The organism is Fervidobacterium sp. (genome assembly GCF_059913585.1).
The window spans coordinates 1-57,671 of sequence record NZ_DBOLZL010000006.1 but is presented as its reverse complement, the minus strand read 5'-3'; the positions used below and the strand labels follow the sequence as shown (position 1 = coordinate 57,671).

Genomic DNA, 57,671 nt, shown 5'->3' with positions numbered 1-57,671 from the left:
ATGATGTTCAATACTATTGTAAGTATCACACTCAATATAATCATCGTTGTTATTGGAAAGATGAAAACAAAATTCTTTCTTTTAATAACGATATCTCCAGGAAGCCAATTAAGGTCACTCATCTTCGATATCAGGAACATCGTCAAGCCCATTGTAATGGTTATTAGTCCGAGCATGATCAATAATTTTCCAATTTCCCGCATTTTCTCCCTCCTTGAAGTAGGAGAATGGAAGTGCTACCATCTCACCGTCATCGGTCTGGAGAGTTACCCTCGATAAGAACACGTTTACGGTTATCACCTTTGCGATTTTTCCATCGTAGTAAATTGTAGAACCTTCATCAGGAATGTTCTTCAACGCTTCAACATAGAAGTCATGCTCAAATGTTAGACAACAAAGCAATCTACCGCATGGTCCTGTAATTTTTGAAGTGTTTATCATCATCTGTTGTTGTTTTGCATGTTTCAGGGTTACACTGTCAAATTCTCTCAAGAAGTAGGAACAACAGCTCTTGCGACCACAAAGACCTAATCCTTTGATAAATTTCATTTCGTCTCTTGCACCGACCTGTCTTAACTCAATACGCGTTTTGAATTCTTTTGCTATGTCTTTTACAAGTTCTCGAAAGTCTACCCTTGTTTTTGAGCTAAAGTAAATTACTAACTTGCTCCGGTCAAATATGTATTTAGATTGCAAAATCTTCATTGGAAGGTTGTGTTTTTTGACAAGTTCGATAGTTACCTCTCGCGCTTTTTTTGCAATTTCCTCGTTTTCTTGGATAATCTCCAAATCTTCTTCTGTTGCTTTTCTGATAATGGCTTTGAGTTCATAATTGACATCATCTATGCTTATGTTCTTTGGTCCTAACAAAACTTTGCCATAATCTGTCCCAAATTCGCTAAGTACGATTGCGTAATCACCGTATGTAAATTTTTCTCCGTTATCTAAGTAATACACAATTTTTCCCAGTGGCATCAATTCAACACCATAAACGGTAGCTTCTAAACTCACAGATTATCACCTCTTAATCCAAGTAGTAGTGTATAATACGTCAGTTGGTAGTTGAAGTTCGCAATCTTAGCCTTCAGAATCTCATCGCATATGCGCAGATATTTTATCTTCAAACTTGGAGAAAGTGAACCATTTTTGTAAATCAACCAAGAAATAACCTTTGCAACAATTCTCAGAAACTGAATGTTACTCTTCTTGGATAACTGCGAAATAAATTTCACATAAGTTGCCAGGTCTTTGTTTAAATATTGTTCGAGAAGATGTTTTAAAGATATTATGACATCGAGCTCTTGATTGATTTCATCAATTTCGTCTATAGCTTCGAGAAATTCTTCTTCCGAAAGAATTGAATAACTCTTTTTCTTAATTGGCTCAAGGAAATCGTAATTCCAATACACCAGATACCTCTCAAATTCGTCCAATCCTGGTTCGATAGGTAGTTGTATTTGTAGCTTTTGTAACCTACTTCTTATCGTCGGTAAAAGTGAAAACCATCTTGAGGTAACCAGAATTAATATCGCGTATGACGGAGGTTCTTCAAGGGTTTTTAAAAACGCATTTGCAGCTTCTTGAGTCATTTTGTCTGCATCGTAGAGAATAACCTTTTTTATTTCACCTTTTGGGGAAAAGTCAAGAAACTCAATGACGGTTCTAACCTCATCGATGCCAATGTTTGTATCCGGTTCGATTACCATTAAATCTTGTATATCGGAGTCTTCTATTAAACCTCTTATCAGTGCTTTTGCGTAAGCCTTATTTGGAACAACTAAACCATATGATTTTCCGTTTTCCAAGTATCTAGATAGTTTATCTTTAATTTCCTCGAACGTCATTGCTGTCACCACCGGAGCTTTTCAGATGTTCTTTGTGTATTTGTGTAACAATATAGCAGTAATAATTCAATTCTTACCGAGTTCGTTCAGAACTTAGAAGTTTTTACTCGCATTTTAATTATATCACAAACAACGGATTTAGACTATTGTTTTCCGTTGTGGTATAATCACTAATATGGTTAACGTCTCTATTCTAAACCAGGGAGAGAATGAGTCAGTATGGGAGAAGAGAGAACAGTTGAAAAGTTTGATACTCAGTCATTAACAGAGAGAGTAAATAAGACAATCCAGTTGCTACTGAAAGAACTGATTGAAAACACGCCCGATGCGTTGAAGGTATATTCTCAAGAGTTCGCTAATTTTACCTTGAGACCAGGCAAGCGAATCAGACCACTTCTATTGTTGCTGACATATTATGGTTACGCGAGTTCCCCGGATGACGATAATGATAAAAGTGCATACATGTTAGCCGGGATATTGGAGATAATGCACGCGTTCTTGCTTGTGCATGATGATGTTATCGATGAGTCTTCTCTTAGACGAGGTGAGCCTACACTCCACAAGATTTATGAACACCTAACTGGGAGTGAAAAAGTCGGAAAAGACCTTGCAATCGTTGTTGGTGATATAGCAAGTTTTTACTACTTTGGAAAGCTTTCAGATTTAATTAATTTTGGCATTGAAAAAGAAGCACTCCAAAGGCTTCTTAAACTATTTGCCGACTGTTATGTGAAGACCGGATACGGTCAATTGCTCGACATACTTTTCACTGGAAGTGTAACTGAGAGTGCGCTAAGAGATGATATTCCAACCAACATCAGCCTCTACAAAACCGCTTACTATACCTTTATCTATCCAATGCTCTTCGGATATTATTTGGCAGGTGGAAAGGAAACAGAAGAGGCTCAGAGACTCCAGCAAATGGGTGAAAAGGTAGGTATAGCATTCCAGTATAGGGATGATATACTTGGCACGTTCGGTGGTGATAAGAAAAGCGCTAACGATATCCTTGAAGGTAAAGCAACCATCCTCGTTAAGAGAACGATGGATAAACTTGTGGAAAGCGAAAAAGAAATGTTCTTAGGTTTGATAAACAAGAAGGATAAGTCTGAAAATGATATTGAAACGATAAAATCGTATATGCTCAAATCTGGTGCTTTAGATGAAACAACTAAAGATGTAACGAAATTGGTCACTGAAGCGCTTTCTATATTGGCTCTTCTGAAGATGGATACATACTACAAAGCTGAGATAGAAAAGATTTTCAGAAAAGTTTTAGATATACCGAAAGTTGCATTTTAAATCTTAACCGGTGGTGGTAAGTATGGCGGATTATCCACTTCAGTATAAAAACCCTGGACCTGAGGTTGTTTTGAAAACCAAACGCGGTTATCCAAGACTTGGTGCAACTCCAGATGAAACAGGTGTGAATTTTGCAATATTCTCTCGTCATGCAACGAGGGTTATTTTAGAACTTTACCAAAATTACTACGATGATAAACCATCGCATGTTTTCGAATTAGATCCAGTGAAGAACAAAACTGGGGACATATGGCATATCTATGTGTACGGTGTTGGACATGGACAATACTACGGCTGGAGAATAGATGGTCCTTATGACCCTATCAACGGGAAGCGGTTTAATGTCAATAAATTGTTGATAGACCCTTACGCAAAGGCTATTACAACGTTTTTTGATTGGAACGACGACGCGGTTTACGGTTACGACAGAAACTCACCGATGGGCGACCTTTCGTTCTCAACACAGGACTCGGTTAAAAGCATGATAAGGTCTATAGTCATAGACGATTCTAAATACGACTGGGAAGACGACAGACAACTCCACATACCCTGGAACGAAACCATCATTTACGAGATGCATGTGAGGCTCTTTACCATAAGTCCTACTTCAAATGTAAAATTCCCAGGGACGTTTTTGGGAATAATCGAAAAACTGGACCACTTGAAAGAACTTGGGGTTACAACGATAGAACTTATGCCTATTTTTGAGTTTAATCTTAATTCCAATCCAAACATAAATCCGTTGACAGGTGAACGCTTAAAAGATGTCTGGGGTTACAACCCTTTGAATTTTTTTGCCGTTACTGGAAACTACTCAGTTGGACTGAAGCTTGGGGAACAGGTTTTTCTGTTCAAAGACTTTGTAAAGTTGATGCACAAGAATGGGTTTGAGGTTATTCTTGACGTAGTTTATAACCACACAGGTGAAGGTGGAGAAAAGGGTCCCACGATTTGTTTTAGAGGCATCGACAACGAAGTATACTATATGCTTGACCCAAAGAACAAGAGGTACTACTTGAATTACTCTGGTTGTGGTAACACGTTGAATTGTAATCATCCCGTGGTCAAAGAGATGATAATAGACAGTCTTCGCTACTGGGCGACGGAGATGCACGTGGATGGGTTCAGATTCGACCTTGCATCCATACTTGGGCGAACACCAGATGGACGGTGGATTGGTGACTTTTCGTTACTTAAAGATATCGCAGAAGACCCGATAGTTGGGAAACTTAAACTAATAGCGGAAGGTTGGGATGCGGCGGGTGGTTATTACCTTGGACAATTCCCAGAAGGTTGGGCAGAGTGGAACGGTAAATACCGCGATTGTGTAAGACGTTTTGTGCGTGGCGACAATGGTACTATCCAGGAACTTATGCTTCGTATTGCAGGAAGCCCGGATTTGTATGCAAACAGGCAACCACATGCCAGCATCAATTTTATAACCTGTCACGATGGTTTCACTATGCGTGATTTGGTTTCATACAACCAAAAGCACAACGAAGCAAACGGCGAAGGTAACAAAGATGGTGCCGATGAGAACTTCAGTTACAACTACGGTGTTGAAGGCGATACCGACGATGAGAATATAATCAGGATAAGGAAGCAACAGATAAAGAACTTCTTCACCATCCTCATGGTTTCACATGGCACCCCCATGATATTGATGGGTGATGAGATGTTCCGAACGCAGAAGGGTAACAACAACGCTTACTGTATAGATGACGAAACCACATGGGTGGATTGGACACTGAAGGAAAAACACAGAGATTTGTTTGAGTTTGTGAAGAAAATTATACACTTCAGAAAATCACATAACGCATTGAAAAGGGAATGCTTCTATCAAAGATACGACAAGTTTGGAAATCTTGTAACAGACATAACCTGGCATGGTGTTAACCCATTTGAACCAGATACGTCTTATCATTCACATTCAATAGCGTTCATGATTTCAGGCTTTGACCCTGTGAAAGGTGTGAGGATAGATAACGATATCTACGTAATCCTAAATCAATGGATTGAGCCTTTGAAATTCGTTTTGCCACCACTTTACGGACAATCCTGGTATAGGGTAGTTGATACTGCTCAGGAATATCCAAGAGATTTTCTCGATGTGCCTGAGAGGATAGAGGGATACTACATTGCACAACCACGTAGCACGGTGATATTTATCTCAGATGCCCAGTAAACAGAACATGACCTGAAACAGGGAGGTAGATTCATGGAAAGATTTAACATTCTTTTGGAATTAGTCGGATTCACTGCGTTTTTCGCAGGTCTTATTTTAAACATCATAGTGAGTAATGCTTTGCTATCGAAGGTGATACTTTTGCTAGCACTCTTAGGCGTGGGAGCCTTTATCAGAAATCCATACTTAGTTGTGTTAATGACGATAGTTTTAATACCTTCTCGTTATTTCTACACCCCCGTTGGAAAAGATGTGATTCATGATTTAAAGAAATATCTTTTCAATAGGACAATGCTTAGAAGCAAAACTTATTTAATGCTCGCATTGACAGGAAGTATTTTCCTGGGGTTTGCACTCCCTTCTGTTAAGAATTATCCGGTGACTATAAGCATTATTACACTGGTTACGGTGTTATTGTTGTGGGTTGTTGATATTTCTAATATGAAAAGTTTCGAGGAAAAAATAAAGAGGGCCACCGAAAAAGGTGGTGACCCTATTGAAGCTTTAAAATATGCGTATAAACTTATGAATCCATTCACAAACGTTGAGGTGGACGAAATCATTAAAAATAGGATAGAACTCTTCAAAAACATTCAGGAACGAAAAACAACCAAAGAATGAAAAAGAATGAAAAAATTTGCTATGCTTCAACAACAAATTCCATCTCCACTAACGCACCTTTTGGCAGGCTTGAAACTCCGACGGTACTTCTTGTCGGGAAGTCTTTGGTGAAGTTTTCAAAATATTTTTGATAGACTTCGTTGATTTTCGAAAACTCTTCCAATTTCACAGTGAAGATGGTTGTTTTCACAACGTTTTTCAAAGATAAACCAATTTCAGAGAGCATAGCGCTCAGGTTTTTCAATATCTGTTCCGTTGCGTTTTCAACACTATCGTTCACAAGTTCACCGGTTTCAGGGTTAATCGGCAAAATTCCAGAGAAAAAGATAAGGTTTCCAACTTTCACAGCAGACGAATAAGGTCCTACCGCCTTTGGACCTTTTTCGAATTTCAACACTTCCATACCGAACACCTCCATTTTTGAGTTATGAGTTATCCAGCTTTTGAAGTAAACTCTCTGTGCACTTTTTCACGGTAAAGCTTTATGCCATCGCTTGGATTACCATCGAAAACAATAGCTCCAACATCTATGTAAATACATCGATCCGCGTAAGGGCTGAAAAGGTTCAGCTCATGTGTCGCGATAATTATACCTTTGCCTGCCTCTTTCAATTTCACAACAGCTTCAACGACCTCACGTTTTCCATTTTTATCGAGCATGGCAGTAACCTCATCGAGCAACAAAAACTCAGGTTGAAGAGCCAATATCGAAGCGATTGCGAGTCTTTGCTTTTGCCCACCAGACAAATAGTATGGGTCTGCGTCTTTCAACTCTGCGAGTTCTAAAAGATTTAAAACATAGTTTGCCCTTATTTCCATTTCCCTTTTGTCGAGTCCTATGTTTTCCAATCCGAATATCACGTCTTCCCAAACGGTTGAACCTATGATTTGTGTCTCTGGATTTTGGAAAACGTATCCTGTAATTTCCGATACATCGTTTATACCTTCAGGAAGAATGATTTCACCAGTGTAATCTATTAGTCCAGCGAGAACTTTCAGCAAAGTTGATTTCCCAGAGCCGTTTGCTCCGATTACCATGACAATTTCTCCAGTCTCGAAAGAGGTTGAAATATTCTTCAATATCTGCTTACTTGCGTAAGAAACGCTGATGTTTTTTAATTTCAGGACCAACTTAGCCTCTCCTCCTGATAAATTTGAACTTTTAGATTGTTCTGATATAATCATATCACGGAAAACGCAGAAGTAAAAAGGGAAAAATAAAGAATGTAGCAAGAAAGGAGGAAAAGGATATGGTTAGGTTTTCGAAAGATTTTGATTTGAAAGAACAGATTAAAGAGTATGTGCTTTCTACAATAGGTGTCATGTTAACCGCACTTGGGCTTGTGATATTCTTCATCCCTAATAATATCGCAGCCGGTGGTGCGAGTGGTATGGCGATGATTCTACACAAGTTAATTTCCACCGTTCCTGTGGGTATTTGGATGTATATCATTAACGTTCTCCTTTTTGTGTTAGGTTTTTTGCTCGTTGGTAAGGATTTCAGCTTTAAGACGATATATTCAACATTCGCTTTGAACTTCTTTGTTGATCTGTTTGATAGGATTATAAACATTCCGAAATATACTGGCGAAGATTTGATGCTTGCTGTCTTTTTCGGTAACGTATTGGCATCTATTGGTATGGCTATAGCGTTTGCGAACAACTCTTCGACGGGTGGCACGGATATTATAGCAAAGATAATTTCGAAATATTTCCACACGCCAATAGGAACAACGCTACTTATGGTTGATTTCGCTATAGGTATATTTGCAGGGTTTGCGTTCAACGCAAGAATCGCCATGTATGCACTACTTGCGATAATTATAAACGGTATCACCATAGACTTTGTGCTCAAAGGTCTTGAACTCTCCGTAACGATGATGATTATCTCAAAGAAGGTTGATGAGATTAAGAAATACGTCCTTGAGAAAATGGAACGTGGAGCAACTGTGCTGAAAGCACAAGGTGCTTACTCTGGTAAGGATATTGACGTGCTTTACGTTGCATTGAAGAGAAGAGAACTTGGTGAGGTATTGAACGTGATTCGTCATATCGACCCAGAAGCGTTTGTTATCGTCACAGAAGCCAGATATGTGCTCGGGGAAGGCTTTAGGAGAATAGATAAGGTGGTTTAAACTCAGAAAAGCTAAAATTAAAGGGCTCCCAGTGTTGTTGGGAGCCCTTTTGAATTTATTTGTTAGATTTTGAATCTTCTCACTGTTTCAACAAGTTTTTCTGCGATATCGTCAAGGTTTTCGGCGGTCTTTGCGACGTTTGATATAGCATCTGCTTGTTGTTTTATTGCCATTGTGACTTCGTTCATCTGTTCAACTACACTGACCATAGACTTACTTGCACTATCCATAGCACTGCTCATTTCTTCTGCTGCTGCGCTCTGCTCTTGTGCGCTGGCTGCAAGGTTCTCCGTCATCTGCGACATACGCACAATGCTTTGGAGAATCTGTTCGAATTGTGATTTGACCAAGTCTGATTCAGTGTATGCTTTGTTGACGATTTCGACAGTTTCTTTCGTTGCTTCGCTTGCTTTCATACTGCTATCAACGATACCTCGGAGTATGTTTGCGATATTTTGAGTCGCCTGTTTACTTTCTTCCGCGAGTTTTCTAATTTCATCCGCAACAACGGCAAAGCCTCTGCCAGCTTCTCCCGCTCTTGCTGCTTCAATTGCGGCGTTCAGTGCAAGTAGGTTTGTCTGTTCGGCTATAGAGTTGATGGTATCAACAATCTCACCTATGTTCTTTGCACTCTCACTGAGTTTTTCAACAATCTGGAACGTAACATCGGCTTTTTCTCTTGTTTGGACAATAACATCGGTGATTGAGAGAATTGCTTTTTGACCTTCGTTTGCAAGTTGAGAGACTTTCTGTGCCTCTTCACTGAGTTTTTGAGAAGCGTGTGCAACATTCTGAGCACTTGCCGCAACCTCTTCTATACCACTCGTCATCTCTTCTATTGCCGCGGATGCGTTGTTGACGTTTGAATTGACACTATCAACTTGTGCGGTGAGTTCCTCGACTGTTGCACTAACTTCTTCGGATGCAGCAGCAACCTGTGAAGCTTCTTGCTTGACTGTTTGAGAATCCCTTTCAATATTATTTGCTATTTCCTTGAGTGCCAAAACCATCTTGTCAAGAGCTGCAGCAAGTTTTCCAATTTCGTCTTTAGACGAATAAGCAATTCTAACTGTAAGGTCACCATTTGCTATTTTACTTGCGCTTTCTACAATATCGTTAATTGGCTTAACGACGAACGTCCTGCTTACAAATAATGCCACAAGAACACCTAATATGACAGCTACAATTGTTATGGAGATATTAATTAGCGTTTTCAAATTGACATCTTTCATCAAATCTTTCTCGAGAACAAGCGTTGCATAAATCCAACCGTTTGGAAGTTTCTTGTAACCTGTTATTCTTTTTGCGTTGTTAAATGTGTAGCCAAAAACCCCACTCTCCGGACCAGAGACCCATTTCTGGAAGAACTCTGTGTCTTTTACGTTCTTACCAATCAACGTCTTGTCAGAATGCATTATGATATTACCTTCAGCAGAAACTATTGCATTCAGATATCCTAATTCTTTACCCTTTGATAAAAGAGCATCGGAAAGCTTTGAGATATCAAAATCGAGTGCAACTACTCCAACGATACCCTCATCAGTTTGGACGGTTTTTGCTATGGTTACAACGAGTTTTCCTGTCGATGCATCGGCATATGGTTCAGTGATGATTATTTGCCCAGACTTTGCGACAGCTGCTTGATACCAAGGTCTTGATGTTGGGTCGTAGCCTTCTGGAAGCTCAGTCTCAGGCACCAAATACATGCGTTTATCTTTCAGTCCCACGTAGACATACATCACGTCAGGATAACTTCTAATGACGCTGTAGAACAGCTTCTTCATCCAGACATCTTCTTCGTATTCTCTTTTGTAAACGCCCATAACGTTTGCATCTTTGGAGAGTAGGTCGATTAGTTTGGAATGTTGTTCGATAAAAGTCCAAAAGGTTTCTCCACTGTTTTCTGCCAACGCTTGCAGATTTTGTTTGGTTTTGTCGATAATATTAGAACGTAACGAAAATGCTGAATAAATACCAATAACAACCATACCGATGGTTAGCACCGCCACTATGACCAAAATTTTTTGGAAAATACTCATATTTCGCATACCGTTCCCTCCTTTAATCGACTTTTCTGTTGTTGAATATTCATGAAAGATGTAAATTGTTACTCACTCTCAATACCGATAAAGTTAACACGTATAAATTATACCACAACTGTAGCGATTCAAAGCAACAGTTTTCTTGAAAAAAGGAATTTAAACTCAACTAAGGTTATCAACACCTTTCTTTCGATAGAATGCGTTGAATTTCAGCTTTTATCGAGCGAACGTATCCTTTGACATAGCAACGTGAAAAATGGTCTAATTGAGATAGATAATGTGATAGGTGATTCATATATTACTATCCGGTATGTTCATATTTGAGGTGGAGGTGGTCGTTGTATGGTTTACATCCTTGGTGCAAAGCGGACGGCTATTGGTAGTTTTGGAGGCTCTTTGAAAGATATTCCCGCACCACAACTTGGTGCAATTGCGGCAAAGGCGGCAATAGAGCAAGCTGGAATACCGGTTGAAGATTTCGACGAAACTATAGTTGGTTGCATTCTAACAGCAGGGCAAGGGATGGGACCGGGTAGACAGGTTGGTATCTATGCGGGCATTCCTGTTGAAAAGCCAGGTTACACTGTCAATATGCTGTGTGGTAGTGGGATGAAGTCGGTCATGATAGGTGCCAGCGATATCGAGCTTGGCGAGGCTGATGTTGTGCTTGCAGGTGGAATAGAAAATATGTCGCAAGCGCCGTTCTTGATTTCTTACCGTGCAAGATTTGGTCTGAGGTTTGGAAGTCAAGAAATGCAAGACCACATGATACTCGATGGACTCACGGACGTGTTCAATAAAGTGCATATGGGGCTTACCGCAGAGGCACTTGCAGAAGAGTTTAACATATCTCGTGAAGAACAAGACGAATTTGCTTACAACAGTCAGATGAAGGCAAAGGCAGCTATTGAAGCTGGTAAGTTTAAAGACGAAATCGTGCCAGTTGAGGTTCCAGATAAGAAAGGGGTAAAAATTTTCGATACGGACGAATATCCACGTTTCGATACAACACTTGAATCATTGGCGAAGTTGAAACCCGCGTTTAAACCCAACGGAACAATTACAGCCGGGAACGCGAGTGGAATAAACGATGGAGGAAGTGCGATAGTTATTGCAAGTGAAAGGTATGTTGAAAAGAAAGGACTTAAGCCGTTGGGCAGGATTGTTGCATGGGCTCAAGCCGGTGTTGACCCGATGAGAATGGGTTTCGGACCTGTTCCAGCAACGGAGAAAGTTTTGAAGAAAGCAGGTTTATCTTTCCAGGATATAGAACTCATTGAATTGAACGAAGCATTTGCTGCACAAAGCCTTGCGGTTATAAAAGGATGGGAAAAGGCATTTGGAGTTACGAAAGATTGGATTCTTGAGCGCACGAACGTCAACGGCGGAGCGATAGCGCTCGGTCATCCAATCGGTGCTAGTGGGAATAGGATTATAGTAACGTTGCTCTATGAAATGAAGAAAAGGCACGTGAAGTATGGTTTGGCTACACTTTGTATCGGTGGAGGAATGGGCACGGCGGTAATTGTTGAAAATATCGAGTAATATACTTAAGATAAGGGGGTTAGACGATGAGGTTAGAAGGTAAAGTATGTATCATTACGGGTGCAGGGAGTGGTATTGGAAGAGCGGCGGCTGAGTTATTTGCAAAAGAAGGAGCTATAGTTATCGCGTGTGATGTAAGTGAAGCAACATACGAACATCCGAATATACATTTTTACAAACTTGATGTGACAGACAGAAACAGAATAGCAGAAGTTGTAAAGGATGTTGTTGAGAAATTTGGAAAGATAGATGTGCTTGTGAACAATGCAGGTATTACACGCGATGCGTTGATTCAGAACATGACCGAGGAAGATTGGGATAGGGTTATCAATGTGAACCTGAAAGGTGTTTTCAATATGACGCAAGCTGTTGTCCCATATATGTTGGAGGCAGGCAAGGGTAGTATAATCAACACATCATCCGTTGTGGGGGTTTATGGAAACATAGGTCAAACGAATTATGCGGCAACAAAAGCGGGCGTCATTGGTATGACGAAAACGTGGGCAAAAGAATTTGCAAGAAAAGGTGCACAAATTAGGGTTAACGCCGTTGCACCAGGTTTTATCAAAACGCCGATGACCGAAAAGGTTCCAGAAAAGATTTTAACCATGATGGCAGAGAGGGCAGCACTTAAACGCCTTGGAGAACCAATCGAAGTTGCTTACGTGTATTTGTTCCTTGCTTCAGACGAATCATCCTATATCACAGGTCAAGTGATAGGTGTCGATGGAGGACTGATACTCTAACAGATAAATGTAACCAATAAGACAAACACGCCCCTGGTTCGCCAGGGGCATTCTGTATACTTTTAAAAGGCTCCAATGTATGATGTAAGTATACGCTTTATTGTTCCATTTGATGTGAGTTTAGAAATTGCGTCATTCAGTTTTTTCTCTAAAGAGCTGTTTAACAAGACTGCACCTATGTTGATGGAGTAAATCAAATCTTTGTGGACCTGGAAGCCGTATTTTTTCGCTAGATACAAAGCGTTGATATAATCAAAGAATGCACCGTCTATCGTTTTAACAAGTAGGTTAGTTACAATTTCTTCGTTTGACACAAACGTCGAGTATTTTATCTTCTTGCCAGATTTAACCCAATCTTGAACAATTCTCTCACCGGTAGCACCTTTCTTTACTCCAAAAGTGATTTTTTCGATGTCTCCATCCCACTTGATGTCTTTTCTAAGCAGTATCGCAAGTCCTGAATTAATATACGGCTGGGTGAATTTGAAGACCTTTTTCCTTTCATCGGTGATATGAATACCACCAGCTATTACATCTAAACCGAGTTTTGAAAGTACCGTAGTGTCAAGCGCAGAGAATGGTAGCACGTAGAATTCCACATGCATGTTGAGTTCAACTCCGATGACCCGCCAAATTTCGTATTCGATTCCAGAAAGCTTGTTGGACGTCCAGTATGCGTATGGTTCGCCTAATAAAAGTCCTACTTTCAGAAACTGACCGAAAGTATGCGTAAAAATTAGCAGTGTTGTTATAAGTAAAAAAATGAAAATCTGGCTTTTTGTTAACATTTGCACACCTCCAATAGTAGGCGGTAAATATGGGTTTTCTACAAGTTTAGACCAACGTACTGGCATTTTTGTTCAACTTTTTTCAACTTTTTCAGCTTTAATCAGTTACTTTTTAAAGGTCTTTAAAGGTCTTCAAAATTTAAAGCCTCTGGGGTGCCTGGCACTCCAGAGGCTTTTTAAATGCACTACTTTTTTACTTTTTCTGTTATCCAATAACCGCTTTTTCCCATTTTTTGAGTATCTCATCTAACCTATCATTAATACTTGGATCAAGTCTTAGTATCTTTTTCACAGTTGGTACGTATTTGTATACTTCTGGTAGCTGAACATCGATAACAGGGAACATCCACTGGTTCAGAGGTACTTCCTTTTGGAAATCTGGGGTGAGCATGAACTCAATGAATGCCCTTGCGAGTGCTAAGTTCTTTGCGCCCTTTACGATAGCTGCGTATTCCTCGAGCACGTATGCACCTTCCTCGAATATTATAGGCATGTACTTGATTGAGCCGTATTTGTACATACTGTAAGCACCATCTGTTGCATAACTTACTATCATATCAACTTCACCCGTTTCGAGCATCTTGAATGCTGCGCTCCATCCACTTGTAAATGTGAGTACGTTTTTCTTGATTTCCTTCCAAAATTCCATAGCATCATCTTCACCAAGTGCAGCAATAGTCCACATCAGGAATGTTAAACCTGTACTGGAGGTCCTTGGATCGATAAGGACAAACCTGCCTTTGTATTCGGGTTTTAAAAGGTCTTTGAAAGATTTTGGAGGATTCTTTATCCTCTCGACGTTGTAAATCATCGCCAAAGCACCGTAGTCGTAAACTGTACCGTAGTCGTTAACAAAACCTTTGTAGACAAGATTTTTCGAATTGGTGGCACGATACTTTTGCAACAAGTTCTCTTTTATCGCTTTTTGAAGCTGTTGAGGATTTAAACCGATAACAACATCAGCCTTAGGTGTGTTCTTTTCGGCGATAAGTCTAGCCAAAACATCTCCCATAGAACCAAAACTTACCACTTTAACTTTACACTTGTACATCTGCTCGAATTTTGGGACAACAACCTTTGCTATTCCACCCGCAAAACTATCGGATGTATAAATCACAAGCTCTGCGGAAAAAGCAAAAACCGTTACTATCAGCAAAGAGAAAAACACTAATCTGACCAGTCCTTTCATGTTAGTCCCTCCTTCTTAAAGTGTGGGTATTCTTGAAATAAAAAAATCCCTCCGCTTTTGTGTTTTCAACCAAGCGGAGGGAATTTTTAAAAGGCTTTTTATTATCTATCCTGCTATCCTGGTTCCTGGTCCCTCCGCCGGCATTACCCGGATCAGGTTCGAAGGGTCGGGAACTTGCATTCCCCTCTCAGCCCCGCATTCAGGAGCTCCCCTCCAGGATATGGGAAATATGATTGATTCTATTTGCTATTGTAACACACTTTTAATGCTCAGTCAACAGAATATAATTGGTGATGATGTAAACTTACTGATGTAATTGTATTTGAAGAAAGCTTCAAAACTGGATGTGGGGTGTTGAAATGTGAGCAGGCAAGGGATATTCCACAAGTATCATTTCCTTTCTTTTGTAATCTCCATTCAGGCATACCTTTACAGCACGTATATCAATTCAACTGCTGCAAAATTTGGTTTTTCTTTTACTCAGATAGGTCTTGTTAACCTTGCTTTATCTATAGCCTATGCAATAGCTAGTGTGACCTTGGGACACATTGGAACAAGATACGGATACAAAAGGACAATTTCTTTTTTAGCTGTATATCTTTTTATTGTCTCAATGTTCGGGCTTTTTGCTAACAACCCTAAGGGTTTGGTTATTTTTGCGGTTCTCCAAGGTGTCTTCTTTGGAGCATTCTTTCCACAAGTTGAAGGCTTGATTGCAAAATCTGAGAGTTTATTGAGGATAGACCCACCATCGATAACAGGTAGATTCACATTGTCTTGGAGCACGGGAAATATAATTGGGGTTGCGTTTGGTCCTTTTCTTACCGTAAAAGCTGCAAGTGCAATATTTGCTCTGGGTTTAGTAATTTCGGGTATGACAAGTCTGTTGGTTTCTTTAGACTACAAAAAGTTTGGAGATATCATCACATTTACACCTTACAGAAGGCTTCTTGAACATTCTCAAAATGCATCTGTTATCATGAATAAAAGCACGATGAGAAAACTCAGGTTGGAATACAGAATAATTCTATTCCTTGGTGGTTTGATTTACACATCTGTTCTGGCTAGTTTTCCCAAGTTGATGATGCTTGCAGGGCTAAAGCTTGAAAATGCAGGTTTTTTGACTGTGGGAGCAAATATAGGTGTTTTGCTCACTTTCGTTATCCTGCAGTCTTGGAAAGGCTGGGTAGGGAACGAGTATTTTTGTGGCATACTTTTATCAGTTGTTCCAATAACAGGATTAATAGCTTTTTTCGCCAAAAATCCTTTAATGTTCTTGCTTACATCTTTGTTTGCAGGTTTCAGTTACGCAGTTCCATATACATTCGCCATATTCTACGGACTTTTGTCAGAGGAGGAAGAGCACGGCAAACAAGGGGCTTTGCATGAAATGGTTATTGGACTTTTGTTCGGTGTAGGTCCGCTTGTTGGAGGAGTATTGTTTGACAAGTTTGGAGGAAACTTAGGTTTGTTAGTTTACGCATTTTCAATAAGTGTTGTTATATACCTTATTCAACTACTTTTTAATTTTTCAAGAAAACAAAAAAACCAAGCTACTAAATAACCCTCTTTTTATACCAGTCGGATTTTAAAAATGCGATGAACATAACCAAAACTTCAACAAATTCCGTTACAGGAAATGTCATCCACAGTCCGACAGCTCCTAAATGCAGCACAAAGGTGGAAATCAAAACAAACGGAACCATAACTCCCCATCGACTTAAAATGCCCGCTATCATTGGGATTGATGTCTTTCCTGAACCGAAGAACGCACTGGAGAGCCCCGCACTGAAAGATATCATAAATAATGCAAAGACAACATATGGGATACTTTTAGCACCAATTTCTACTACGTTTTTGTTTGATGTGAAAAGAACAAAAACGGATTCCCGGAATAATAGTAAGGGCACAAGTAAAATAGAAACAATGATGGCACTGTATAGAGTTGCTAGAATTGTTGCCTTCTTGGCACCTTTTTCATTGTCCTTCCCCAGTTGGAAACCTACCAGGGTGCTTGCACCCATCGACAAACCAAATATTGGTATAACGGCGAACCCAAACATGCGCTCGATAATGCCAAAGACAGTTACATACTCTGAACCAAAGAGTGAGGAGATTTTGATTAAAACGGTATAAGAAAGGTTTCGAAGTAGCATTTCAACACCGGACGGCAAACCTATAGTGATAAGCTTTGTATCTATTTTCCTATCTAATAATAAGAGCCCTTTTAATGAAATCTTTACCCCCTCTATCCCTCGGAAAAGCAGGTACAATCCCCAAACAAGAGGAATAAACGTAGAAATCACTGTTGCCCACGCAGCACCAGAGACACCAAGACCAAGTCCTCGGATGTTGAGTAATGGGAGTTTGTCGAAAATAAATATAGGGTCCAATATTATATTGACAGTAGTTCCCGTTGCCATGGTAAGTGTTGCAAGCGATGGGCGACCTATATTTCTTAGTGCTGTGAATGTGGAGTAAGTCATAAAAAATACAGGCATGAAAAAGATGCGTATGTATCCATAGTGAATTGCCGAGTTAACGACTTCGGCGTCCGAAGAGAAGAAACTAACAATAGGTTTGAAAAACAACAACAATAAACCTGAAGCGATGAGTGCGACTATAGCCTTAAAGATAAGTGTTTGCTCTATTATTCGTGATGTAAGTTTTAAATCTCTTTTGCCATACGCTTGTGAAATTAATGAAACAGAAGAAGTGCCTATGATTTCATTAAGTATTTCAACTAACCAAAATATTGTGGAGAATATGACGACTCCTGCAATGGCCTTGTAGGAAATCTTTCCAATCCAGAACATATCCACGATATCGTACAAAGATTGTATGGCAAAACCAAGCATTGTGGGAAACGATAATCTAAATAATTCTTTGGTAAGAAGCTTGGTGCTTTCATTTTCAACGGTAAGTTTTTTGGCAGTTGAACTTTCGTCAAATATCTTCACTTAATCCCCCCAATTTATGTAAACGGTAATTCTTAGTCGGAAATATGTTTGTACATTCTTATCATAACATAGGCATTTAGGAAGTAGAAAATCGAACTCACAACGAAAATTAAAGTGTATCCGTTATTGTATTTGGTAAAGAGCGAAAATAAATCTGCTGATAGAGCACGTGCGACGTTGTTTATAAACGAATTCATACCATTAATTGAAGAAAGAAGACTTGGTGGAATGTTAGAAAAGACCAAAGCAGTTAAAAGAGGACCGACCATATTCATTACCGCAAACCGAAGTACATACACAAATGTAAAGGTTATCGGTTCCCTTATAAAGCTGAGCAATACGATTAGTATCGGTACAAACACATATGAAAAGATCAAAACGTTCATATCCCCGAACTTTTTCCCCAACTTGTAAGAAAACACAGCACCAATACTCGTAGCCAGCTGAGCCAATGCTAAAATGAGTCCTATCAACGATGCTTTCATATGGAAGATATCGTAGAATATCACATTACCAAAGGTTACAAACAACCCTGCACCAAATCCAACACTCATAGTGGACAGGAAATAGTAAAGTATCACTTTCATAGTGCGCTTGTCTAAGTTCTTAAGGATGCTGAAAAATCTTAGTGCATTGGTGTCTCCACTGTTTTTACTTTCGTATTTTGATTCGTATAATTTCAGCTTCCAGATGGGAACAAGTGCAACGATTCTCGATAAACTCGCTACAATTAACACATTCCTAATTGGGAAGATGTCACCCAACATGCCACCAAATACGTTTCCCAAAACTCCAGTGAACATACCTATTCCAAAGTTAATACCAAGAACCTTACTACGGCTTTCTCTTGCAGTTTTAAGTATCAAAAGCGTGGAAAGAACAATGGATGTTGCTGTTGAAAGACCACCGAAAAGAAAAGAAGAAATGCCAAGATGAAGAAGTGAGGGCGAAATAACCCTGTATGTTCCGAAGAATATACTCAAAAGATGAGTGGTAACCATTAATTGTTTTTTGTTAATCTTATCTGCAATTATACCAAACACAAGTCCAAGTAACGCACTACCCCAGAGGAAGAATGAGGTGATACGACCAACTTGCGTAGTTGGTAAGCCTGAAGTGCGGAGCATCAGATTGAAGATTGTTCCGTATATGCCTTGTGCAAGCCCATCTATGAATGTAAAAAGAGCGATTAAGCGAGCCGCAGAACTGACAGAAGATGAACTAGGACGATAAGACATGGTTTTGTGTAAAACCCCCCGGATTAGGCTAAAAATAAGTTAGCATATCGAACAATCACCAATTCAATTCTAACATTACAATTTTCAAAATCAAGTCACAAAACCTTCTGTTTTTGAATTTCTCTTTTGTATCAAAAATTTTTTGACTTTTTTTGATTAGCACTCTTGACATATGAGTGCTAATATGGTATACTATCATCGGAAATGCAAATTAAACAAAATAGAAAGGAAAGAAAGGAGTGGTTGATATGACATTCAACCTTGAGGAATTCACAGAAAACGCTCAGGAAATATTACAGTCTGTAACGGATGTGTTAAATCGTTACAGGCAGAACCAGATGGCGCCTGAGCACATACTTTTGACTATGTTGGAAAACTCGAAAAACGCTGCTTACGATATTCTGACCCATCTCAACGTAGATATCGATGGGTTGAGAAGGGATGTAGAACGTACTATCACATCAAAAGGAGGTTATTACTACTCTTCTGGTGGCACAGGACAAATCTACGTTACACCAGATACTACAAAGGTCATTAACGAGGCGAAGCGTGAAGCCAGACGCATGGGTGACGAAAAGGTCGGAACAGACCACCTGCTCCTTGCTATGGCAATAGTACCAGAAACAACTGTCTACAGGTTGCTGGCAAGATATGGAGTCACACAAGACAGACTCTATACAGCTATCAAAGAACTTAGAATGAAGAGAACATACTCGGAAGAGGAAAACATCGATGTTCTTGCCAAGTTTACTGAGAACTTAACTGAAATGGCAAAGAACGGGCAGTTGATGCCTGTCATAGGTAGAGATAACGAAGTTAACAGGATGATAGAAATTCTTGGTAGAAAGATTAAAAACAACCCGGTTCTCATAGGAGACCCAGGTGTTGGTAAGACAGCAATTGTTGAGGGACTTGCCCAAAGAATAGTCTCTGGAAACGTGCCAGATTTCTTGAAGAACAAGACCATCCTTAAGCTTGACCTTGCAAGATTGGTTGCGGGAACGAAGTTCAGGGGAGAATTCGAAGAAAGGCTAAAGAAACTTATTGATGTGCTCAAGAAGAGGACCGATGTTATTCTCTTCATCGATGAGCTTCACACGGTCGTTGGAGCTGGAGCTGCAGAAGGTGCACTGGACGCGGGTAACATTTTGAAACCAGAATTGGCAAGGGGCACACTTAGAGTGATTGGTGCTACTACAGTTGAGGAATACAGAAAACACATAGAAAAAGACAAAGCCCTTGCAAGAAGGTTCCAGGTCATATTCGTCTCAGAACCATCGGTCGAAGAAACGATTGAGATTTTGAAAGGTCTCAGACCGAAATTCGAAGAGTTCCACGGAGTTAAGATTAGCGATAAAGCTATCGAAGCGGCTGCTAAGCTATCTTCAAAATACATTACAGACAGATTCATGCCAGACAAAGCTGTAGACCTTGTAGATGAGGCTGCGGCTCGCGCAAAAATAGATGGCAAGCATGAGGTAACGGATGAAGATATCGCAAAGGTCGTTGAACGCTGGACTGGTATACCCGTTGGCAAGATTATGGGCGACGAAAAGGAAAAAATCAAGAACCTTGAAAAGCTCATACATGAAAAGTTCGTAGACCAGGAAGAAGCAGTGAAAGTTGTAGCAAACGCTATAAAGATGTCACGTGCAGGTATCAGAAATCCGAAACGACCACTAGGTGTCTTCTTGTTCCTTGGACCAACTGGTGTTGGTAAAACAGAACTTGCAAAAAGGTTAGCTGACGTGCTCTTTGGTAGTGAAAAGGCACTAATCAGAATCGATATGAGTGAATACATGGAAAAGCATTCAGTTGCTAGGTTAATTGGTGCGCCTCCGGGATATGTTGGCTACGAAGAAGGTGGACAACTCACAGAACAGGTGAGAAGAAGACCATACAGTGTCGTGCTCTTTGACGAAATCGAAAAGGCGCATCCAGAAGTCTTCAACGTGCTACTACAACTCTTCGATGATGGAAGACTTACCGATGGTAAGGGTACAACGGTTGATTTCAGAAATACGATAATCATAATGACTAGCAACATAGGTTCAGACATAATAATCCAAGACATCGAGGATGGTTTGGAAAGTGCTATACCCAAGCATATTGAAGAGGAAATGCGCAGGTATTTCAGACCAGAGTTAATTAACAGAATCGATGCAGCTGTTGTTTTCAAGCCACTCAAGAAAGAACACATTAAGCAGATAATCGATATCTATCTCAAAGAGCTCAACGAAAGACTTACCGATAGGAACATCGTTGTGGAATTAGATGAATCGATGAAGGAGTACTTGGCTACGGAAGGTTACGTACCAACGATGGGTGCAAGACCTCTTAGAAGGTTGTTCGAAAACACAGTAGAGTTCAAACTCGCTGAACTGATAATCGACGAACAAGTCAAAGAAGGTCAAAGAGTGAGATTCTACTGGAAGGATGAAGGACTTTACTGGGAGATACAAGGATAACAAATAGAGTAGGCATTACGGGACCCTCCTCATGATGGAAATTTTGAGGAGGGTTCTTTTTTTGTATTTTTTAACATATAAGAAGCTTTTTGAAATGTACCAACCCTGTTGACAGGTGAGAGGTTATGTGATAGAATGTAACACGCAACGGGGCGACGTAGCCAAGGGGTCTAAGGCGGAGGTCTGCAAAATCTCTATTCGAGGGTTCAAATCCCTCCGTCGCCTCCAGGTTTGTGGGCTCGTAGCTCAGTTGGCAGAGCATCCGGCTCATAACCGGACGGTCGGGGGTTCGATCCCCTCCGAGCCCACCAGAAAACAAAGATGCAGCGGGCATTCGCCCGTCTTTGTTTTATGTTTTAGGCGAAATAATTCTTAATCCAAAAATCCCGCTCTGCCCTAAAGAGGGTAGGGCCGCATAAGACCGAGGGAGGAGGTGCTTTATGAGGATTTACGAAACGATGTTCATCATCAAACCAGATGTGCCAGAGGAAGAAAGAAACAACTTGGTTGAAGGTGTGAAAAAGTTCTTGGAAGAAAGACTTGGAGCGCAAGTTGAAAACGTTGACAGATGGGGTATTAGAAAACTTGCTTACAAGATTGGAAAGTACTTCGAAGGAGACTACACTGTTCTTTACTTCAGGTCAAACGGTCAGGGACTTGAACAACTTGAGAACTATTTCAAAGTGCACCCAGATTTCATGAGATGGCAAACGTTCAGAAGAGAGGACCTTGAGAAGAAGGAAAGAAAAGCAGCAAGAGCTAAGAAAGAAGCAGAAAGTTCTAATCAAGAAGTCCAGCAGGAGGGTGCTTCTGAAGAGAAGGTGGAATAATGTCGTATAACAAAGTTGTTCTTGTTGGTAGATTAACCCGAGACCCTGAGACAAGGCAAACAATCGACGGAAACCTGGTAACCACGTTTACAATTGCGGTAAACCGAGGAACAAATGGAGATGAAGCTGATTTTATAAGGATTGTAGCATTCAGGAAGTTGGCAGAATTGGCACACAACTATCTCCAAAAAGGTAGAATGGTTTTAGTTGACGGCAAGTTGAGAATTAATAAATGGAAAACAAACGATGGGCAAACCAGGTCAACCGTTGAAATATGGGCAGACAATATCGTATTTGTTGACTCAAGGAAGAGTGACAAAGAAGTCCCAGAAGAAATACCATACGAAGAAGTTTTTGGTGAAGATATTGAAGAAGAAGACATCCCAAACGACGATGAACCACCATTTTGATGAGCAATGAATTAAACGTCAGTAGGAGGGAAGTAGGATGCCAAGAGCAAGGCAAAGAAGAAGAAAAATTAAGGCATGTAAACTGTGCGAAATGAAAGTTGAATACGTTGACTATAAAGATACAAAATTGCTCAAGGATTTCTTAAACGAAAAAGGTAAGATACTGCCAAGAAGACTTACAGGGAACTGTGCAAAACACCAGAGAATGGTAAAGACAGCAATCAAAAGAGCAAGACAGATGGCATTGTTACCATACCTAAAATACTAAAAAATAAAAGAAGTCGCCGGTTATCTGTTGGCGACTTCTTTTTTTTAGGTTTATATTGATAATTGCTAAATAAGAGGTGTTAAAAGTGACAAACGATTTCGTTTCAAAGATAGCTTTGACCACGATTTTCCTTGCTTTGTTATTTCCTGTTGTTTTAAGTCTTTTTGCCACCGAGGTTCCACAAGACTGGATTCTTTACACGAACGGTCCAAAGTTAGAAGAGCTTATGTTGGTAAAATCAGATTTGGTTGTTATAGATTATTCTGCTGATGGAACAGACAAGAAAGCTTTCAAAAAAGAAGACATTGCATTTTTACAATCTCAAGGGAAGAAGGTGTTTTCTTACTTAAACTTCGCCGTTGCTGAAGATTGGAGATTCTATTGGAATTCTTTAAACAAAGCAATCATTCTTGCACCTCTGGGTGGCTGGCCTGGAGAGTATTACGTTAAATACTGGTACTCAGAATGGTATGATGTGGTAAAGCAATACATGAAAAGAATCACATCAGCTGGATTCAATGGAGTTGCCTTGGATTGGATAAATATTTATCAACATACAAAACTACAAAAACTTTCTGGGAAAAATGCAGAAGGATTAAAAAACGCTATGGTAGAAAACTTAAGAAAAATAACGAACGATTTTCCACAGTTGGAATACGCACTGGTAAATGGAGAAGACATACTGCTTGAATTTCCGGACTTGAGAGAAAAAGCGAAGTATATCATTGTTGAGAGCTTATTTTTCTCTAAGGGTCAACTCGTAACGAATACTGAAGACTTTGTTCGCAGAGTGAATAAACTCACTCAGCTTGTAAAAAATGGGATTACCGTTCTTTCAGTTGAATACATCGACAACGGCAATCCTCTTGACAATAAGAATGTCGAGCGTATAAAAACATACGTGAGTTTGGCAAGAAAATACGGATTTAAATACTATATCGCACGTTTAGATATGAAACTAAACGTTGTTAACATTCCCAGGATACCAAATAGCAAGGACTGATTTTCAGTCCAAATCGTCACGCATGCCGACTTCGTTCAGTATGATGAAATCTTTGTTCCTCCAGTCTTTTTTGACCTTTACATGGAGGTCTAAATAAACTTTTGAACCTAAGAAGTATTCTATATCCTTTCTTGCGCTTTCTCCAATTTTCTTTATCATTCTTCCTTCTTGACCAATAATTATACCTTTTTGGCTTTCCCTTTCAACGTAGATGTTTGCCCTAATGTACACAACGCCGTTTGGTCTTTCTTTAACTTCTTCGACAATTACAGCAACAGAATGAGGAATTTCTTTATATGTGAAATGGAATATCTTTTCCCTTATCAGTTCAGAAGCGATGAAGGAAAGTGGTCTATCGACTATAATATCTTCAGGATACAGTTGAGGACCTTCTGGTAAATGTTGCTTAATCTTTTCAACGAGCTCGTTTAATCCCTCGCCAGTCACCGCAGATGTGCGCACCACATTAAGCAGATTGGTCACATGACTTCTTATCTGCTCTTCTATTAAATCAGCACGGTCGTTGTCCACAAGGTCTATTTTGTTAATTACTCCAATTGTTGGTGTTCCAGACTGGTTAATATAGTTCGATATATGTTCTTCTGGTGTTTCGAACCCTTCCTTTGCATCGATTGTAAAAAGCAACAAATCAACGTTTTTCAACGCCTGAACAGCGGCCTTAACCATGTATTCACCAAGCCTGTGCAATGGTTTGTGTATACCTGGCGTGTCTACGAAAATGATTTGGGCATCTGAGTCCGTGTATATAACATTTATTCTGTTTCTGGTTGTCTGTGGTTTATCTGATACAATGACAACCTTTTTCTTCATTATCGCATTGATTATAGATGACTTACCTACATTGGGTTTTCCAACAAACGAGACAAATCCGCTCTTCACTTAGTCTCCCTCCCATAAAATAGCATTGTATTTTCTCCGAATTCTTAAATCCTTAGTTTTCCACTTGCTCTTGTTTATCCTGCTCTTCAAAAGTCTTAGTAAAATCTCCTGATTCGAGTTTGTTTATAAACGATCCCATCAAAATCTTTATATCATCGCTTAATTTAACCCTCCTATCAACAAAGTAAAGATATTCTATTATGTTCTTCAACACCTTTGGAGAATAAATCATCACATGGTTTACAGGCTTGTATTTTGAATCTTTGAATGCAAATCCCAAAAACCTCGCGACCCTTGGCGAAGGGATTCCAAGCTCTTTGGAAAGATTAGCTACATCAGGCCATTTGTATTCGCGTTTCTTTGGAGCGTAAACTACAACGTTGAATAATTCTATAAAATGTTTTGAAACCGTATACGATATAATTATCGGTTCGTAATCGTTGCAGATTTCGCTCAGCGTATTTTTGGCAATCGAGTAATTTTGTTCCGATAAAGCGAAGCAAAATTCGTCTAATTTGCTGATAGTTCTTTTAAAAACAATCTGTTCAACATCTTGTTTTGCTGGATGTTCACCGGCGTAGATTTGGAGTTTTTCAAGTTCTGCGAGTATCGCATATTCATTAGGTCCTGTGAATTTGAATATGGTTTTTGCAACTTCTTCGTCGCATATTATACCTATCTTGTTTGCCACCTCTTTAACAAAACTCAACCACTTGTCCTCTTCCCATTCTTTGGGTTTTTCGAATGTCAAGACTTCTACTTTCCCTGGAATCTTCGTAACTTCTTTTCCTACTTTTTCTGTTCGGACAAACACCGTAACCCAACTTCCGGATAAATCAAGCGATTGAAATTGGTTTTTTTCACTCTTAGACCACTCGTCAAAATCTACCAAATCGTAAACTTTTGCGCTTGAAAACAAACCTAAACTTACACCGGCGTTCTTTAATTCTTCAATCTTTCCGTCATCATCGGCAAATATTTTGTGATATTCCACATCCTTACCTTTCAGATATTCTTTTATGTAAAGTTCTTTACTGAGTTCAGAATCACCAACGAGGTAGATAACCATATTCGACCGTTCTTCTCCTCCTTAACTTATAACTTCAACTATTCTACCATTTTCCATCCTCATGATTCTGTTTGCTATTTGGGCAACACTTTGGTCGTGTGTTACTATGACAAAAGTTGTTCCAAATTCCTTATTAAGCTCTATTATCAGCTTCTTGATTTGCTCTCCATTTTTAACATCTAGTGCGCCCGTTGGTTCGTCTGCCCAGATGATTTTTGGTTTGGTTGAGAGTGCACGAGCAATGGAAACTCTCTGTTGTTCACCGCCTGACAACTGTGAAGGATACGCATCTTTTCTATGAGAGATTCCCAAAAGTTCGAGCAGTTCTAAAGCCCTCTTCCGAGCTTCTGTGACTGGAACTTTATTAAGAAGAAGAGGTAGTTCTACGTTCTCGACAGCAGTTAGAACGGGAATTAGGTTGAAAAATTGGAATATAAACCCCATACTCTTTGCTCTGAATTTTGCCTTCTCTTCTTCAGACATTTTCGTTATTTCCTGTCCGTCTATAATTATTGTGCCGGAAGTTGGAATATCGAGACCTGCCAGTAGATTCAATAGAGTGGTCTTTCCTGAGCCGGACGGACCAAGTATTGCAACGATTTCTCCTTTGTATATCTCCAAGTTTACAGAATCTAGTGCAACGACTTTTGAACTACCAGAACCGTAGATTTTGGAAAGATTTTCAGCTTTTACTATGATTTCTTTCGACTCATTCGTAGCATTAAAGTTTTTTTCCATCTTTTCACCTCATCTTAAGTTCCTAAATTTTTCTCGCAATTTCCTCTCTACAAATTCAGGGACCCACTGTGAAACTTGTCCGCCAAATGATGCGACTTCTTTTACGAGGCTTGAAGAGAGGAAAGAGTAATTCTTATCAGTCATAAGGAATACGGTTTCAACTCCGCTGCATATTTCTTTATTAGCAAGTGCCATCTGGAGTTCATATTCAAAATCCGTGACTGCTCTTAAACCTCTAATGACCACATTTATTTTGTTTTTCGTCGTATATTCAACCAAGAGCCCTGAAAACGTGTCAACACGTACGTTAGGTATACCTTTTAAACATTCTTTCACCATCTCCACACGTTCTTCTATCGTGAAGGTATAGTTCTTTCTCTTGTTTTCCATAACCACTACGTAAAGTTCATCGAATAATTCGGCAGCTCTTCTGGCAATGTCTATATGACCATACGTTATTGGGTCAAAGGAACCAGGGTAGATAGCTCTAACCATATTTTCAGCTCCTTCTTTTGGTTGTTTTTTATTAGATTACTTTAGACTTCCGAATGGAATACATCAGGTTCGAAGAAGTTTGTAAACGATGGATTGAACATCAGAGTTATTGTTCCGATAGGTCCGTTTCGTTGCTTTCCGATGATTATCTCTGTTTCGTGTGGTAAGTCAACGTGCTGTTTTTTATAATATTCTTCTCTGTAGAGGAATATAACAACGTCAGCGTCTTGTTCGATAGCACCTGATTCTCTAAGGTCGCTAAGACGTGGTCGTTTGTCTTCCCTCTGTTCGACCGCTCTTGACAGCTGTGATAGTGCGATAATCGAAACATCGAGTTCCCTTGCCAGAAGCTTCAATGAACGGGAGATTTCAGAAATTTCTTGCTGGCGACTGTCTCTCCTGCCATCACCCAAATCCATAAGTTGTAAATAATCTATGAATATGGCATCTATGTTGTATTCTTTTTTCATTCTTCTTGCTTTTGCTCTTAAAACACGTGGTTCGAGGTTAGACTCATCGTCTATTATTATATTCGCTTTCATTAATCTCGAGGCTCCTTGGACAAGCCTTTTCCATTCTTCATCACTTAACCAGCCTCTTCTAACTTTTTGAAGGTCTACGAGAGATTCCATACACAAAAGTCTTTGAATAAGTTGTTCTTTGCTCATCTCCAGACTGAATATTCCCACAGAAGCTTCCCCGACAGTTGCCATATTCTTTGCCAAATTTAATGCGAAAGCCGTTTTACCCACACTTGGTCGTGCCGCTATGATTATTAAATCGGACTTGTGGAACCCAGACGTCATTTCATCGAGTTTTTTGAACCCGGTAGGGATACCGGTCACCAAACCTGTAAGCCCTTTTAAATGCTTTGACCTTAACTCTTCGAGGTGTTCAAAAACCTCGGTCAAAGCGCTTCGTATATCTATGTAAGTTTTCGTTGCACGTGACTCAGCAATTCTAAAAACCAATCGTTCCGCTTCGTCAAGCACTTCATCGACATTAAGTGCCTCATCGTAAGCTTTTTCCACAATCAGACTACCTGCAGCAATTAATTCTCTCAGTATTGCTTTGTCTCGCACTATCTGGGCGTACATTTCTGCATGTGCTGAAGTCGGAACGTTGTCTGCAAGTTGCGCAACGTATAGCTCCCCGCCTATCTTATCAAGAACCCCCATCGCTTTTAGCCTATCGCACACAGAGATAATGTCAATAGGCAACCCCTCATCGTGCAGTTGTTCTATTGCAGCAAATATGTGACGATGCTTCGGGTCATAAAAATCGGAAGAACTGACTATAGAAACGATGTTATCAACTTTTTCGGGTTCAATCAATATACTCCCTATCAACGCTTGTTCGGCTTCTATGCTAGCGGGTACATTTTTCACAATTCCATCCTCCTTGTGTAGTTACAAAAAACATGAAGACAGTATCTGCTGATTAATCAAAAATCGTTCTTCTTTTTTTGGCAGTAAGTCCTACAATTATCGTGATAAAGAGCGAAATGATAACTATGTAATCACCGTATTTGGTATAAAACGTTACACTATCATTTGATCTGACGTAAAAAATGCCCCAAGTTGTTTTGCTGTCAGGCAAAGTGATGTAGTTGCCATACTCGTCTACAACTCCACTGATTCCTGTGTTTGAAACTTGAACAACGTGTCTGCGTGTTTCTACAGCTCTAAAAATCGCTTGAGCAAAGTGTTGGATTAATGGAATTTTTGAATCATACCATCCATCGTTTGTTATTACTACCAAAAAACCAGCACCTTTTGAAAGCTTTCTTGATATATATGGGAAGAACGATTCGAAACAAATCTGGAATCCTACTTCCCCATATCCTTTTATATCGAAAACTTTCAATTCACCAGGACTGAAGTAATACATGCCCCTTAGAAATGAAAGACGCCCGAATATTCCCTTGTAAGGGAGGTTTTCTACGAATGGGAAAAGTTGGACTTTATCGTATTTATCAGAAAATTTACCATCTGAATAAATCACGGCACTGTTGAATGCGTCGTTTCCAACTAACGTGGGATAACCAATTACAAATGTTCGGTTTTTGAAAGTTTCAAGCAATTTTTTTTCGATATCTGATTTTCTTATATCTGTTCCTGGGAAGACCCCTTCAGGGAATATCGTCAACAAATTCGGGGAGTTCGAAAAATTCTTTTCAATGTAATCAACAATGGCGTTCGAATCGTATGAGTATTTTACTTTCTGTGGCATGTTTGTCTGGGCTAAGATAATGGGGCTGTCTCCAACATTTTTTGGTATAAATGATTCTATAGTGCCGTTTACGAAGAGAACGAGAGCGATTAATGCTAAAACGAAAACGTAGTTGTTCTTATTCGCACGTATGAGTTTGTAACCTTCATAGTTCACTATCACTATTAGGAAAACGAGACCAAGAGTTCCTGTAAACGGAAGTAACTGGAGCAAGCCTTTGAAATTGTAAAGGGCATCACTTAATCGCCCACCTGTGAAACCCAACTCGCCTATACCTCTCAAGTAATCAGATATGACGTAAATAGAAGCAACAAAAATCGGTTCTAAAACGCGGAATCTGACCTTCTCAGTCCAGAGTCCGTAGAGAAATCCAAAAAGCAAAAATGGTAAAGCCTCAAGAATACAAAATAGAATAAAAACCAAAAAGCCTGCCGTGGCATTGAAACGTCCAAACAATTCAGGTAAACCGGTTGTTAGAGTGTTTATTAAATAGTGAAAGTTCACAAAAGAGAAAGTGAAAAAATATAGAAAAGACACTATCGCTGTAAAGATTGGTCCCTTTTTTTCTAAAGCGAGGAAGAGAGGAATAAGAGAGAAAAACACTATCCCTCCAAAAAGATAACCTGGCATTGATAACGTTGTAAGAAGAGAAGATATTAATACGTTCAGAATTGTTTGAACCATAAAACCCCTTCCCCCTACATGTGTATTTTTACTTCAGAAACGTTTCTAATACTATACGCAGTTTCTCTGCCACATACTCTTGTTCTTCTTGCTCCATATCTGTGTAGAATGGAATAGCTATTGTTCTTTGTGAAATGTCTTCTGTAACAGGTAACATCCCTTCTTTCCAACCGAGTTCTCTGTAAGGTTTTTGCAAATGCACCGGGACAAAGTAATTTCTGCATTGGACACCTTCGTTTTCAAGCTTTTGCATTATTGTATCTCTGACCGAACTTGGAGTTCCTTGCGGTAGTCTGACAACGTATACGAACCACGACATCTTGGTGGCATAATCCATGACGGCAGGGAGCTCTAAAGGTAAATCTTTTAAGAGGATTTTATATCTCTCAGCTACTTTTGCACGTTTTTCTATAATCTCATCCAACCTCTGCATTTGTGACCAACCAAGTGCAGCTGACATCTCATCTATTCTGTAGTTGTAACCAACGTAATCGTGAGAGAGCCAACCTTGACCTTCTCCACGCCCTTGGTTTCTTAAAGAAACTGACATCTTGTATATTTTTTCATTGTTTGTAACAACGACTCCACCTTCACCGGTTGTTATCTGTTTGTTTGGATAGAACGCAAACGCTCCTGCTACTCCAAACGTTCCCACCTTCTTTCCTTTGTATTCACTTCCAAGAGCTTCACAGGAATCTTCAACAACTATAACATCGTATTTTTCAGCGAATATATTTATCTTATCCCAATCCAGTGGGTGACCAAAGACATCTACAGCCATCAGGAATATTCTGCGAAATTTGTTGAAATTTTCTTCAACTATCGTCTTGAAGTGTTCAATGTCCAAGTTCATTGTGATTGGATCAATATCAACAAATGTAACACTTCCGTTTTCGTATAAGGCAACATTTGCAGAAGCAACAAACGTAAAGGATGGAACTATGAGAAGGTCCCCTTTGCCAAAATTCAGAGCTTTCAGAATGAGATGGAGCGCACTTGTCCCACTTGAAACAGCAGCGACGTATTTTACTCCAACATACTCCGCTATAGCTTTTTCGAATAGTTCAGTGTAAGGACCTATGCTAAGCCTTCCGGATTTTAGAACTTTCGTCACAATTTCTATATCTTGTTGAACTATCTGTGGTCTCGATAACGGAATAAATCGACATGCTTGTTCTTTACCTGACATGTTACATTTCGCTCCTTTCGGCAGCTCTTTAGGCTTGTATAGACAGGACCTCACGAAAAATTATACCACCAAGTAATAAAAAGACATTCCCTAACTCATTCAAGCTTTATTCTTTTCAAAAAGTTGTACTCATTCATTGCTTCTTCGAACATTCCAGCTTCTTCGTAGAGTTGGGCAAGAGTTAGCCTTTTATCTTCATTTAATGGGTCCTTATCGACAATCTTTCTGTAGGTCAGTGCAGCAAACTTTTTTAAGCCCAAGATGTAGAATATTTTGTATCTTACAAATGATATTGAAAAAAGAACTAACATAGTAACAATTGCGAGAGCAACAGTCAAAAAGACAAAATTATCAGCGAAACGAGAAAGGTAAGAGGAAATTTCCATAAACGAGTGCCAGAATTTGTACCAAGTTTTGCTTGTTTTGTTTAATATGTTTTCAAACCGTGTGTCTGTATATCCGTAAGTTTTGAAATCCTTATATAGTTCTAGAATACTGGTTCTTATTTCCTTCTCGGCACTTGAGTATCGTTGGTACATTTTTTCGAACATTGCGTTGACGAACATATCCTTTTTTTCTAGACGCTTCAGAATGATGTCTAAAAATTTTTCCTTTGCCTTAGCGTCCCGTGATATTACATCGAGAACACTTTCGGCGTAATGTTTTACATCGACGGTAAGAATGTTTGTAAGTAATAGAACTTCAAGATTGTGAGAAAGATTCTTGTCTAAATATTCTACAAGATTTTCTTCCCCGAAAATCTCCAAAATATGGTACTTCATGGTCGACTGTATTGAAGATGTCTTAAGGAATCTTATAAGTCCTTCAACGTCTTCCTTAATTGCAAAATCGAGCATTTTAAGTTTCCTTTTAGCATTTAGAATCCTTCCGACTTGTTCTATTTTTTTACTTTCAGAAGTTGATACGTTTGGGCTTAGTTGGGAAATGTATGAAAGATACATATCCCAGGCAAAATCTGGGTCGGTTTTTGATTTTTCCAATATCTCCTCAAGTGTAAGTCCAAAAACTATTGCAGGGTGATAGAGAACGGTTAAAAACACAAATGTGAATGCGGTGAATAGAAAGAGCATCCAGAAATTTGCAAAAGATATTTTCTGGTTAGTTTTTCTCTTTCTCGTCTTTTTTAAAAGTTTCTTCCGTAAGTCCAAACGGTTCGTGTTCATCGTTTGCCTCCGGCTCGACGTGGATAACCACATCGTAAATTTCCTTTGTGTCATAAAGGTGCTTTTTAATGCATTTTGTAATTTCGTGTGCGTCCCTGACGTTCATTTCACCACTCACCTCTATATCCATATCTATATCGAACTTTCCACCAACTTTCCTTACTCGCACCTTGTGTGGATTCAGAGCTCCACACCTTTGGCATGCTTCAAATACTTTTTCGTAGATCCACATCTCTTCATCCTTTAGGCCGTCCATCAAGTCATGCGTATTTTCTTCAAAGACTTCCCATGCCACCTTTATTATTATACCAGACATGACGATTCCCACCAAAGGGTCCATCCAAGCCAAACCTATTTTGTTGAGTGCGACTCCAATGAAGACTAAACTTGACATCATAATATCGTTTCTCATGTTCTTGGCTTCTGCAACCATTGAATTGCTTTTATACTTTTTCCCTGTAGTATATTCAATTACGAATAAGAATGTTTTTCCACCAACGGAAAGTATCGCTGCAAACAATGGCCAAAAGCCAACCAAGACTTCGTATTGCCCGGTTATCAACCTCTTTGCACTCTCAACAAGCAAACTCACGCCTGCATAAAAAATAACGAAAGATATTATCTTTGCACCTATATTTTCTGCCTTGTGATGACCATATGGGTGTTCCTTATCCGGAGGCCTTCTGGAAATTAACGTTGCGATTAGCATTGTTGAAGATGTTAAAATATCCGTCGAAGTGTCTATACCATCGGCCAAGACTGCCATACTTTTAAACACAAGTCCAACGGTGACTTTTATTACAGCCAGCAATACGTTCGTAAAGACCGCGATTAGCGCAACTTTTCTAATAGCCTTATCTGCACTAATATCTTTCACAAAAGTCACTCCTTTCCCAAGAGGTAAGGCAAAGACTACTACAAAAAATCAAGGGGCTTTGCGCCCCTTGATTTTGTTGAGAATCATTATCAATTATTTTCCAAGAGCTGTCTTTGCAATCTTTACGTATTCTCTGAAGCTTTCTGGGTCGTTTACCGCAAGTTCTGCAAGCATTTTTCTATTGATTGCAACGTTTGCGAGTTTGAGTCCGTGGATCAGTTCGTTGTATTTGAGCCCTTCGTTTCTTGCAGCGATGTTTATTCTTGTAATCCAGAGTTTTCTGAAGTTGCCCTTCTTATTCTTTCTTCCGTCAAAAGCAAACTTTAGTGCTCTGTAATAAGATTGTTTAGCAAGTGTATATCTTCTGCTGAGTGCACCTCTGAAACCTTTAACAAACTTCAGAAATTTTTTCTTTTTCTTCTTTGCGTTCACAGCATTTTTGACGCGCATATCTATTCCTCCTTATTTGATTTAATTTGTCATTTTACTTTTTCCCAAGAAGTCTGAGGATTCTTGGTTTATCAGCTTGGGAAACAACGTCTTCAAGTCTGAGGGCACGTAGTGTTGATCTTCTCTTCTTTCCGGTTTTGTGCCATGCGTTGGCATGTCTGCGCATAATTTTTCCATTCTTTGTGACCTTGAATCTCTTGGCCGCAGTTTTGCTGACCTTCATCTTTTTCTTGGCCATTGTTTTTCCCTCCTGCTTAAGTATTTTTTTATTTATTATGACCATTACAGATTCTTTGGCTTAAGCATCATCCACATGTCTCTTCCTTCAACCTTCGCTTCCTTTTCAACTGTGCCAATATCAGAAACGTCTTTTGCAATCCTATCGAGTATATCTTTACCCTTATCCATAAACGCCATTTCTCTTCCACGGAACATCACGGTAACTTTGACTTTGTTTCCATCTTCCAAGAACCTTCTAATGTGTTTGAGTTTAGTCTGATAATCGTGCTCGTTGATAGCGGTTCTAAATTTCATTTCCTTGATTTCAATAATCTTTTGGTTTTTCTTTGCCTTTTGCTCTCTTTTGGCAAGTTCGTATTTGTACTTGCCGTAGTCCAGTATCCTCGCAACTGGTGGTTGTGCATTTGGAGCAACAAGAATTAAATCAAGTCCTCTTGACCTTGCAAAGTCGATAGCCGCACTTTTCGACATGATACCAACGACTTTTCCTTCTTCATCGACCACACGTAGTTCGTTGAATGGAATCTCTTCGTTTTTAATGATTTTTTCCTTTTCGTTCTTAATAATTTTCCCCTCCTATTACAAAAAATTAATGCGGGCTTGCGCCCGCCATTGAGTTCGACCTAAGATAACCTCTCCAATAAACCTTACGCTATTTTGGTCTAGCCATTTTTACACTTTCCTTACCCAATAGGCTTTTTGCCATTGGGTGGGAAGCCGGGCGCTTCCTCTTTAGTGATAAGTATTCGTTTTTTCGAAAATCTGGTGGGCCGCGTGGGACTCGAACCCACGGCCACCTGATTAAGAGTCAGGTGCTCTACCTGCTGAGCTAGCGGCCCAATCATGGTGCCCCCAGGAGGAATCGAACCTCCATTTGCGGATTAGGAATCCGCCGTTCTATCCTTTGAACTATGGGGGCTTCCGTTCTGGCAGCCCCACGGGGAATCGAACCCCGACCCTCGGACTGAGAATCCGATGGACTAGCCGTTATCCTATGGGGCCATCTTTTACTGAGTACTACTTTTCGGTGTTAGTGACCGTGTTATATATTAACACATTGCGAGAAATTGTCAAGATACCATCTTGAAAATCCTGCTTTACTGCTGAGAATAAGCTTTTTTAACTTATTTGGTTACAAACGATTTTGTTGTCGATTTACTGCTAATAGCAGAGCACACAAAATTCTGCAGGTTTCGAAGAATTCAAAATGTGTTATAATACTTTTGGGCAACTGGGCGGAAATTTAGATCACAAAGAGCCAAAGCGTACCTCCGTAGATTGATTGTGAAGCAGACGGGGGCGATGAGTTTTTCGGCTGTTGATTTTTACTTTTCGTTTATATGGGGAGGGAGTTTTTTGAACAAAAAACAAGGAACGAGAAGGAGCAGAGCTAGGGTATTTAAGTGGTTATTTGTTTTTGCTTTCGTTGCTATTGTTGGAATAGGACTTATACGTGAAAATATCGAAAGGTGGAAACTCCTGCATGAACCTTATAAACAGTATAACATATATGGCGTATTGGAAACTTGCAAAATCTATTTTGGAAATGTAAAATTAGATAATTTCTTTTTTCATGAGCCTCGGTTTTATTGTCGAGACGATTTAGGTAATCAATACGCGTTTTCAATACTGGAAAAAGATAATTTGACAATATACAAAAACGGAAAATCCCTCTTACCTGAACAAGTGGATGAACTGTATGAGAAGATTTTCAAGGGTGTGATTGTTGAAACTATTAAGCGTCAGCCTCCTGCTAATTTTGAGGGTTGTGACCCAAATAGTATATTCTCGTACCTTAAAGGTTGGGTGGATGAATACATATATAACGAAGGCAGACATTTTGTTAAATTTTCAGGTATGGACAGTGTTGGAAACATTGTAGATGTTGTTTACGAGGTTAAGAAAGTTAACAACAAGGTTAAAGTCTACGTTGATCATATTCTTGTAAATGGTCGTCAGTTAAACGAAAATGAAAGAAGAGTTCTTCTGGCAATTATTTACAAAAAGAAAATTGAACAAGAGGTACTTGAAACCGTTGTGAATGGTTATTTACCGGAACTCTCAGAGGCTACTCTTGGCGAAGTTTTGGGAAAGCTTCCCTCTAGTAGGTTCTACTTATTTAACGAAAAAGAAAAGCTGGTTGAGTTTACTGCCTATGAAAATTTTGGAACATCTCAGGATGTTAAAAGAATTACAATTAGATTTCATGTCAACGATTATGGGTATATTAGTGTAGTCTATTTCATGGTTAATGATGTAGAAAAAACAGTGAAAGAAGCTCACGAGTATATCAAGAAAGTATACAAAAAGTTCGGTTATCTAACCGATGAGCAAGAGCGCGAAAAGTACAAAAGAAGAATACTAGCAAGCACAGTTCCAGGTAGGGCTATTACGTTTAATGAATTTGTGCAACAATATTTGAAGGATGTTTCCTGGGTGGTTACTATTGAAGGAGATAAAGTTATGGTCAGACTTGAGGCTCATACCAAAAATTCGAATAAAGCATTGTGGCTTTTATTTGAATTGCCACGCGAACGTATGGAAAGTCCGATAGTCAAAGATGTGAATTACAATGGGTTGAAGGTTAGCTTGAATGAAGTTTTATCGGACATAATGCCTAGGGAAGTTGCAAATGTGAGAAATGAAACCACTAATGACGAAAAAGCGAAAATAGCCGCTGTTCAATCAAGTTTGTCTGTTGCTGGTTCAAAATTTAGTAATAACAAGATAGCAGTTGAAAGCTTTTTGAAAGATGTTAAATGGTCCGTCAACAAAAACACAGTGGAGGTCAGGGCTAAAGGAAAATATTTGGGAAAATTTATGGACTTTAAAATAGTCTTTAGTACTAACAATGTTGCAAAACCTGCTATTGATTCAGTGAGTATTGATGGGAAACAATGCCCAAGTAACATAGCGGAATATATTATCGGAAAGATATATGGTATTGACAAGTCAAACTTGCTGGTAGCTCATGTTAAGAACTCAAAGGTTTTAAATGAACCACTGAAGAATCTTTTAAAAACGGGAGAGTGGAATGTAGATACTAATTCTGATAAAGTTAATTATCAGGAGAACGATTTTCTTATTTCTTTCGCAGTATCTCCGTCTGGTAAAGTAGAAGTATTCCACATCGGGGCCAACGGTAAAGATTTAACAGATTTGACTGATAAATTTTTCATAGCGCTGGAATCTCATAAGTCTGTTAAAGAGGCGATAAACGATGTTTTATATGAAGAAACAAGAGAAACGGAATTGGCAATAAGTCCAGACTCTATAGAAGAAGAGTCTAGACCAGAAATGGAAGTAGAGGAAACGTTTGAAGGTACTACAAATACTTTTACAGAGCAATCAGGGATAGATGACGAAGTGGATACCGGCATAAACGTCCAGGAAACGGAAAATGTCGACAGCACAGAAAGCATTGAGCTTTGGGACGAGACATTACCCAATACAACAGATCCATCTTTAGCTGAACCTAGATGTAACGATAATTCTGACGGTTCTAAAGAAGAGGATTATAGTTACGGTGAGTTATAGGGTTGAGAAACCAGGAGGCTGAGAAGTCTGGGAGGAATTGAACTTGACTGTGTTTGAGGATATGCTCTGCTTATTTGCTTCTTTCATAATCAGTGTCTTGACAATTCCGTTATTTAGAAAAGTAGCGTTTCAATATGGTATCGTTGATAAGCCAGATGGTGAACTCAAACCTCACGACAGAATTACTCCTTACCTTGGTGGTTTTAGTGTCTTTTTAGGAGTTCTTTTTGTCACGCCCTTTGAACCTATAACAAAAATAGTTTTGACTGTTCTTATGCTGATAGGTTTATATGATGACGTGAAAAACCTTGACCCTAAGGTAAGACTCTTAACCGAGTTTGTTGTGTCGTTTGTACTTGTTTACAAGTATACTGGTTTTTCTTTGTTTTTTCCGATTTATTCAGTTCTCGCGGTTGCATTGATAAATGCCGTTAATATGATGGATGGATTGGATGGCGTTTGCGCAAGTGTTTCGGTAATCTCTGCAATAGGTTTATTTACCGTTGCAACGTCACGATATGACAAAGTTTTGTTACTTGCCCTCGTCGGTGCTTTGTTTGGTTATCTGCTTTACAATTTCCCACCAGCAATGATATTCATGGGCGATGCGGGTAGTTATTTAATTGGTGGTGTTCTTTCAATAGGCCTACTCTCATCTATCAGGAATGGGTTTTCTAATCTTCCATATACGGTTTCAGCTTTTATTTTTCTTTCCCTCTTCTTTTTTGACCTTGGAGCAGGTGTTTTGAGAAGAGTATTGAACGGACGCTCTCCGTTCAGTGGTGACAGAGGACATTTCTATGATAAAATTCAGTCAAAGACCAAGAACAAAAAGCACACACTTTTCGTAGTTGTTTTTATACAATTTGTGCTTTTCACGATTGGTATGATAGCAAAGCAGAACAAAATATTATCGTTGCTCGCTGTAGTGGTGTCGCTTGTTATGTACTATTTCATATCAAAATGGTTGAAGATATTAAAATACTACTAATCAATTTTGAATAAAGGGGAGGAGGATGAAAGTGCTTTCTTTTTTCGAAGAACTTGTTTTGTATGTCACCATACCTCTTGTAGCACTCTTTGCTCACAGAGAGTACACTTACGAGTTCAGTACTCCAAAGTACGCGATTTTAACAGTCGCTACGCTGTTGATAGGAGTGTACTTACTTGTTAGACTGCTTCAAACAAAGAAGTTTAAATTTTTTGCATCCAAGGTCCATTTTATTTGGTTAGCATTTTCGGTGGTTGCGTTGCTTTCAACAATTAACACTTGGAGGGATAATCCATACTTTTTCAGGCAAGCTTTTGATATAGGACTTTACTTATTCTTGAATATGCTATTATCGTTCTACTTTTCAACTATTCTTGATGATAAACAGAAGATTTCACGATTTCTTTTTGTTTTCGTGTTGACAGGGTTGTTCATTGCTGTTAACGCTATACTAAACTTCTATTGGGGATACGACATGATGCTTGGGCAAGTCGGAGAGCCTTTTCAGAGGGCGAGTATAAAAGCAAATGTAGGAAATGTTATATTCGTTTCAAACTATCTGAACATGCTTTTACCCATTGCACTTTACTTCGTCATCAGTCTCGACCTTGGTGTTATGAGTGTTCGAAAGTTTTCTGGGATTCTTTTTATGAAATTACTTTCCCTGTTCTCTGCAATTCTTTATTTAGATGTTATTATCTTTTCTCAGACCAGGTCAGAATACTTGGCGCTTGTTTTGGAAGTAGTATTACTAATCCTTGCTTATTTCTTCTTCATACGTAAACGCGAAGAAAAAGCTGAAACAGAACTTCAAAAAAATGCACCAAAGCTACTTGCCAAACTAAAATCGCTACGCAGAATGTCGATTTTGATATTCGTTGTGATGGCGATTATCCTTGTCATTGTTTACAATGTTCCTTCACCGTTTAACAACTATGGGAAATTCAGTATGACCGAAAGGTTTAGTGCTATGGCCTCCGTATCGAGTAGAGACGAAAGGTTCCTATCATGGTTCTCGACAATTTACATTTGGAAAAATCACAAACTCTTTGGGCAAGGTATAGGAACGTACCAATTGTACGGTCTTTACGGAATCGGTGATTTGACTGCTGACAAACCTATTTATAGCTACGGTTGGAACAACTTCAAAAGAGCTCACAACGATTACTTCCAAGTACTTAGCGAGACAGGAATAGTTGGGCTGGCTTTGATTATTGTAATGCTTATATTACTTGTTATCTACGTTCTAAAAAATATTCAAAAGCTCCAGGAACGAGATGATACAATTCTATTCTCCATGCTTGTGCTGAGTGGGGTAGTGTTTGCCTTCCAGAGTTTCTTTAGTTTCCCAGGACATTTATTGCCAAATGCATTGATGGCAACATTTGTCTTAAGTGCTGGTTTGGGTAAACATTTTAATAAGGTGGATGGAAAGGAATACGAAATAAAAGGTGCCAAAGCTGTGGTGCTTGGCCTCATCCTTATTTCTTCTGTTGCCGGTTCTACGTATCTAAGATGGAATCATTTTATTTCAGAAGTATACTTCAGAAACGGTAATGTTGCATTTCAAACACTCTCACAACTGAGGACACAATTAGCTCAGATAGACGATTATTTGAAACAACTTGACCAAATTGAGTCAGAACTAAACAACTTCTCCGGGCAATTTCAAATTTACTCGCCTGAGAATTGGCACAAATACAAACAATCTCAAGCGGGCAATTTGGGAGGGTTGTATAACAGAGCACAGGCGGAGAGTGAACGTTTGCAGAATATTCAAAACATAAGAAATCAGATAGCACAAAATCGAAGAGCGCTAACTGCTCAGAAAGAGGCAATACCACTGGAGCTCATAAAATACTATGAACAAGCAAAATCATACTTTTTAAAAAGCGTAAAACTTAACCACACATATGGAAAATCGTATTTCTACCTGGCAGCACTTGCTTCTGACCCGGTAAGAATCAATATCCTGAAAGATGCTCTGAGGAAAAATCCCGAAGCTGTTCTTAGTCAGAACTACGACGAATTTCAGAATATACTTCCTAATAAGTTTAAGTATGCTTACTTCAAAGATTTGGCGGTCTACATAAAAAATAATCCTTCGTTTATCGACAAAATCGATATAGCAACAGCACAAGCAATTGTTGATTCAGCTTGTTTATATGAATTCTCGTTACTTACATTCACAGAAAGAAACACTTTCAAAACATTAGCAATCAGGTACAATTCCCTATACCTGATTGCAAAGACACTTACTGACAACATTGCAGAGGAAGAAATTAATAAAAAGACATTAGCTCTTGAATCCATCTTTTTCAATAAGTTCGATACTTGGGTTAGGAAGACACTTTACATAATGCCAGGAGGATGGAACAGATTCCCAGACTGGAAGAATCTTGATATTGAGCTTGCAACAACAGGCGGGCAAGATATCTATAGGTACTTTGCCGGTTTGACAGTCCAGGCGTTAGATCCAATTAACGTGGAGTCACGTAACTTGCTTGTTGATTTGGCGAGATTGGAGGCAAAAACATGTAAATTCATGGAGGTAAAGGGTGTCTGGGGTGTGCCTGATGGAGTGCTTGATTATCTCCACGCTCTTGCAAGAGAATATCAAGTTATTTCGGAGTACCAAGAGAGTGTAGTTACGTATTCACAATTGATTGAGTGGTATAAGGAGAATTACGACCTCATCTCAAAAAAGGTTAACGACAAAGAATACTGGGATAATAACTTTAATAGATTCATTGATGATTTGAAGAAACGCTTAGATACCATTCTGGAAAAGGATGAGAAAGGCTATATTTCAAACAGTCTTACTCCAATGTTTGAGGACAGGTTGAGAAGGTTGTACAATTCAATAATGAGCACTGATTTCAAGAAGATTGAAAAGGAATACATTGAAGAGCTCATTAAATATACACCAACATTCTGGATGAAGATAGGAAAATCTAGTGTTTGGAAAACAAATGCCTATAACTCTATGAAAGATTTTGAAAACCAGCTTCAAGCACTGAATTTCTCTGACGATGCAAAGAAAGAGCTTATTTCGATACTGACAACTGTTGTTGATTCGAACTTGATGAAGCTTTATGAAAGATATGCCAGGTTCAAAGCTCATTATGAGCTAATAAAAGAAGAATTCTTGAAAACAGCGGAGAATTTAATAAGCCTATACCAACAAACTTCCGAGGGAGAAATACTAAAAGATTGGAAAGAACCGTTGTTCGCTATGCCGGAGTTTAATAGTAAGGCAGAAGTTCTCAAATTCTTAGATGAACTAGTAGCAAAATATAAGTAAGCCAAGAATTAAAACGGAAGCAGGGGATATCCCCTGCTTTCGTTTTATCTTTGCGCTCTGCTTTTACTAAAGAGCCACTCAATCATTTCTTTATCTCTGTAGGCAGGAATCCAAGATGCATGCGGAAAACTTCCGATACTTTCCATGTAGCCTTTTGGATATTCTGTATATCGCACAGGTGCGTTTAGCTTCTTCAGAGCTTCGACTAACTCACGAGAAAACTTTACAGGAACAACGTCGTCGTCTTCGGCATGGAAGAACCATATAGGGATGTGGGAGATTTTTTGGGCTTTTGCAACATTACCTCCGCCACATACAACAACTGCAGCTGCAAATCTTTCTGGGCAAAGTGTTAAGAGACCAACGGTACCGAAACCTCCCATCGATAGCCCAGTTATGTATATCCTTTCTTCGTCAACAGGATACTCATCTACAATCTTGTTGGTTAATAGGAGAACCGTTGAAAGAAGCGAGTTCGGTTCAAGCTCATCACTAGTTCTAAATGAAGTTCCCCAATACCCGTTCTCTGGACACTGTGGAGCAAGTACAAAGCACGGGTGCTTTTCCTGCACTTCTGGACTGGCCCATACAGTGGCACCTTCGTTTGCAATAATTTGTTTTTCGTTATCTCTTCCACGCTCACCAGCACCATGGAGAAAAACAACTAGCGGATATTTTTCACCTGGTTTTTGGTTTTCAGGTATGAAAAGTCTGTAAGGCATTTCGATAAACTCATCTTTGTAAACAAACGGCTTGAATTTTTCAAGATAGTTGATTTTATCTGACATTTTTCACGCGCCTCCCATTTATGGCTTTGTGAATATTATACACTGTGTTTTGTGAAAACGAAAGAGAAGCGATATAATAATTATATCTCAAACCATAGGAGGAATTTGAATGATAACTACCCTTCACAATTACCTCTTCATAGGTGCGCATCCGGATGATATTGAGATTTGGGCAGGTGGTTTGATTTTAAGAATACTTCGGGAAAATCCAACTGCGCAAGTTCATTGTATTGTATTGACAGACGGTTCAGCCGGGTATGGGAATGTCCAAGAACGATACGAAGAGGCTATGAATGCTTCAAATATGATGAAGGTTAGCTCATACGAGTTTTTGAGTCTAAAGGATGGTAGTTTGCACTTTAACAACGAGCTTCCAAATGTAATTGCTAACCTTATAAGAAAATACAAACCAGATTTGTTAATCACACACCCACGAAATGACAGACACCCTGATCACGCTGCGGTGGGTACAGCAACTGATAAGGCGCTCTTCCTTGCAATGGTCACTCCCGAATTTTTAGATTATGAGCCACACTTTTGCAAGAATGTACTTCGATTTGTGTCAGACCCTTTCAGTAGTCCAAAGTCGAAAGTGTATGTTGATATCTCAGAAGTTTATGAGCAGAAAAAATCAGTTATTTCAAATTTTAAAACACAGCTTGGAGTCTTGGAACCATATCTGCAACTTAACAAGTTGTACGGACGTCTTATAAATTGCGCAGCAGCTGAAATCTTCGAACCTGAAGTGTTAGTGTTCTAAAAAACGTCGAAAAGGAGGTTTTAATTTGAAATCGGGATTGTGGATTAAATTGTTGGCGGTCGGAACAGGAGGTTTTTTAGGTTCGGTTCTTAGATATCTGATTTCCCTGTGGCTCAACAAAAGATATCCAACCTCTTTGATACCTTACGGCACTTTTGCTGTGAACGTCACAGGAAGTTTTTTTCTCGGTGTAATTATGCAAATTGCATTTTACATTCCGATGAATGAATTAGTCAGGTTGTTTTTCACAACTGGCATTATGGGAGGACTAACTACGTTTTCAACATTAACATACGAGACAATGGCACTTGTATATAATGGAAGTTACTTTGCTGCTGCTTTGAATATTCTGATTAATCTGTCCATAGGTCTTTTGAGTGCATTAGGTGGGAAGGAATTAGTTGATATTATTTATGCAAGGTTGTAATCAATTTGCGTATCATTTAGGGGGGCGGATGTATGGAAAAGATAGTTGGCACATTCGTGCGCATTTATGTCAAAGAAAATCAAAGATGCGAAGCATTTGGAAAAAAACCACTCAACAAGGTAATTGCCGAGATGGCTCTAAAGATGGATATCACAGATTTTGTAGAATACAAAGCTTTTGAGGGGTATGTTTTCGACAAAAAATTACATACATTGACTAGAGAAGTTATCGACCATGAACTTCCGATAATAATAGAATTTTTTACAACAGATGAGAAAGCCCAAAAGTTTTTAGATGAAATGGCACCTTATTTGAAAAAAGCAGTCGTGCTTGTATTTAGGGATACCGTAGGATACTTTTTCCGATAATTTTCCAAGAACACGAGTTTTATACCATTGGATAATATGTTTATTTGACAGAGGTAGGTGTATGCATATGGTCACCCGGCTGATTATAACGAGTATTTTGATAATATTCTTGATGAGCTGTTTCAACATGGTATTTGCAGAAAAGCCTGTCATAGATGTTTCAGTGAGTGTAATCGGAAACGAGAGTATTGAAAAAATAACAAAAAGCGTTTTCTTGTCTGAGCTTTTGGACACAAATAAGTTCACGGTGACCCTAAGAGACAATATAGTGCAACTTTTTTCGGAAATGAACCTGCAAGATTTGTTATCTATGCAGAACGTTATTCTCTCAAAAAGAGAATACCCAAAAGGTTCGCTGAATGTTTTGATTTATCTGAATAATTTAAGTGTGAGAAAAGAATTTGTTGAATATGTTAGAAACAACATTTCAGGTGAGTATATATACGCAAATGGTAAGTACATTCGTGTCGTCCAAGGAGCGCGGTTTAGATTCGATGGCAAAAATTACATCCAAGATGAGAATGGCATGTATGTTAAAGGAACCGATGGGAATTATTACGTCCCGTTGGACTTTTATTCCAAGGTTCCACACGAGAATACCTACTACGTCCTTGAATGTAGTCTTTCTTATGTGCTAAGTTTGGAAAGAAGTGACGTTAAGAAAGATGCATTCGCTGTAAGCGTGGGTGTACCTCTGGTTTTGCATAAATATGACCCATATAACAACAGACTTTTAAGAATCGAATATCCATCTTCAGAAATTCTGAACCAATTTGCTAAGAGCGTAAGTTTAGAGTTGGCAAGTAGGCTGATGGGACTAAGGAGACTGTATGGGTTTATTGACAGTGTGAAGTTCCCACGAGTGTTGATTGATATTGGTTCAATTGATGGTGTAAAGCCTGGACTTTACTTTGGGGTCTACGATGGAGATAATTACATTGCGGAATTGAAAGTTGTTCGAACAGCCGGAGATTACAGTGAGTGCGAAGTAACATACATCAAAAGCGAAGTAGAAATAGAAGAAGGGTTTTTCGTGGCGGAAAAGAAACCAGACTTTGTTTTTCCAGTAGGTGTAAGCATTTTGTATCTGTATCATCCTGAAAGTTTTGGAAGCATTGAATTTGAAATCTCAGCAAAGACATTGAACATACATAGAGAAGAAATCTCTGCGTTGTCTTTTGGGTTTGGTTATGACTTATCTAATTCTGAGATTGGGAGTTTCAGCGTAAGCTACTTCCACCGTATACGTTCTTCGCCTGTTTACGTACTCACAACTCTGAAGCTATTCGAAAACAGCTCAAGTCTGTCAGTCTCAGCAATTCCTATGGTTGGATTCAATATCAAATTTGGTATTTTCACATTAAGAGCACTTACTGCCATTGATTTCTCAACTTTTGAATTAGGTGGTGGTGTCTCATGGTGAGAATATCTAAGACATTTGTAATTCTTTGTGTATTGATGATATTTGTCCTTTCTTCTCTTTCTTTTTCACAAGGCAAAAGCGTAAAAATTAAGGTTGTCTTCGATAAGAATGTGAAACCAGTCTACGAGAATATTGACCTCAGTGTTTCACTAACAACTACCTTTGCGGACATAAAAGATAACACTGCGAGGATTGTTCATGTGTTAGGTATATCAAAAGAGTCTACAACAAGAAAAGTAAACGAGTTTGTGCGTGATGAAAAGGGAGATTACGTCTATTTTAAAGGAAATTATTACAAGATAGCTGACAAAAGAAAATATACTTTCGATGAAAAGCAAAAAAGATATGTAGTTGATAAGTATGGTAGATACGTTTACCTTCAAGAATACGCCTGGGCAAGGAAACAGGAAGAGAAGTATATAATCAGTGATTTTTACTCATTGAAAACCTACGAAATTCCCGTAATGAATTACTACATCTATTTAGTGGTAACAGACATTGATGTACAAACGTTCTTTATCAAATCCATAACCCCTATCGTTGGAAAAGGCTCAACAGTTGAGAGAGCAATCGAAAACGCAAGGAAAATATTTTCAACTGTGGTCAATGAATACAGTCCTGCTAAGGTGGACATCGCTGTTCTCTTCGAGAAAGATTTTGACCCAGTTTTGCGGACAGCCTTACTGGCAAAATTACAAGAAGACACAAGATACAACATTTACGACAGGTTGTACATAGATGAGATTATGGAAATTGTGAGAACTTCGGATTTATTTGGGACTGAGCAGATTGTTTTAAAGTTCCGACCACCAAGGTATTTGATAACATTTGAAAACTTATATAAAAGCGATTATCAATTTACCGAAGATAGGTACTATTTCTTTGAGAATCCTGTTAACGGAGCGTATATTAAAAAGAACGTTGGCAGTTTGGACGTGCCTGTAAAGGTCGAGGTTGGGAGTTACTATCGTTATGATTCTAACACGAAAAGGTATGTCTATGACAAAGAGAAAGGTTCGTATGTAAAGTACTATAAAGGTCCTTGGGAGAAGGATAACTATCTATTTGAGACAAGGTTTTACGATTATATCCTCTACAAACTAACTAAGCTCAACACGTTCTATTCGTTGCTTATGAAAGTGTTTGATACAGAAAAAGGCACACTTGTTGGCAGCAGGTTCTTTAGTAGGCAGATAGAGACAGTGTTAAAAGAACCTGTTGACCGGTTTGGAACGGAAGAAGTAGATTTTCATACAGATACGAAAATTCGTAGTTATTACTCGATGGCAAATGAAGTTCAAGAATTTCTTCAGTTGCTTTTCCCACTCTCTACAGCTGTTTCACAAATCAGCGGTGAGAAAGCATTACTTGAAAGTGGTAAGAACATAGGTGCAAAACCAGGGTATGTTTTCCAGAGCATTGCAAATGGTTATACAACCAGTTTTATGAGACTGGAAAGGGTATTTGAAAAAAGCTCGGAAGCTAGGATATTCTACATTGTGCCCGGCGAAGAGGTTGAACCACATTCTCTTGTTATCGAGACAAAGCAATATCCCAGCAACTTGGGAATAAGATTCGGATTCTTCATAGAGAAAGAAACTTACGGCATGAAAATTGGGTATATCAAAAGCGATATTTACGGAAATTACATGTGGTCATTCACATCTTCGTTTAGTACTCCATACGACACAAGCTCAGTCGATAAGATGATATTCCCTGTTGCTTTTGAGTTCTCAAAGTTCTTATTTGGGGAGAACATCGAACTTTTACTGGGTACATCGTTTAACGTTGTTTCGGAAAGTTCAGGAGCAAGTTATATCAGTGATTACGGCGTTCTCATTGGTCTGGCACTTTCATCGTATATAAGAAATTTCGCGCTGTCATACGGTGGTATTTGTTTTTACACTGGGATAAAGTACACAATCCCATTGAGTAACTTTGAATTATCACCAAACAATCTGAATCTTTCCATAGGGGTAGATATGAGATTTTAAATTTCCAAAACCTTTTCCATTTTGATGTGAGGGATTCCAGCTTCATGGAAGACATGACCTACTGGTTTGTATCCGAGTTTTTCGTAAAATTTTTTGACCTCAAGCTGAGCGTTTAGGGTTATCGGCTTGGGGTTTGTCTTTTTTATATAGTCTTCTATAGCCTCCATTATCTTCTTGCCGTAACCTAATCCCCTGAATTCTTTAAGCACAGCAACCCTTTCAACCTTCCAATGGTCTCCAATGTCCCTAATTCGTGCAGTTGCAATATATTTGCCAAAGTGTCGAACTAAGAAATGAATGGCTTGTTCATCCCTACCATCGAGTTCTATTCTTTCATCAATTCCTTGACCTATAATAAAAACCTCGCGTCTAATCTTTTTGCATTCTTCAAATCGTTTATCTGGCAGTGTAAAATGTTCAACTGTTAAGAGCTTATCGTAAGCATTCTTCATTCTCCTCAAACCTTCCTCCAAAAGCGCTTTTGGACACGCAAAATTCAATCTAACGGACTGACTATCGCCAAATTCAGCTCCGTCGTTTAGGTAAACCTTTGCATGTTCCAAAAAGAACTTTTGAGGGTTTTCGAGTTCCAACTTCGAACAATCGAGCCACATTAGATATGTGCCTTCCGGTAGCGTGGGATTAATCAGTGGCATGTGTTCTTTGATAAATTGATACGCAAAGTCTCGGTTACTTTTCAAATAACTTCTCAGGTTCGTAACCCATTCATCACACTTATACGCTGCCTTCAGCGCTTCAATACTGAGCACGTTACCTGTTAGAAGTTCAAGGGATTGCATGTAGTTCTTGTAAGCTTGCCTTAGTGTTTTATCGGGAATTATCCCGTATGAGTTTGTCAGACCTGCAATATTAAAGGTCTTCCCTGGAGAATTCAGAACGATAACATTTTCTGTTCCAACTTTCAAAAAGCTTGTAAAAACACTCGGTTCGTAAACAATATCCGCATGTATCTCATCAGATACGATTATCAAGTCATACTTCTTAGCAATGTCGTAGAGTTTTTCCAATTCCTCAAATGTCCAGACTCTACCAACCGGATTATGTGGATTTGAAATCACTATCATCTTTGTCCTGTTGTTAATTGATTTCTCCAAACTTTCGTAGTCCATAACCCATTTACCATCTTTTAGAATCAATCTGTTCTCAACGAGATGCCTTCCGTTGTTCATCACCACCCTGAAGAATGGTGGATAAACTGGGGGTTGAATTATAACTTTGTCACCAGGAAGTGTGAAGATGTTTATTAAGAATGCAATCATTGGAACAACACCAGGACCGTTGACAATCCATTCCTTTTGGATTTCAAGGTTGTAAGATTTTTTGTACCATTCTACAATTGCGTTGTAATAATCGTTTGACCTAAAGGTATAACCGAATACGCCATGTTCTGCTCTTTTGATTATTGCATTGATAACACGTTCAGGGCTTTTGAAATCCATATCGGCAACCCACATGGGGAGCACATCTTCACCGTATAGTTTGATTATCATATCCCACTTGAATGAATCTGTGTTTTTCCGTTCGATAATAGTGTCAAAATTGTTGTTTTTTTCAGTTCCAGACATTGAGAAGCCCCCTTCTCGAATTGTTTTAAATTCTTATCACAAAGATTATAACAAAAAAGTGCCCCGGCAAGGAGCACTTTTCACGAATTTTTTGTAAAAATCGAAATTTATTCCCACTCAATCGTCGCGGGTGGTTTCGATGTTATATCGTAGACAACCCTATTTACACCTCTTACTTCATTCACTATCCTTTTCGCAACGTGGTTCAAAAATTCATGTGGCAACTTTGCCCAATCAGCTGTCATACCATCTTCGCTTGTAACTGCCCTCAAAGCAATAACATTCTCGTAAGTTCTATAATCTCCCATGACACCAACGGTTTTGACAGGTAGCAAAACAGCGAACGCTTGCCAGACTTTGTTGTATAAATCCCACTTTTTGAGTTCTTCTATAAATATTGCGTCTGCTTCCTGCAAGATGTTAACGGCTTCTTTTGTCACAGTGCCGATGATTCTGACTGCAAGTCCTGGACCTGGGAATGGGTGACGATAGAGTATACTTTCGGGCAAGCCTAACTCTTTACCGAGGGCTCTAACCTCATCTTTGAAAAGGTATCTGAGTGGTTCAATGATTTTGAAAGGTAACTTTTCAGGTAATCCACCTACGTTGTGATGGGTTTTAATTTTCGCACCAGCTTTTCGTTCTGCTACTTTACTCTCTATAACGTCTGGATAGAGTGTCCCTTGAGCCAAATATTGAATGTCGCCATGCTGTTGTTTAAGCTTCATCGCTTCTTCGTAGAAAACGTCTATAAATGTGTGCCCAATTCTTTTTCTTTTTTCCTCAGGGTCTTCGATACCTTCCAGAACTGAGAAGAACCTATCCGATGCATCTACATAGTGTATCTTTATACCTAAGTTTTGAAATTGCTTCACCACTTCTTGACCTTCGTTTTTTCTTAACAGTCCAGTGTCAACAAATATAGGAATCAACTTATCTGGCACGGCTTTGTGTAACAGCATGGCAACAACAGAAGAATCAACTCCACCGGACAAGCCAAGGATAACCTTTCCATCTATCTTTTCTCTGAGCTCATTTATTAATTCTTCAGCAAGGTTTTTCATTGACCAGTTTGGAGAAAGTTTCGCAACGACTGTTAAGAAATTGCGCAGTATATCTTTTCCGTACTGAGTGTGAACAACTTCCGGGTGGAACTGGACTCCGTAGTATTTATTGTCCAAGCTGCGAATTGCTGCGTAAGGCGAGTTCTCACTTTTCGCTATAACTTCAAACCCGTCTGGTAGGATTTCTACCCTATCAGAATGGCTCATCCAAACAGTGAATTTATTAGGTACTTCTTCGAAGATTCCAACGTGTTTTAGAATTTCCAACTGCGCCGGTCCAAATTCTCTATGCGGAGACTTTTCCACCCTGCCTCCGAGTTGATGAACAAGGGCTTGGAGTCCGTAGCAGATTCCAAGAACCGGCAGGTTGCTTTCAAAAACGTATGAAGGTATCTTAGGTGAATTCTCATCATAGACGCTTGCGGGACCTCCTGAGAGGATGAACGCGCTTGGTAATAGTTTTTGGACGTTCTCCCAGGGTTCGTCATAAGGGAGTAGTTCTGCGTAAAACCCAAGTTCCCTGACACGTCTGAGTATCAGCTGGGTGTACTGTGAACCAAAATCAAGTACTACAACTGTTTTTCTCTCCATCGTCTTCCCCCCACGGTTTTTGGTGAACTTTTATTTTCGATGTTTCACTTATATCAAAAAGCTATCATATGAGTATGCATTCTTCAAGCAAAAATATTTGAATTTTGTTTTGCAATTGTTATGAACTATTTACGAGTAAGCTTATGTAATCCGCTCGTGGTGATATAATTCTTTTTGGGAAACAAAAAAGGTATCTGTGCTTTTATGCATTAAAAAGGGGAGTGTTGATATGGATAAAGAATTGTTGCTAATTCCAAAACCGAAGAAGCTAAGGTGGGCGTTTGCGAAAGAATCAGGTGCAACTATTTCAAAAAATGGGTTTATCTACACGACAAACGAAAAGATAGCTAAATATTTGAAAGAAAAAGAAACAGTATTTGAAGAATACACGATAACAAAATCTTCAAAAGGTGACGAATTCGTGCATTTGGTCGTTAACCCTTATATTTTCCCAAAGAAAGAGGGTTACAGACTAATGATAGACCGAAACATCACTATAACGGCCCATGATGAGGCAGGTTTGTTCTACGGTGTTCAAACGTTGAGACAGATTCTGAGACAGATTTCACACTTTGAGAATAGACTACCAAAACTGTTCATCGAAGACTTTCCGGATTATGAAAATCGAGGAATAATGATTGACATAAGCCGAGATAGGATTCCAAATCTTGAGGTTCTCAAATCCATTATCGAAAAGCTTTCGGAACTAAAGATAAATCAGGTCCAACTTTATATGGAACACACATTTGCCTACAGAGGTCATGAGAAGGTGTGGAAGGAATACAGTGCGCTGACGCCTGAAGAAATCATTGAACTGGATTCTTTCTGTAAGGAACATTTCATCGAGCTTGTTCCTAATCAGAATACATTCGGGCATTTGAGCAAATGGCTCATACATGATGAATACAAACATCTTGCGGAGGCACCAGATGGGTATGATACGCCGTGGGGAGGTCGGTACGAGTATCCGTTCTCTATCTCTCCCATTGTTCCAGGCTCGCTAGACTTTATAAACGAACTATTAGGGGAGCTTTTGCCAAACTTTTCAAGTGAGCAGGTAAACATCGGATGTGATGAAACATTCGATTTGGGGCAGGGGAAATCTAGAGAATTGTGCGAACAGTATGGCAAAGGTAAGGTCTATTTCGACTTTTTGATGAAGATTTACAATATCGCAAAAAGATACAAAAAGGCAGTAATGTTCTGGGGAGACATTATCGAAAATCATCCTGAGTTCATTCCTCATCTGCCGAAGGATATGATTGCAATGGTATGGGGTTACGAGGCGAACCACCCGTTTGATGAAAAATGCACACTTTATTCAGAAAGTGGGTTGTCTTTCTATGTCTGCCCAGGAACATCAACGTGGAATACTTTTATTGGAAGAGCCGATAATGCAATAGAAAATATAAAGAACGCAGTTTACAATGGGTACAAGCACGGGGCGATAGGAGTGTTGACAACCGATTGGGGAGATAATGGACATCCTCAACATCTACCTTTTTCATGGATTGGGTTCTCTTTGAGCGCTGCTTTAAGTTGGAATTTGGCGGGGATTGGAACTGAAGAATTACTAAATTCCATTAATCTCCACATATTTGAAACGGAAAAACCTTTAGCAGATGTCATATACAAATTAGGTCGGTTACACAACGCTCTTCCATACACACCAAATGGGACTCCGTATTCCTATGCATTTATCTTTCCAGATAGGTTTAGCCAAAATGAAAAGCTAAGAGAGATTAACGAGGAAACTTTGGACAAGCTAAAGGACAAACTAAAAGAAATAAAAGAGGACCTATGTTCACTGTCGTTGGAAGATAAGCATCTTGAAAATATTGTTGAACAAGTTGTTAACAACATAGAGTTCGCTAAGTTGGGTATGCAGGTGCTAAGTTTTCTCAAAACTTATGGCTCTATCGAATCCGTTCCAGATAATGAATGGAACAAATTTGATACGGATCTTGAACGTGTCTTGGAAGACTACAGGAGAATTTGGTTAAAATGGAATAGACCAGGAGGGTTAGAGCAGAGCATTTTCAAATTAACAAGAATAAGAAGGGTAAGAAACGGTGACAGACGGGGGTTGATTTTCTAAGTTATGCGAAGGATGCAAAAAAAGAAGAGATTGATTATTAGCTATACAACGGCATCTATTCCGCTTCTATATTTGACAGTTGCATTGCTCATACCATTTATTTTAAACCTTCGTTTTGCTGGTGGGTTCTCTTTCGATGCGCTTGTTGATAACAGTTCAAAAATAAAGTTCACGATATATCAGGCATTCTTGTCTTCGGTTCTAACCGCACTTTTAGGTATCCCTGGAGCATACCTTGTTGGTAGAACGAAGATACATCCCGTGATTAAAAAAGTGTTCCGTATTATGTCGAGCATACCTTTCGTATTACCTGGAATTACAATGGCTATAGGATTTTTTCTTGTTTTTGGCAACAGAGGATTGTATTCGCAGTTACTAAGGCTTCTTGGATTTGATGTTCGTATACTTTACACATTTACTGCGGTGCTCCTCGGTCATGTCTTTTACAACTTTCCTCTTTTTATTAGAATAGTTGGCGAAGCTTGGGAAAACATGGATGGGTATTTGATAGAGGCTGCAAAAATCGACGGTGCATCAAAATGGCAGGTATTTTCAAAAGTGGAAGTCCCTGTGCTGTTGCCTGCCATATTGAGAGCGTTTTTCTTAACGTATATTTACACATTCACCAGCTTTTCAGTAGTTTTGATACTTGGTGGAATTAAGTATTCAACACTTGAAGTAGCGATTTACATGTATTCAAGAATCACTTTCGATTTCAAAGCCGCTTCAACACTGATGCTCTTTCAACTTTTGTTTATCTCAATTATAGGCTTTTTCACATCAGTTAAGAGGGAGCGTTTTGAGAAGTACCACTACCGACACCTTGAGAAATTTCCACTTTGGGGTTATTTTTTCTTTGTGATATCTACATTATTGATATTTGTTCCCTTAATCTACTCAGCACTTTCAGGTTTCTTGGATTATTACGGTAAGTTTTCTCTAACAAATTTCAGAATGCTCTTTTCAGAAGATTTAGAGTACCTTGTGGGAACGGATTTGAAGAGTATGATTTTTTACACATTCATTATAGCGTTGTCCTCCTCGTTAATTAGTGTCGTGATTACTATGTTTGCGGGGTATTACTCGTCAAAAGGTAAAAGATTGTATTACCTTGTGCTTATACCCGCAGCAATGTCGTCGGTAACGATTGCATTTTCCTATGTGTTTATAAACATCCCAGTGTTATTGAAGCTTATTATTGTTCATTCTTTGATAAACTTGCCCATAGTTTTTGGCATAATTGAAACTGGATGGAGAAATATTCCTCAAAGTATAATAGACGCAGCAAAGGTAGACGGAGCAAGCGCTATGAAGTGGGTATCAAAAATAGCGGTTCCAATGATGAGAAATTACATCTTTACAGCCTTTGTTTATTCATTTACAATCTCTGTTGGTGAGACTTCGGGAACTTTGACTCTTGCCGAACCGCCGATAACGACGTTTTCAGCTGTTGTGTTCAGATTGATGAGTTCAAGAAACACGGAAATAGCGATGGCGCTAAACACATTTTACTTCGTATTTGTTGTTTCATTGTTCATAATAATAGAAATACTAAGAAAGGAGGAACATGCATGATACTTTTTGGAACGGGTGGTATTAGGGGTATAATGAGGGAAGGCGAGTTCGATGAAAAGACTGTAGCTGTAGCTTCAAAAGGTGTAGCAGAGTATATGAAGATGAATGGACTAAAAAAGGTCTTGATTGCATATGATACAAGGAATAACTCTGAAAAATTTGCAAAACTTTCAGCTTCTGTCTTTTCAGGTGAAGGGATGGAAGTGTATGTATTCGGTGAACCTGTGCCAACGCCAGTCTTATCATACGGCGTGAGAAAGCTCGGTATGGATATGGGAGTTGTGATAACAGCAAGCCATAACCCTCCCGAATACAATGGCTACAAGGTTTATACCTCGAACGGTGTCCAGGCTGTTCCGGAAGTTACCGATGTCTTGACTGAGCTGGTAAAACAAGCATGGAACCAACCGATAAGCGCGGTGGAAAAATACACGATAGTGCCACGAGAGGTGCTCGATGAGTATATTTCAGATGTCGCAAAAGTTGTGAACACCAACTTGAATGGTTTGAAGGTGGTTTACTCACCTCTCCACGGAACAGGTGCAAAATTTGTGCCAAAGCTTTTGAGGATGCTTGGAGCGGAAGTAATAGAAGTTACAGAACAAATGGAACACAACGGAAATTTCCCAACCGCGAAGACCCCAAACCCCGAAGATGATAGAGCTCTTGAATTGTTGAAAAAATACATGGAAAAGCACAACGTAGACCTTGGATTAGCAACAGACCCAGATGCTGACAGAGTAGGTGTTGTTTTTAAAGATATCAGATTAACAGGTAACCAGGTTGGAGTTTTGCTTTCTAAAATGTTGATAGACGGATACCTCGAGTCTGGAAGAAATAAGGGAATGCTTGTAAAAACCATAGTGACGACAGACATGGTGAGACCAATGTGTGAAGAAAGTGGAATACAATTATTTGAAGTTCCAACAGGATTTAAATTCATAGGTGATTTAGTTGAAAAGCATAAAGAACTCGACTTTGTTTTTGGATTTGAAGAAAGCTGTGGATACCTAACGGGAGATTTAGCACGAGATAAAGATGCTGTTCTTGCTTGTGGTCTGGTAGCAAAAGCGGCTGTTAACTTTGATTTACTTGACAGAATGGAAGAACTCTACAAAAAATATGGATATTACCTCGAAAAACTCATCAACTTCGATTTCAAATCCGTTGACCAAGCACTTGATGTTTATGCAAAGTTGAAGCAAACAGAAGCTAAAGAAGTTAAGGAAGTTATTGATTACTCAAAAGGGTATAACGGAGTGATTCCGAACGATACCTTGAGGTTGGAATTCAATAGCGGGCGTATCTTTGTCAGACCATCGGGAACGGAACCTAAAATGAAAGCGTACGTTATGGTAAAAGCTGATACAAAAGAACAGGCTGTTTCTAATTTAGAGCAACTTGAAAACAAAATCAAAAGCATTGTTAATGAAATATTGGAACGATAGATTCGTTAGTCATATCAAAACGGGGGAGTATCCCCCGTTTTGTAAAATTAAAAAATCAAAAGGTTACCTTCGATAACTATCTTCGCATTTCCACCGACGTAAGCTTTGTATACTCCGTCTTTCAAATGCACTTTTGCAAATATGTTCGACCTTCTGCCCATTGTTTCGCCTTGAATTATTTCGTATATCCTTTCCGGATCAACGATTCCGTATTTGTACAGATAATAAATCAGCGCACCGTTGGCTGTTCCCGTTGCTGATTCCTCAGGTATTCCGTAAAGAGGTGCGAAATCTCTGCAATTCGCAACAGCCTTATCTTCATCAAGAGTAAACACATGGAAGCTTACAATTTCGTTTTTTCTGCAATATTCCGAAATTCCTTCAAAATCAGGTGAAAGTGAGAAAAGTATATCCTTCGACTTTACAGGTATGAGAAGGTCCCAGAGACCTGTGCTAACAATCTTCGGTTTCAAGTTGTAAATCCTATCCCCTATATCTTCCTTACTTATCCCAAGAAAATTTGCTATTTTCGAAATCTCGTCGACGTCTAGTTCATCGCCTAAAGACGGAGTTGCTTGCTCCATCATCACTATTCCTTCTTCTATGGAAATATCGATAATGCCAGCTCGAGTGTGTGCTTTGTATATAAATCCTTGCTTAACTAATCCTAAGTATTCCAATACTTTGAAAGATGCGATGGTTGCATGACCACATAAATCAACTTCCGCAACTGGTGTAAAATACCTGAGGTCGAATTCTTTATCGTTCTTGGCTTTTACAAAAGCAGTTTCCGAAAATTTAACTTCCTTAGCAATATTTTGCATAACACTTTCATTGAGAGTGTCCTCGGGACCCAGAATAACAACTCCTGCAGGATTACCCAAGAAAGGAGCTTTTGTAAATGCATCTACCACAAAGAACTTCATACTTTCACTCCTTTTATATTCTTTGCTCAATGATATATTCTATCACCACTAGGCAGGAACTAAATTAATATTTCTTAAAACTTTACATGGTAGAATTAAATAGAAGACACGAGTGCAACTTTACATATCATCAAAGGAGGACGTATTCATATGAAAAAAATAGCGTTTATATCTGACATCCATTCAAATCTAGAGGCTTTAAGTGCTGTTTTAGAGGACATCGAAAAAAGGAAGGTAGACGAGATATATTGTGTTGGGGACCTTGTTGGCTACGGTCCAAATCCAAACGAGGTTGTTGAAATTATAAAAGAGCGCAAAATTCCTACCGTAATGGGTAACTATGACGATGCAATTGGTTACGAAAAAGACAGCTGTGGTTGTGCTTACAATCCAGGTAGGGAAACAGAAGTTGGGGATGAATCAATTAGTTGGACGATAAGAAATACAACGAAGGAAAACAAAGAGTTTCTCAAATCGCTTCCCCACAGGTTGTCTATTGAAGCCGAAGGTTTGAAAATTTTACTTGTCCACGGTAGTCCTGTTAACTACTTGCTTGAGTATGTTAAACCGTCCACATCAGCAGAAAGACTAAAGTTGTTACTCAAAAATGTTGAAGAAGACATAATAATTAACGGTCATACGCATCTTATGATGGCACGTCATCTTTTCGGTAAAACTATCCTGAACCCAGGTAGTGTCGGTAGAACGAAAGATGGGGTTCCAGGAGCCACATATCTCATACTATACGTTGACAGCGGTGTTTACTGGTACGAGTTTGTGAGGGTTACATACGATATAAAAACAACCGTGGAAAAGATTGTAAAGGCAGGACTTCCAATCGAACTTGCAACGGTCTTGGCACTTGGCCAAACGTTTGACATGGGGGAAGCGAAAAATACAAAAACACAGGAAGAAAAACAAGGGAAAAAAGATGAACCCTTCTTCAACATTTGAAGGTAATTCTTCTAGTTCTCATAAGAATGCTTAAACCCCTTGATTTATCAAGTGGTTTAAGCATTTTCAAAACGCCTGAGGAATAGGCATATGTTCGTATTGTGTAACACAGATTAGAGCAAATCCGTTACTGTAATGGACTTTACAGTTAACACAAGGCATAGTAAAATGGCATTCGCCGTCCGAAAAAAGGACGAAGCAGACA

General features: G+C 39.1%; 50 protein-coding genes, 5 tRNA genes and 1 riboswitch (1 of these 56 running past the window's edge). Of the genes, 26 read left to right on the top strand and 29 right to left on the bottom strand.

What is annotated here, in order from left to right:
- The 3 genes in view from AC3M61_RS00890 to AC3M61_RS00880 are tightly spaced (each overlapping or abutting the next) and all read right to left on the bottom strand, a layout consistent with a single transcriptional unit that may run on beyond the window.
- Positions 1-140 carry the 5' portion of a DUF2905 domain-containing protein gene (locus AC3M61_RS00890; protein WP_500779060.1) on the bottom strand. The gene continues 19 nt to the left of window position 1, outside the view, so only the first 140 of its 159 coding nucleotides appear in the window; its start codon is at positions 138-140; the stop codon falls past the left edge of the window.
- Positions 115-1,011 carry a PSP1 domain-containing protein gene (locus AC3M61_RS00885; protein ID WP_500779059.1) on the bottom strand — a complete coding sequence of 299 codons (897 nt, stop codon included), beginning with the start codon at positions 1,009-1,011 and terminating at the stop codon, positions 115-117. Before AC3M61_RS00885 ends, AC3M61_RS00890 begins: the two co-directional genes overlap by 26 nt.
- Entirely contained in the window at positions 1,008-1,844 is an 837-nt protein-coding gene (locus tag AC3M61_RS00880; protein ID WP_500779058.1) for a DNA polymerase III delta subunit-related protein, read from the bottom strand. Before AC3M61_RS00880 ends, AC3M61_RS00885 begins: the two co-directional genes overlap by 4 nt.
- Positions 1,845-2,063: 219 nt before the next feature.
- Here AC3M61_RS00880 and AC3M61_RS00875 point away from each other — a divergent pair, with 219 nt between their 5' ends.
- From AC3M61_RS00875 to AC3M61_RS00865, 3 genes are read left to right on the top strand one after another with little or no spacing between them, the layout of a single operon-like run.
- Positions 2,064-3,146, top strand: coding sequence for a polyprenyl synthetase family protein (locus AC3M61_RS00875; RefSeq protein ID WP_500779057.1), 1,083 nt, complete (start codon positions 2,064-2,066; stop codon positions 3,144-3,146).
- 22 nt (positions 3,147-3,168) lie between these two features.
- On the top strand, positions 3,169-5,331 hold the full coding sequence (gene glgX, locus AC3M61_RS00870) for a glycogen debranching protein GlgX (protein WP_500779056.1): 2,163 nt from the start codon (positions 3,169-3,171) through the stop codon (positions 5,329-5,331).
- A 33-nt stretch (positions 5,332-5,364) separates the two neighbouring features.
- Positions 5,365-5,952, top strand: coding sequence for a hypothetical protein (locus AC3M61_RS00865; protein ID WP_500779055.1), 588 nt, complete (start codon positions 5,365-5,367; stop codon positions 5,950-5,952).
- Positions 5,953-5,971: 19 nt separating this feature from the next.
- Here AC3M61_RS00865 and AC3M61_RS00860 read toward each other — a convergent pair whose 3' ends face one another.
- Both AC3M61_RS00860 and AC3M61_RS00855 read right to left on the bottom strand, forming a co-directional pair.
- Positions 5,972-6,355: a Rid family detoxifying hydrolase gene (locus tag AC3M61_RS00860; RefSeq protein ID WP_500779054.1), complete on the bottom strand. Its 384-nt coding sequence runs from the start codon at positions 6,353-6,355 to the stop codon at positions 5,972-5,974.
- Positions 6,356-6,384: 29 nt separating this feature from the next.
- Entirely contained in the window at positions 6,385-7,083 is a 699-nt protein-coding gene (locus AC3M61_RS00855; RefSeq protein ID WP_500779053.1) for an energy-coupling factor ABC transporter ATP-binding protein, read from the bottom strand.
- A 119-nt stretch (positions 7,084-7,202) separates the two neighbouring features.
- On the opposite strand from AC3M61_RS00855, the gene AC3M61_RS00850 reads away from it, so the two are divergent.
- The gene (locus AC3M61_RS00850; RefSeq protein ID WP_500779052.1) at positions 7,203-8,087 is read left to right on the top strand and encodes a YitT family protein; all 885 of its coding nucleotides are present in this window, start codon (positions 7,203-7,205) and stop codon (positions 8,085-8,087) included.
- Between the two features lie 62 nt (positions 8,088-8,149).
- On the opposite strand, the gene AC3M61_RS00845 is transcribed toward AC3M61_RS00850, so the two are convergent.
- Positions 8,150-10,135: a methyl-accepting chemotaxis protein gene (locus tag AC3M61_RS00845; protein WP_500779051.1), complete on the bottom strand. Its 1,986-nt coding sequence runs from the start codon at positions 10,133-10,135 to the stop codon at positions 8,150-8,152.
- Between the two features lie 336 nt (positions 10,136-10,471).
- Here AC3M61_RS00845 and AC3M61_RS00840 point away from each other — a divergent pair, with 336 nt between their 5' ends.
- Together AC3M61_RS00840 and AC3M61_RS00835 are read left to right on the top strand one after the other, a co-directional pair.
- Entirely contained in the window at positions 10,472-11,674 is a 1,203-nt protein-coding gene (locus AC3M61_RS00840) for an acetyl-CoA C-acetyltransferase (RefSeq protein ID WP_500779050.1), read from the top strand.
- Positions 11,675-11,700: 26 nt separating this feature from the next.
- Complete coding sequence (locus AC3M61_RS00835; RefSeq protein ID WP_448379537.1) at positions 11,701-12,420, top strand: beta-ketoacyl-ACP reductase; 720 nt, start codon at positions 11,701-11,703, stop codon at positions 12,418-12,420.
- A 62-nt stretch (positions 12,421-12,482) separates the two neighbouring features.
- On the opposite strand, the gene AC3M61_RS00830 is transcribed toward AC3M61_RS00835, so the two are convergent.
- Positions 12,483-13,208 carry a substrate-binding periplasmic protein gene (locus tag AC3M61_RS00830; RefSeq protein WP_500779049.1) on the bottom strand — a complete coding sequence of 242 codons (726 nt, stop codon included), beginning with the start codon at positions 13,206-13,208 and terminating at the stop codon, positions 12,483-12,485.
- A gap of 205 nt (positions 13,209-13,413) precedes the next feature.
- A complete protein-coding gene (locus AC3M61_RS00825; protein ID WP_500779048.1) occupies positions 13,414-14,397 on the bottom strand; it encodes a thiamine ABC transporter substrate-binding protein in 984 nt (327 codons plus the stop codon).
- Between the two features lie 112 nt (positions 14,398-14,509).
- Positions 14,510-14,620, bottom strand: a riboswitch (TPP riboswitch).
- 138 nt (positions 14,621-14,758) lie between these two features.
- On the opposite strand from AC3M61_RS00825, the gene AC3M61_RS00820 reads away from it, so the two are divergent.
- Positions 14,759-15,961: an MFS transporter gene (locus AC3M61_RS00820; protein WP_500779047.1), complete on the top strand. Its 1,203-nt coding sequence runs from the start codon at positions 14,759-14,761 to the stop codon at positions 15,959-15,961.
- On the opposite strand, the gene AC3M61_RS00815 is transcribed toward AC3M61_RS00820, so the two are convergent.
- The gene (locus AC3M61_RS00815; protein WP_500779046.1) at positions 15,954-17,357 is read right to left on the bottom strand and encodes an MATE family efflux transporter; all 1,404 of its coding nucleotides are present in this window, start codon (positions 17,355-17,357) and stop codon (positions 15,954-15,956) included. The genes AC3M61_RS00820 and AC3M61_RS00815 overlap by 8 nt on opposite strands.
- Before the next feature lie 32 nt (positions 17,358-17,389).
- Positions 17,390-18,595, bottom strand: coding sequence for an MFS transporter (locus AC3M61_RS00810; protein WP_500779045.1), 1,206 nt, complete (start codon positions 18,593-18,595; stop codon positions 17,390-17,392).
- A gap of 248 nt (positions 18,596-18,843) precedes the next feature.
- Here AC3M61_RS00810 and AC3M61_RS00805 point away from each other — a divergent pair, with 248 nt between their 5' ends.
- The 7 genes from AC3M61_RS00805 to AC3M61_RS00775 all read left to right on the top strand — a co-directional run bounded on the left by AC3M61_RS00805 (position 18,844) and on the right by AC3M61_RS00775 (position 23,574).
- A complete protein-coding gene (locus AC3M61_RS00805) occupies positions 18,844-21,063 on the top strand; it encodes an ATP-dependent Clp protease ATP-binding subunit (RefSeq protein ID WP_500779044.1) in 2,220 nt (739 codons plus the stop codon).
- Positions 21,064-21,214: 151 nt separating this feature from the next.
- Positions 21,215-21,291, top strand: a tRNA-Cys gene (locus tag AC3M61_RS00800).
- A 7-nt stretch (positions 21,292-21,298) separates the two neighbouring features.
- Positions 21,299-21,374: transfer RNA gene (locus tag AC3M61_RS00795), tRNA-Ile, on the top strand.
- Between the two features lie 129 nt (positions 21,375-21,503).
- The gene (gene rpsF / locus AC3M61_RS00790; RefSeq protein ID WP_500779043.1) at positions 21,504-21,893 is read left to right on the top strand and encodes a 30S ribosomal protein S6; all 390 of its coding nucleotides are present in this window, start codon (positions 21,504-21,506) and stop codon (positions 21,891-21,893) included.
- Complete coding sequence (locus AC3M61_RS00785; protein WP_500779042.1) at positions 21,893-22,303, top strand: single-stranded DNA-binding protein; 411 nt, start codon at positions 21,893-21,895, stop codon at positions 22,301-22,303. Before rpsF ends, AC3M61_RS00785 begins: the two co-directional genes overlap by 1 nt.
- A 37-nt stretch (positions 22,304-22,340) precedes the next feature.
- A complete protein-coding gene (gene rpsR / locus AC3M61_RS00780) occupies positions 22,341-22,571 on the top strand; it encodes a 30S ribosomal protein S18 (protein WP_167843556.1) in 231 nt (76 codons plus the stop codon).
- Between the two features lie 85 nt (positions 22,572-22,656).
- The gene (locus AC3M61_RS00775; protein ID WP_500779041.1) at positions 22,657-23,574 is read left to right on the top strand and encodes a glycoside hydrolase family 191 protein; all 918 of its coding nucleotides are present in this window, start codon (positions 22,657-22,659) and stop codon (positions 23,572-23,574) included.
- Between the two features lie 3 nt (positions 23,575-23,577).
- Here the strand turns inward: AC3M61_RS00775 and era are convergent, their stop codons facing one another.
- The 15 genes from era to AC3M61_RS00700 form a co-directional block, all read right to left on the bottom strand.
- The gene (gene era, locus AC3M61_RS00770; RefSeq protein WP_500779040.1) at positions 23,578-24,474 is read right to left on the bottom strand and encodes a GTPase Era; all 897 of its coding nucleotides are present in this window, start codon (positions 24,472-24,474) and stop codon (positions 23,578-23,580) included.
- Between the two features lie 52 nt (positions 24,475-24,526).
- Positions 24,527-25,543: a DNA polymerase III subunit delta gene (locus AC3M61_RS00765; protein WP_500779039.1), complete on the bottom strand. Its 1,017-nt coding sequence runs from the start codon at positions 25,541-25,543 to the stop codon at positions 24,527-24,529.
- A gap of 21 nt (positions 25,544-25,564) precedes the next feature.
- On the bottom strand, positions 25,565-26,281 hold the full coding sequence (locus tag AC3M61_RS00760; RefSeq protein WP_500779038.1) for an ABC transporter ATP-binding protein: 717 nt from the start codon (positions 26,279-26,281) through the stop codon (positions 25,565-25,567).
- A 9-nt stretch (positions 26,282-26,290) separates the two neighbouring features.
- Complete coding sequence (coaD, locus tag AC3M61_RS00755) at positions 26,291-26,776, bottom strand: pantetheine-phosphate adenylyltransferase (RefSeq protein ID WP_500779037.1); 486 nt, start codon at positions 26,774-26,776, stop codon at positions 26,291-26,293.
- Positions 26,777-26,817: 41 nt separating this feature from the next.
- Positions 26,818-28,164, bottom strand: a complete 1,347-nt coding sequence (gene dnaB / locus AC3M61_RS00750) for a replicative DNA helicase (RefSeq protein ID WP_448379525.1) — start codon at positions 28,162-28,164, stop codon at positions 26,818-26,820.
- 52 nt (positions 28,165-28,216) lie between these two features.
- Entirely contained in the window at positions 28,217-29,692 is a 1,476-nt protein-coding gene (gene lnt / locus AC3M61_RS00745; protein ID WP_500779036.1) for an apolipoprotein N-acyltransferase, read from the bottom strand.
- Positions 29,693-29,720: 28 nt separating this feature from the next.
- On the bottom strand, positions 29,721-30,881 hold the full coding sequence (locus AC3M61_RS00740) for a DegT/DnrJ/EryC1/StrS family aminotransferase (RefSeq protein ID WP_500779035.1): 1,161 nt from the start codon (positions 30,879-30,881) through the stop codon (positions 29,721-29,723).
- 95 nt (positions 30,882-30,976) lie between these two features.
- Positions 30,977-32,065 (bottom strand): tetratricopeptide repeat protein, encoded by a 1,089-nt coding sequence (locus AC3M61_RS00735; protein ID WP_500779034.1) that lies wholly within the window; start codon positions 32,063-32,065, stop codon positions 30,977-30,979.
- Positions 32,001-32,942 (bottom strand): cation diffusion facilitator family transporter, encoded by a 942-nt coding sequence (locus AC3M61_RS00730; protein ID WP_500779033.1) that lies wholly within the window; start codon positions 32,940-32,942, stop codon positions 32,001-32,003. Before AC3M61_RS00730 ends, AC3M61_RS00735 begins: the two co-directional genes overlap by 65 nt.
- 93 nt (positions 32,943-33,035) lie before the next feature.
- Positions 33,036-33,392, bottom strand: a complete 357-nt coding sequence (gene rplT / locus AC3M61_RS00725) for a 50S ribosomal protein L20 (protein WP_064011128.1) — start codon at positions 33,390-33,392, stop codon at positions 33,036-33,038.
- 34 nt (positions 33,393-33,426) lie between these two features.
- The gene (gene rpmI / locus AC3M61_RS00720) at positions 33,427-33,630 is read right to left on the bottom strand and encodes a 50S ribosomal protein L35 (protein ID WP_014450861.1); all 204 of its coding nucleotides are present in this window, start codon (positions 33,628-33,630) and stop codon (positions 33,427-33,429) included.
- Positions 33,631-33,674: 44 nt separating this feature from the next.
- Complete coding sequence (gene infC, locus AC3M61_RS00715) at positions 33,675-34,172, bottom strand: translation initiation factor IF-3 (RefSeq protein ID WP_500779149.1); 498 nt, start codon at positions 34,170-34,172, stop codon at positions 33,675-33,677.
- A 223-nt stretch (positions 34,173-34,395) separates the two neighbouring features.
- Positions 34,396-34,471, bottom strand: a tRNA-Lys gene (locus AC3M61_RS00710).
- Positions 34,472-34,476: 5 nt separating this feature from the next.
- Positions 34,477-34,551 (bottom strand) — tRNA-Arg (locus AC3M61_RS00705).
- 8 nt (positions 34,552-34,559) lie between these two features.
- Positions 34,560-34,634: transfer RNA gene (locus tag AC3M61_RS00700), tRNA-Glu, on the bottom strand.
- A 354-nt stretch (positions 34,635-34,988) separates the two neighbouring features.
- On the opposite strand from AC3M61_RS00700, the gene AC3M61_RS00695 reads away from it, so the two are divergent.
- The 3 genes from AC3M61_RS00695 to AC3M61_RS00685 are packed head-to-tail and all read left to right on the top strand — an operon-like array spanning position 34,989 to position 41,464.
- Complete coding sequence (locus tag AC3M61_RS00695) at positions 34,989-37,169, top strand: hypothetical protein (RefSeq protein ID WP_500779032.1); 2,181 nt, start codon at positions 34,989-34,991, stop codon at positions 37,167-37,169.
- Positions 37,170-37,218: 49 nt separating this feature from the next.
- Positions 37,219-38,160 (top strand): glycosyltransferase family 4 protein, encoded by a 942-nt coding sequence (locus AC3M61_RS00690; RefSeq protein ID WP_500779148.1) that lies wholly within the window; start codon positions 37,219-37,221, stop codon positions 38,158-38,160.
- 31 nt (positions 38,161-38,191) lie between these two features.
- Complete coding sequence (locus AC3M61_RS00685; protein WP_500779031.1) at positions 38,192-41,464, top strand: O-antigen ligase family protein; 3,273 nt, start codon at positions 38,192-38,194, stop codon at positions 41,462-41,464.
- A 44-nt stretch (positions 41,465-41,508) separates the two neighbouring features.
- Here AC3M61_RS00685 and AC3M61_RS00680 read toward each other — a convergent pair whose 3' ends face one another.
- On the bottom strand, positions 41,509-42,252 hold the full coding sequence (locus AC3M61_RS00680) for a carboxylesterase family protein (protein WP_500779030.1): 744 nt from the start codon (positions 42,250-42,252) through the stop codon (positions 41,509-41,511).
- Between the two features lie 109 nt (positions 42,253-42,361).
- Here AC3M61_RS00680 and AC3M61_RS00675 point away from each other — a divergent pair, with 109 nt between their 5' ends.
- From AC3M61_RS00675 to AC3M61_RS00655, 5 genes are all read left to right on the top strand, one after another.
- Positions 42,362-43,012: a PIG-L deacetylase family protein gene (locus AC3M61_RS00675; protein WP_500779029.1), complete on the top strand. Its 651-nt coding sequence runs from the start codon at positions 42,362-42,364 to the stop codon at positions 43,010-43,012.
- Positions 43,013-43,037: 25 nt separating this feature from the next.
- Positions 43,038-43,439 carry a fluoride efflux transporter CrcB gene (crcB, locus tag AC3M61_RS00670; RefSeq protein WP_500779028.1) on the top strand — a complete coding sequence of 134 codons (402 nt, stop codon included), beginning with the start codon at positions 43,038-43,040 and terminating at the stop codon, positions 43,437-43,439.
- 32 nt (positions 43,440-43,471) lie between these two features.
- Entirely contained in the window at positions 43,472-43,807 is a 336-nt protein-coding gene (locus AC3M61_RS00665) for a DUF190 domain-containing protein (RefSeq protein ID WP_500779027.1), read from the top strand.
- Positions 43,808-43,868: 61 nt separating this feature from the next.
- On the top strand, positions 43,869-45,230 hold the full coding sequence (locus AC3M61_RS00660) for a hypothetical protein (RefSeq protein ID WP_500779026.1): 1,362 nt from the start codon (positions 43,869-43,871) through the stop codon (positions 45,228-45,230).
- Positions 45,227-47,224 (top strand): hypothetical protein, encoded by a 1,998-nt coding sequence (locus AC3M61_RS00655; protein WP_500779025.1) that lies wholly within the window; start codon positions 45,227-45,229, stop codon positions 47,222-47,224. Before AC3M61_RS00660 ends, AC3M61_RS00655 begins: the two co-directional genes overlap by 4 nt.
- Here the strand turns inward: AC3M61_RS00655 and AC3M61_RS00650 are convergent.
- Both AC3M61_RS00650 and guaA read right to left on the bottom strand, forming a co-directional pair.
- Positions 47,221-48,810 carry a PatB family C-S lyase gene (locus AC3M61_RS00650; RefSeq protein WP_500779024.1) on the bottom strand — a complete coding sequence of 530 codons (1,590 nt, stop codon included), beginning with the start codon at positions 48,808-48,810 and terminating at the stop codon, positions 47,221-47,223. The genes AC3M61_RS00655 and AC3M61_RS00650 overlap by 4 nt on opposite strands.
- A 107-nt stretch (positions 48,811-48,917) precedes the next feature.
- On the bottom strand, positions 48,918-50,465 hold the full coding sequence (gene guaA / locus AC3M61_RS00645; protein ID WP_500779023.1) for a glutamine-hydrolyzing GMP synthase: 1,548 nt from the start codon (positions 50,463-50,465) through the stop codon (positions 48,918-48,920).
- 229 nt (positions 50,466-50,694) lie between these two features.
- Between guaA and AC3M61_RS00640 the strand changes: the two genes are divergently transcribed.
- From AC3M61_RS00640 to AC3M61_RS00630, 3 genes are read left to right on the top strand one after another with little or no spacing between them, the layout of a single operon-like run.
- The gene (locus tag AC3M61_RS00640; protein WP_500779022.1) at positions 50,695-52,563 is read left to right on the top strand and encodes a beta-N-acetylhexosaminidase; all 1,869 of its coding nucleotides are present in this window, start codon (positions 50,695-50,697) and stop codon (positions 52,561-52,563) included.
- 3 nt (positions 52,564-52,566) lie between these two features.
- On the top strand, positions 52,567-54,138 hold the full coding sequence (locus tag AC3M61_RS00635) for an ABC transporter permease (RefSeq protein WP_500779021.1): 1,572 nt from the start codon (positions 52,567-52,569) through the stop codon (positions 54,136-54,138).
- Positions 54,135-55,586, top strand: coding sequence for a phospho-sugar mutase (locus AC3M61_RS00630; protein ID WP_500779020.1), 1,452 nt, complete (start codon positions 54,135-54,137; stop codon positions 55,584-55,586). Before AC3M61_RS00635 ends, AC3M61_RS00630 begins: the two co-directional genes overlap by 4 nt.
- A 47-nt stretch (positions 55,587-55,633) precedes the next feature.
- On the opposite strand, the gene AC3M61_RS00625 is transcribed toward AC3M61_RS00630, so the two are convergent.
- On the bottom strand, positions 55,634-56,512 hold the full coding sequence (locus tag AC3M61_RS00625; RefSeq protein WP_500779019.1) for a PhzF family phenazine biosynthesis protein: 879 nt from the start codon (positions 56,510-56,512) through the stop codon (positions 55,634-55,636).
- 150 nt (positions 56,513-56,662) lie between these two features.
- On the opposite strand from AC3M61_RS00625, the gene AC3M61_RS00620 reads away from it, so the two are divergent.
- Positions 56,663-57,466, top strand: a complete 804-nt coding sequence (locus AC3M61_RS00620; protein WP_500779018.1) for a metallophosphoesterase family protein — start codon at positions 56,663-56,665, stop codon at positions 57,464-57,466.
- Positions 57,467-57,671 lie beyond the last annotated feature (205 nt).

Excerpts from the sequence above, each read along its gene's own strand:
- AC3M61_RS00880 (WP_500779058.1), bottom strand. The coding sequence starts at position 1,844 with ATGACGTTCGAGGAAATTAAAGATAAACTATCTAGATACTTGGAAAAC.
- AC3M61_RS00875 (WP_500779057.1), top strand. The coding sequence starts at position 2,064 with ATGGGAGAAGAGAGAACAGTTGAAAAGTTTGATACTCAGTCATTAACA.
- glgX (WP_500779056.1), top strand. The coding sequence starts at position 3,169 with ATGGCGGATTATCCACTTCAGTATAAAAACCCTGGACCTGAGGTTGTT.
- AC3M61_RS00865 (WP_500779055.1), top strand. The coding sequence starts at position 5,365 with ATGGAAAGATTTAACATTCTTTTGGAATTAGTCGGATTCACTGCGTTT.
- AC3M61_RS00860 (WP_500779054.1), bottom strand. The coding sequence starts at position 6,355 with ATGGAAGTGTTGAAATTCGAAAAAGGTCCAAAGGCGGTAGGACCTTAT.
- AC3M61_RS00850 (WP_500779052.1), top strand. The coding sequence starts at position 7,203 with ATGGTTAGGTTTTCGAAAGATTTTGATTTGAAAGAACAGATTAAAGAG.
- AC3M61_RS00845 (WP_500779051.1), bottom strand. The coding sequence starts at position 10,135 with ATGCGAAATATGAGTATTTTCCAAAAAATTTTGGTCATAGTGGCGGTG.
- AC3M61_RS00840 (WP_500779050.1), top strand. The coding sequence starts at position 10,472 with ATGGTTTACATCCTTGGTGCAAAGCGGACGGCTATTGGTAGTTTTGGA.
- AC3M61_RS00835 (WP_448379537.1), top strand. The coding sequence starts at position 11,701 with ATGAGGTTAGAAGGTAAAGTATGTATCATTACGGGTGCAGGGAGTGGT.
- AC3M61_RS00830 (WP_500779049.1), bottom strand. The coding sequence starts at position 13,208 with ATGTTAACAAAAAGCCAGATTTTCATTTTTTTACTTATAACAACACTG.
- AC3M61_RS00825 (WP_500779048.1), bottom strand. The coding sequence starts at position 14,397 with ATGAAAGGACTGGTCAGATTAGTGTTTTTCTCTTTGCTGATAGTAACG.
- AC3M61_RS00810 (WP_500779045.1), bottom strand. The coding sequence starts at position 18,595 with ATGTCTTATCGTCCTAGTTCATCTTCTGTCAGTTCTGCGGCTCGCTTA.
- AC3M61_RS00805 (WP_500779044.1), top strand. The coding sequence starts at position 18,844 with ATGACATTCAACCTTGAGGAATTCACAGAAAACGCTCAGGAAATATTA.
- rpsF (WP_500779043.1), top strand. The coding sequence starts at position 21,504 with ATGAGGATTTACGAAACGATGTTCATCATCAAACCAGATGTGCCAGAG.
- AC3M61_RS00785 (WP_500779042.1), top strand. The coding sequence starts at position 21,893 with ATGTCGTATAACAAAGTTGTTCTTGTTGGTAGATTAACCCGAGACCCT.
- rpsR (WP_167843556.1), top strand. The coding sequence starts at position 22,341 with ATGCCAAGAGCAAGGCAAAGAAGAAGAAAAATTAAGGCATGTAAACTG.
- AC3M61_RS00765 (WP_500779039.1), bottom strand. The coding sequence starts at position 25,543 with ATGGTTATCTACCTCGTTGGTGATTCTGAACTCAGTAAAGAACTTTAC.
- AC3M61_RS00760 (WP_500779038.1), bottom strand. The coding sequence starts at position 26,281 with ATGGAAAAAAACTTTAATGCTACGAATGAGTCGAAAGAAATCATAGTA.
- coaD (WP_500779037.1), bottom strand. The coding sequence starts at position 26,776 with ATGGTTAGAGCTATCTACCCTGGTTCCTTTGACCCAATAACGTATGGT.
- lnt (WP_500779036.1), bottom strand. The coding sequence starts at position 29,692 with ATGGTTCAAACAATTCTGAACGTATTAATATCTTCTCTTCTTACAACG.
- AC3M61_RS00740 (WP_500779035.1), bottom strand. The coding sequence starts at position 30,881 with ATGTCAGGTAAAGAACAAGCATGTCGATTTATTCCGTTATCGAGACCA.
- AC3M61_RS00735 (WP_500779034.1), bottom strand. The coding sequence starts at position 32,065 with ATGAACACGAACCGTTTGGACTTACGGAAGAAACTTTTAAAAAAGACG.
- rplT (WP_064011128.1), bottom strand. The coding sequence starts at position 33,392 with ATGCGCGTCAAAAATGCTGTGAACGCAAAGAAGAAAAAGAAAAAATTT.
- rpmI (WP_014450861.1), bottom strand. The coding sequence starts at position 33,630 with ATGGCCAAGAAAAAGATGAAGGTCAGCAAAACTGCGGCCAAGAGATTC.
- AC3M61_RS00680 (WP_500779030.1), bottom strand. The coding sequence starts at position 42,252 with ATGTCAGATAAAATCAACTATCTTGAAAAATTCAAGCCGTTTGTTTAC.
- AC3M61_RS00675 (WP_500779029.1), top strand. The coding sequence starts at position 42,362 with ATGATAACTACCCTTCACAATTACCTCTTCATAGGTGCGCATCCGGAT.
- AC3M61_RS00665 (WP_500779027.1), top strand. The coding sequence starts at position 43,472 with ATGGAAAAGATAGTTGGCACATTCGTGCGCATTTATGTCAAAGAAAAT.
- AC3M61_RS00660 (WP_500779026.1), top strand. The coding sequence starts at position 43,869 with ATGCATATGGTCACCCGGCTGATTATAACGAGTATTTTGATAATATTC.
- AC3M61_RS00650 (WP_500779024.1), bottom strand. The coding sequence starts at position 48,810 with ATGTCTGGAACTGAAAAAAACAACAATTTTGACACTATTATCGAACGG.
- guaA (WP_500779023.1), bottom strand. The coding sequence starts at position 50,465 with ATGGAGAGAAAAACAGTTGTAGTACTTGATTTTGGTTCACAGTACACC.
- AC3M61_RS00640 (WP_500779022.1), top strand. The coding sequence starts at position 50,695 with ATGGATAAAGAATTGTTGCTAATTCCAAAACCGAAGAAGCTAAGGTGG.
- AC3M61_RS00635 (WP_500779021.1), top strand. The coding sequence starts at position 52,567 with ATGCGAAGGATGCAAAAAAAGAAGAGATTGATTATTAGCTATACAACG.
- AC3M61_RS00630 (WP_500779020.1), top strand. The coding sequence starts at position 54,135 with ATGATACTTTTTGGAACGGGTGGTATTAGGGGTATAATGAGGGAAGGC.
- AC3M61_RS00625 (WP_500779019.1), bottom strand. The coding sequence starts at position 56,512 with ATGAAGTTCTTTGTGGTAGATGCATTTACAAAAGCTCCTTTCTTGGGT.
- AC3M61_RS00620 (WP_500779018.1), top strand. The coding sequence starts at position 56,663 with ATGAAAAAAATAGCGTTTATATCTGACATCCATTCAAATCTAGAGGCT.